This is a genomic window from Treponema sp. OMZ 805, assembly GCF_050937395.1.
In the GTDB taxonomy this organism is placed as follows: domain Bacteria; phylum Spirochaetota; class Spirochaetia; order Treponematales; family Treponemataceae; genus Treponema.
On record NZ_JACCLP010000006.1, the window covers coordinates 57,672 to 115,342 of the forward strand.

The window sequence follows — 57,671 nt, forward strand, 5'->3', positions numbered from 1 at the left end:
TAAAATCACAAGACGAACTCCTTTAAGCTGCCGATAGGAAAGAAAATCGTATTTTAGTACTGCGCCTTTATATTCGTTGCCGACACAGCTTCGTTCCATACATCCTTTGCTAACCGGAATGCTGCCCAGCCTTTCGGCCAACCTGTGTACATCGCCGTATGCGTGATGATCGCCGCAATCTCCGCCTTGGTTACGCCATATTTTTTGGCATTCTGCAAATGATACGAAAGCGACGTGTCGGTAATTCCCGAAGCAATTAGCGCGACAACCGTAACGATACATTTTGTCTTTACGTCAATAGCGGTTTCGTTCCACACCTCACCGAACAGTACATCATCATTTAAATGAGCAAATAGCGGCGCAAAATCGCCGAGCATATCGCGTCCCGCAGTCTGCGTTATTTTTTCCATAAGAGCCTCCTTTTAATAGCAAAATCGCTTTCTATGATAAAATTTTGCTGTAAATCGCAAAATCTTCGTTTTTGAATACGTTAAACACGACTTTCATCCCGCTTCCGGTTTGCTCGAAGTATTTTCGGACGGTTTCTACCGCAATTTCCGCTGCGCACCGATTCGGAAACATAAACACTCCGGTTGAAATACGGCAAAAGGCAATGCTCCGCACGTTATATTCTTCCGCTTTATTTCCATTTAGAACGTCTCTTTTGCAGTTCTAAAATCGGTAATCATTTTTTTGATTTGTGCACTATCTCTAAGCCAATCACCGAATATGATTTCTTCATTTGATGATATATGCACCTCTAAAAATCGAAGTTTTTAGAGATGCCCTCATCCTTATTTTCCGCTGAATACGGGAAAGCGGCTGTCGTCTCCGTAATCGAAAAAGTCTTTTAGTGTGGAAAGCTTTCCCCCGCCATTCATTCCACGGCTGCGGGCTGTGGATGATCATCATATCGAGGTAGTCCAGCTGCATACGCTTAAGCGTTTCATCGATTGAAAGAGCTGCCGCCTCATAGCTTTTATGCTCTGCGGCGACTTTCGACGTAATGAATAATTCAGTGCGCGGTATACCGCAGGTACGCACACCTTCGCCGACTCCCGCTTCGTTTTGATAGGCTTGCGCCGTATCGATATGCCGGTAGCCCGCTTTTACGGCATTGCGTACCGCATTCGCCGTCGTATCGTTTTCGATAAGCCATGTACCCAGTCCGAGCTTAGGAATTTTTACCCCATTCGCCAAAGTATACGTTTCGTTTAAAGTCATGTTATTCTCCTATAAAAACTTTTATCGCTCTCCGGCATATCACCGCCGGGAACAAAACGCTCTACACTCATGTGAAGGTTATATTTTTCACGGAGTTTAGAAATTGTTTCCATCATAGGCGAAGCATGATGAGCGTCAATCGCCGTCTGATTGTCCCATTGATCAATCAACAGCACGGTCTTTCCATCATTCCCGCTGCCGTCAAACAGCGGAACAAAATATTCGTAGCGCAAGTTGCCCTTTTCCGCACGGATTTTTTCCACCGTTCCGCTTTCAGTCATTTCCTTTGCAAAGTTAACCGCGGCATTTCCCTTACCGCTGTAACGAATGTTTACCGTTATGCTCATTGATTTCTCCTCCCGGATTTTTGTTATTGTTTTCCCCTATTTCAAAATCCCGTTCACGTATTTTGAAATATCGTTACCGCTTCCGCGCGTAAAGTCTTTTCCGCCCTTGAAGTCTGCTCCCTTTGCGTATTTTGCAAGGTCTGAACCGCTCCGGCCGAGCCCGCTTCCGCCTGATGTGCAGAAAGTAATAAGTTTTTTCCCGCTCCAATTCTGACTTTCGGCAAAGGTATACATGATCTTCGGCGCATATCCCCACCAGATAGGATAGCACAAAACAACGGTGTCGTAGCCGGATAAATCAATCATATTTGCGATTGCCGGACGGGATTTTGGGTCGTTACACTCGATTGTGGTGAGTGATTTTTTATCATGCCAGTTTAGATCGGCGGCAGTGTGTTTGTGGACAGGCTCTATTTCAAAGATATCCGCCCCCATCGCGTTTGCAGCATTTTTCGCCATCCGTTCCGTCGTACCGGTTGCGCTAAAATATACCACCGCTGTTTTTGCCGAAAGTCCTACGGCCATACCGGCGCCCATTAAAACTGAAAGAATAAATTTTTTCATCTTTTGCCTCCTGTAAGTATAAAACGAATCTGCGGAAAACCGCTATCTCTCTGCATTCTTTTGCAATCTGCACGTTCGTATATCGGTTTTCTTTAAATTATTACTGACATAGTGTCAGCTTTATAAGTATAATATAGCAATAAACTGACATTGTGTCAAGTTGAAATTTCTTGTTGTTAAACTGTTTTGCAGCAGGAAGAAATTTATACGGTAATACCGTGTTCGCGTTCATTCGTATAGTGTGTTACTTCAGCAGGTGTCAATCGGCGTATCTGTGTATGCGGATATTCTTTATATTCTCCGGCTGTAAAAAGAGGCGCGGTCTGCTTGCACTGTTTATCTTTATTTTTTTTCAAAAAGAGCAGAACATCATCATAAGAAGGAAAAATTTTATACGATTTTTTTCCCTTGCTGTTTTCGATTTCATAAATATCGCAGGACTTTTTTTCCGTATAATCCGCTGTCCGTAAATAAAGCTTTGCAATTTCCAATGACTTAAAGGGAAAATTCCATCTTTGTAAGCCTCTCTTTGAATCATGCTCAATACAAATACACCGCCCGCATGTTCCGCATATATACTGCGTATGATGTTCCAAACACTCAATAGGATTAAGCAGCGGCGTAATTCTGCTTTCGTTTACATAACATTCTTTGCACATGAAGCATCTTCCTGTTTCAGAGTTTTTAGCAATTTCCAAGCAACCGCGTAACACACTGATACACCAGCTTATAAATCGTAACCTTTGGGTATTCAAATCCGCACCGGTTCATGGCTTCAATCTGTTTTTTTGTTGCAAAGGCATAAGGATAGATTCCAAAGAGGAAAGGGAAAAATGAAAACAGGAATTCTTGGCGGCGGGCAGCCGAAAACGAAGGATAAAAGCGCTTGAGCAGATTTTCAACTGCATCAAAAGCGGCTTTGTAGGCACGCTTAAAGCATATCAGACATTCCAGACTGCTGTGTTCTTCCATATCGTACATATTCATCGCAAGCAGCTTTAAAAGCAGGCCGCGTTTTTCAAGGCTATGAGCAATTCTTTTTGGAAGTGATGCTGCAGAAAGGTTGAGATTTTGATGTATGGTATTCAGTTCATCCGTCCAAAGCTCATACTCCGTCTGAAAAATTGCAAGAAAGATTTCTTCTTTTGTTTTAAAATAATTGTAAATGGAAGGGCGGGAAAAACTGGTTGCCGTGCTAATTTCCTTTATCGTAATGTCTTTAAAATCCAGAGTCTCATACAGCTTTTTACAGGCATCGATGATTTCATTTCTACGGTTTTCCATATATTCAGGTGATGTTTTCGGCATGATAAAATTCCTTAGCTTTTTTTGTTTTCGGGCAATGCATCTATACTATATGATTTTACTGACACAATATCAAGAAAAAGCGCTGTTTGCATCAATAGCGCACTGATGAGAAGCCTATCGATTTAAAGTTAAGAATCCTCATCAGCCATATCCGGTAATCGCAGGCGCATGACCGGATAGCGCAGATAAGACCGAGCCATCTTGTTAATAAAGCAATGTGGAAACCGCAAAAAAAAGTATTAAGCATCAGGGTTGATGCGGATTTACTCGAAGCGCTCAAAGCGAGCGGTAAGGGATGGCAAACGCGGCTCAATAACTGGATTAGAAACGGCATTAACTCCCATTATTTTTAATTACAAGTATTATGCTGCCGGTATGCACGCGGCGGGCAGCCGAAGTTTTTTTAAACACGAAAAAGCCCGCATAACAAAAAAAGCATTGGCTAAAGGCTATCGGCAGCTATTGAGAAAGGTCTTGCTCTCTGCTTGAGTTTTGGGGAGCATAATAGTATGATAAACATCATAAATACTCCCCAAAGGAAAAAAGATAATGGCAGCAAAATACAATGAAATACAGGAATTCCTTAGGGTTCGTGCCGATCTTTATGCCAGATTACATTTACTGCCGTATGACGGTACACCTGAAATTAAAGAACGCGGCGATGGAAAATATTTATATGTTAGAAAGCGTGTAGCCGGTAAACAGACATCGACATACGTAGGGGTCTATACAGATGAGTTATATAACCTGCTCCTTCGTAATGCCAAAGAAGCTCGTGTAATAAGAAAAGAACTGAGAGATATAGAAAAACAACTTGCCATTGCCGGATATTCGGAAGACGGACTATCTTCCAATGTTATAGCAAATATTGCATTTGCAAGAGCCAATATGAAAGTAAATATCTATGATCAAGCGGTCTTAGAGGGAGTTGCAACATCTTTTCCACAGACGGAAGAAATTATAGAAAACGGAAAGGTTTCCGGCATGACAGCAGCTGATGTTCAAAAGATTTTGAACTTAAAACATGCTTGGGAGTTCATTCTGGATAAAGATGTTATTGCAAGTAGATCAGACTATTATATGCTTAGTTATATTGCAAAACTGGTAAACGAAGGTTTTTTTGCGGAAGGCGGGCGTATCCGCGGTGTTCCGGTAACCATCGGCGGTTCATCGTATGTTCCGCCGTTACCGAATGAAGCAGATGTTAAAGATAGCATTCAAAAGATTACCGAAGAGAATGATGATGCGATTACTATTGCTATCAAACTCTGCCTTTATTGTATGAAGACACAGATATTTCTTGACGGCAATAAGAGAGCATCCGTTATTTTCGCAAATCATTATTTAATTTCTCATGGCGGTGGTTTTATTGTAATTCCGGAAAAAGAAGTTCCTGAGTTTAAACAGTTATTAGTAAACTATTACGAAGGAGAAGACGTATCCATTATTGCCGGCTTTATGAAAGAACGTTGCTGGAAAACAATGTAATTGGAACCGTGCTGATTACGGCGGTATATGCGGTGCTCAAGTCTTTCGTAATGCCTTATTCACAAGCTCTAAGCCCGTCCATAATAATCTTTAAGAAAGCGGCGGTAGTATTCCGAAAAACGATCTTCGGTAATTGCTTCCCTGATTTCGGCAACCATTCGATGGAGGAATGCTAAGTTGTGGTAGGTCGCAAGCATCGAATACAGAATCTCCTTACAGCGGAACAGGTGCCGCAGATACGCGCGGCTGTAATTCCGGCATACCTTGCAGGAACAGCTCGGATCGATCGGGCCGAAATCGTATTCATATTCTTTCTTTTTAATTGAGATGGGACCGGTACGGGTAAACAAATTTCCGTTCCGTGCATTCCGCGACGGAAGTACGCAGTCAAAAATATCGACGCCGTTCTTTACCGCCTCTAAAATATAATCGGGGGTGCCAATGCCCATCACATAGAGCGGTTTATGTTTGGGAACATGCGCGGCGGTAAAGGCTAAAAATTCCTTGTATACATCCTCAGGTTCGCCGACGGAAAGGCCGCCGATTGCGATACCGTGCGGATCGCATTCCATAATCGATTCGATACTTCTGAGGCGAAGATCTTCAAAAAAACCGCCTTGTATAATCGGGAAAAGGCTTCCCTCGTACCCTTCCGTTTGATCCCATTCCCGCACCGCCCGATGCATCCACGCGGTTGTGAGCGTCAGCGCTTTTTCGGTTTCCTTTTTGGGAATGCCGTAGGGGGAACAGATATCGAGCTGCATTTGAATGTCGCTATTAAAGGCGGCCTGCACCTGCACCGCGATTTCGGGGCTTAAAAACTGCCTGCTGCCGTCGATATGGCTCTGAAATGTTACGCCTTCTTCCTTAATTTTTCGCAACTGAGACAGCGAAAATACCTGAAATCCGCCCGAATCCGTCAAAAAGTTTTTATTCCAGCCGGAAAACCCGTGCAGCCCGCCCGCCTGCTTGATAACGTCCATACCCGGACGCAAAAAGAGGTGGTAGGTATTCGCTAAGATGATTTCAAAACCTATTTCATGTAAATCATCCTTGGTGATGCCTTTTACCGTCGCGGCCGTTCCCACCGGCATAAAGGCGGGGGTTTGTACCGTACCGTGAGGCAGGCGTATCACTCCCGTGCGGGCAGCTGAACCTGCATCCTGATGTAAAAGCGTATAGATATTTTTCCGTTCTCTCATATTACAATCCTTTTAAATAGTCCGGCCTGTCCGCGGGCGGTAACGCACAATCTTCGAGCAGTGCATTGCTCGAATCGGCGGCAACCGTATTTTCCGCCGATTCGATTGCCCCGATAAAAAAGCTGCCTTTAACCGATATGACCTGTACCCTGTCATGCTTATAGAGTACCTGTACGGGAAAAGCCCCCCGCTCCGAAAGCTCCGTATCGGATGCGCTTACAGGAGTTTCAAGCGCTTTTTCCATAGCCTTTGCCGCCGCCTCAGCTTCTTCCGATGAAAAAATCGGCAGCCAGTGATAAAACCTCACGTCAAACCACCCGGTCTGTGCAGCGGGAGCAATCTCCAAGCCGGAAATACCGTATACGGAACCTCCGCCCAGCGATTTGATAATCGCTTTTTTATAGCGAATGAGGCGCGCTTCCATATCGCGCTCCCGTTCCTGCTCCTGCGGCGCACTCGCAGCCTGACTTCCGGCGGCATTCATCCCCGTTGCTGCATCGGCAGCAGGTACGGCATCGGCACTCCGCGCAGATTCACAGAGGTTGAAGAACTCCTGAGGCGTGTAATAAATCTTTTTGCGCTCGTAGGCCTCGCGTGTTTTGCCGGTTACGTACAAATGCACCATCAGACCGTCGTATAAGGCAGCGGCTTTGTTTTTGGTATAAGCGCCGGTTATCGTTTGATCGAGTGTTCCGACAGCGGTATAAAAACCGTGTATCACCGCTTCCGCTGACATACCTGCCGTTTCAGGCGGTTTACGGATATGCATTACCACCGCTGACGTTACGGCAATAAGCGCAGCACACAGTACCGCCGCTGCCGCAATTTTGCCGGAATTCCGTCTAACAAAGCGCTTGCGGCTGATGCGCTTCCTCGCTGTTTGAATAAAAGCCTCAAGCGCCGTCTGTTGCGCCGGTACTTCGTCTATCTGTATACCGGCGAAGAGCGACAACGATTCATCGCAATCAACAACCCCGACGCGAGCGTCGGGGTATGTTGTTCTCATAAGGTGGTTGCAGTCGGCTTTAATACCCTTTGTTACGACGCAGAGCGTCGGGGTATTAAACCCTCCGCACGAATAGCTGCAGAGCTGTTCTACAAGCGGCAGGAGCGGCGCGGCGTGGCAGTTAGGCATTATATCGCCGCCCGCAGTTTTTTCAAGCCCGATGCTCTTATACGCGGCAGTTTCGGCACTATCATGCCGGCCTGTAGTTTTAGCACTCCCCTGCCCCGCGGCTATGGCTACCCCCTCATCGATAAGCCGCGCAAACTGCGGACACAGCGCCGGACAGCGGAGTTCAACCGGCACATAAACGCCGTCCCGTATATTCTGCACAAGCTGTTCCGCCGCACCGCTGCCGCAAGCCTCATCCCCGTCTACCGCTACAAACGGGATAGCGGCACTGTTAAAAGGCGGCGCTCCGGTTATACAGGCATAGCTGAGCGTTGCTAAGAAAAAGGACGCAGCATCGTCAAGCGGTACTCGTTCCGCATCAGGATGTACCCACGGATAATGGAAGCGGAGCGCCGCCGCGGTTTCGGCAGTAACGCAGCGGAGTACTAATCGAGGCGAAAGTACGATAAGCTCTTGAGCGCCGCCGTCCGTTCCTCCCTCCGCCAGCAAACACAAGGGGGCGGACACCGCAGCTCGGAAATAATCTTCACTTACTGCGACTTGGTTATACGCTGCGATAAGGCAAGAAAAAAGCCGGTACAGCTTTCGTAATACAGCCTCTGTACGAAGAAGCGCCTGCGGATCGCAGAACGCACCGGCAGCAGCATCCTCTGTATCGGGACAAGCCAAACCGATAAGCGGTTGCGCTTCCCGCAGCGGCAGCACAATCCCAACCTCTTCCCGTCCTTTTTCCGCATTAAAAAACGTAATGGTTTCGTTAAGATAAAACTCCTGCACCGTCCCGTCAGGCGCAATACGCAAACAGGCATCGTGAAGATAATCGGTAACAGCCGAATGCGCAAAAGCACGCGGCTCCATCCCCGAAGCAAGACAGCAATACGCCGCTCCGTTTATCTGATGCATTATTATCGGACTTACACTTTCAAGCATAGACTCTATTGTATCTTATTACATTAAAAACTGCAAATTTTTGTCCCCCTGCCCTCATCCCCTTGACACCTACCCCAATCGGTTGTATGTTTATACGTGTTAGCTAACGCTGTACGCCAAAGAAGGAATCCATGCCGAGAGACAAAACCGCCAATCATATAAAAATTATAGCCGCAGCAAAAGCCGAATTTATGGAGATGGGCTTTGATAAGTCTTCCATGCGGAGTATCAGCAAGCGCTGCGGTATGACGGCTGCGGGAATATATCGGCATTGTGTAGATAAAGCAGACCTCTTTGATCAAATTGTCGCTCCTGCGGTGGATCGCATAAACGCTTGGTTGGATGCGCACGTTGCACGGTATGTGGATGCAGTTCATCACGAAGAACGTATACAGTGGCGGGATTCTGAAATCGACATGATGCGCGAGATTATCTATCCGAATATGGAAGAATATCATCTATTGCTGGCAAAATCGCGGGGGAGTAAGTACGAGCATTTTCTCCACGATCTTACAGAGGGGCAGCAAGCGCAGCTTTTACAATATATGCCGATACTTAAAGCGCAAGGCTACGCGGTGAGGGATATTACTCCAAAGGAGCTGCATCTTTTGCTTTCAGCATATACGACCGCGCTCTTTGAACCGGTTATCCATAATTACAGCGTGGAAGAAGCGCTCCGCAGCTTAACAACGATAGAGGCCTTCTTTGTTCCGGGCTGGAAGCAGTTGTTGGGGTTTTAGAGATTTTCAATAGATAGGTACTTCTAAAAAAATAACCGCCAAGACGCAAAGAGCGCAGAGAAATCACCTAGGGGGCAGCTAACCCAATACCCTCCCAATACCTTTGCGCCTCTGCGGTGAGTAATTGAACGTTGCAGTTTTTTAGAAGTTTCCATAAGGAGAATTGCTTATGAAGGAAAAAGAAAAGAGTCCTTCGCCTATCGCGTGGGCTTTGGGACAAACAGGGGAACACAAAGGACAATATGTGCTGAGTGTTATCCTCGCAGTTATCGGCGTGGCCTTTTCTATCGCACCGTATTTTGTTGTTGCCGGCATCGTACATGGTTTGATGGGCGGAAACAAAGACCTATCATATTATATGGTTCGCTGTCTGATTATCGCAGCGTTCTGGTTTTGCCGTGTACTGTTTCATGCGCTTAGCACATCGACAAGTCATAAGGCAACGTTTGCAGTGCTCGGGGAACTCCGAAAACGCTGTACGGAAAAACTGACAAGAATGCCGCTGGGGGCGATGCTGGAGCAAAGTTCCGGAGCGCTCAAGAATACACTCATCGAACGTATCGACAGCATTGAAACAACACTGGCGCATATCGTTCCGGAGTTCACCGCAAATTTACTGATCCCCGTTATCATTTTGATCTATATTTTTACTATTGATTGGCGTATGGGGCTGGCTTCTCTTGCAACGATACCGGTTGGCTTTTTTTGTTACGGTCTTATGATGAAGGGCAGTCCTCAATTTTATCAACGCACGGTTACAGCCACAAAAGCGCTCAATGATACGGCGGTTGAATATATCGGCGGTATTCAAGTCATTAAGGTTTTCGGAAATACAAAAAGTTCCTACGACCGCTTCGTGCATGACGCGTATGAAGCAGCTCACAGCTATATCGATTGGATGCGCTCCTGTATTCTCACCTTTACATTCGCCACGGTAATCATGCCCGCCACAATGGTTTCCGTGCTCCCCATCGGCGGTCTGTTGGTAAAGGGAGGATATCTTTCTCCGCAGAATCTGGTAACAATCATTATTTTGTCTGTCGGCATCATCACACCGCTTATAACCTTGATGAGTTATTCGGACGACTTTCGAACGATGGGAACCATTTTCGGTGAAGTTCAAAGTATTTTGTATGCTCCCGAAATGGAGCGCCCATTAGACGGAACCGTTCCAAAGAAAAACATGTTGAAGTTGCAGGATGTTCATTTCTCGTATAAAGAACAGGAAGTGCTTCACGGCATTTCTATGGAAATCCCGGAGGGCAGCTTTATTGCGCTGGTCGGTCCTTCCGGCAGCGGAAAGAGTACCATTGCTCGTCTCATCGCTTCGCTTTGGGATGTGAGCAGCGGCTCAATTTTGCTGGGGGATACGGACATTCGCGCAATTCCGCAAGAGGCGTATTCGGATAAGATTGCCTTTGTCTCGCAGGATAATTATCTATTCAACATGACGGTCAGGGAAAATATCCGCATTGGACGGGCGGATGCAACTGATGCAGAAGTGGAGGAAGCGGCAAGACAAAGCGGTTGCCATGAATTCATTTTGGAACTGGAGAATGGTTACGATACCGTGGTAGGCACTTCCGGCGGGCATCTTTCCGGCGGCGAGCGGCAGCGTATTTCCATTGCAAGAGCAATGCTGAAAGCGGCGCCTATTATCATTTTGGATGAGGCAACCGCCTACACCGATCCTGAAAGCGAGGCGGTTATTCAGCGCTCTATCTCTAAGCTGACGGAGGGGAAGACGCTCATCGTGATTGCGCACCGGCTCTCGACGATTACCGCTGCCGATTGTATTTATGTTATTAAAGACGGCACCGTTGCAGACAGCGGAACCCATGATGAGCTTCTTTCTCATCACGGGTTATATGAAACGATGTGGAATGCACATATTGAGGTGAAAGATCATGCTTAAAGTTATTAGAAAGTTTTTTGCGTTCTGCGGTGAAGAAAACCGCCGGAAATTTATCACTTCCATTCGGCTCAATGTTATTCAGGCGCTGTTTGAGGCGCTAAAGATTCCGGCGATTGCAGTGATGATTCGGGCGCTGATGAACGGAACGGTAGACACAAAAGATATCCTGCTCTCGTTAGGGATTATGCTGATCAGCATTGCCGGATCGGGATTGCTAAAATCAAAGGCCGTTATGTTGCAGACCGAAGGGGGCTATGACACTTGTGCGAAAAAACGGGTGGAGATTGCGGAGCATCTGCGGTATCTTCCGATGGGATACTTTAACGCCAACAGCCTCGGACAGATTACGTCTATCACAACTAATATAATGGAAAGTCTTGAAAATATTGCAACCCGTGTGGTAATGCTTGTCTGCGACGGCTTGCTTACAACCTCGCTTATTGTCGTCATGTTGTTTTTCTTCGACTGGAGAATCGCCTGTGTGCTGCTCTGCGGTTTTTCGCTGTTTCTTTTTGCAAACAGCCGTCTCCGGATTGCTTCCGAAAAGGTGTCGGGAAAAAAGATACGCGCAGATGAAAGGCTCGTAGAAAAGGTTCTGGAATACCTGCAAGGGATGACCGAGGTTAAGGCTTACCGGTTGACGGGAGTTAAGAGCAAGGAATTAAATGAGGCAATCTCGGAAAACAGTAAGATCAATATCGACATGGAAATGACACTGGTGCCTCGCATAGCATTGCAGAGTTTTATCGCCAAGCTTACCGGTGTGGCAATGGTAGCTTTTTCATGCGTATTTTATTGTGCCGGAAGTATGGACGCCTTGACTGCCGTTGTCATGGTAATCTCCGCATTTATCATCTATACCGGTCTGGAAACGGCAGGACAATATTCGTCACTGCTGCGCGTGGTTGATATGAGTGTTGACCGGGCGCAGGAAATTCTGAACACGCCGCAGATGGATATATCCGGAGAAAATATTACACCGGCAGTGCGTGATATTACTGCGCAGGATATAGCATTTTCGTATGAGAAGCGGAAAATCATCGACGGGATTTCATTGCATATTCCGGAAAAAACCACGACGGCGATTGTCGGTCCTTCCGGCGGAGGAAAAACCACCTTGGTAAATCTGCTTGCACGGTTCTGGGATGTAGACGGGGGAACCGTTATGCTGGGCGGCCGGAATGTGAAGGATTACGATATGGATTCCTTGATGGCGAATTTCAGTTTTGTGTTCCAATCGGTCTATTTATTCCACGACACCATCGCCAACAATATCCGCTTTGGTCAGTCCGGCGCTCCGATGGAAGATGTGATCGCTGCGGCGAAAAAGGCCTGCTGCCATGACTTTATCTCAAGCCTTCCCCAAGGATACGATACGGTAGTCGGCGAAGGCGGCGCAAGTCTTTCCGGCGGCGAAAAACAGCGCATCTCCATCGCCCGCGCTATGATGAAAAATGCGCCGGTCATCTTTTTGGATGAGGCAACTGCCAACATTGATCCCGAAAATGAAAACGAGCTGATGCACGCCATCCAAGCACTCACCGCCGAAAAGACCGTCATCATGATAGCCCATCGGCTGAAAACCGTAGAGAGAGCCGATCAGATCATCGTCGTAGACCACGGCAAGATTGTGCAGCACGGCACCCATACCCAACTGATGGAGCAGGACGGCATATACCGCAACTTTATCTGCGAACGGCGCGAAGCTGCAAGCTGGAAGGTGCATAAATAATTATATGGAGGAATTTTAAATGAAAAGCGAAAGCAAACTGAAAGGTCGGGATTTGATTAACATCGGAATCTACAGCGCAATTTACTTTGTCATTTTATTTGCGATTGCAATGTTGGGCATGATACCGATATTTTTGCCGCTTCTGTCGGTATTTGTACCGATTATAGGCGGTATTCCTTTTATGCTTTTTTTAACAAAGGTGAAAAAGCCCGGAATGATTTTTATCATGGCTATGATTATGGGAATCTTAATGCTGCTTACCGGTATGGGACCGTGGCCGCTCCTTACCTGCGCAATCGCAGGAGGACTTGCGGAACTGTGTTTTAAGAGCGGAGAATACAAGAACGCCAAAAAAGCGGTTCTCTCTTATGGACTGTTCAGTGTGTGGATTTTCGGAAATTACTTACCGCTGTTTACGGACTACGAGGGATACTTTGCACAGAGAGCGGATTATGGTCAGGCATATATTGATGCGGTTTCAAAACTTATGCCCCTCTGGATGGCGCCGGTACTACTGGCTGCTTGTTTAGTCTGCGGAATTCTCGGAGGGCTTCTTGGCAAGGCTCTTTTGAAAAAGCATTTTGAGAAAGCAGGTCTTGCGTGATAGCATACTCATCCGCACTGTCGCAAGAAAAAAGACGCGGCTTTCTCGACCCTCGCACAAAGCTTGCACTCGTGCTCGTTTTAGCGGTATTTGTTATGGGCGGACTTGGCGGCTCTCAAATGAAATCGATTAAGATAATCTTGTCGGTTCTTCCGTTTTTATTGCTGCTCATAGAACGGCAATGGAAACGGTTTGGACGCGGGGTTATTATGCTTGCGGTCGGTTATGGGCTGCTGATCGCTATGCCGTATTTGCCGGGACTGCTGAACTTCATTGCTTTAATGTGCGGAGGAATTTTAACGCGCTTTGCAGTTACGGTAGTTATGGGCGGATATTTGATTGGAACGACGTCCGTTAGTGAATTTATCTCCGCTATGAAGCGGCTTCATATTCCTCAAGCAATCACCATTCCCATGTCGGTGATGTTCAGGATGTTTCCGACCATTGGAGCGGAATGGAAATCCATCAGACGAGCGATGGGTATGCGCGGAATTCGGTTAGGCGGTGTAAGAGCCGGAGAGGTTGTGGAGTACCAACTGGTTCCTATGATAACTTCAACCGTCCGTATCGGAGAAGACCTATCTGCCGCTGCGTTGACACGCGGATTGGGCGCTCCGATAAAGCGCACTAACATCTGCCGTATCGGATTTCGAGTGCAGGATTTGATATTGCTGATTATCTGCCTCGCCGTTGTTGTCATGTGGATTTTGGAGCTTTGCAGAGTAGCATTATGGTAGAACTTAAAAATGTCAGTTTTCGTTACGGCGCCGGAAATGTTGAGTGCACGTATGCAAGTAGTTTGAAAAATATTGATCTGACGGTAAAAACGGGAGAATGCGTCCTTTTGACGGGCCCGTCAGGGTGCGGAAAGACAACGATATTGCGGCTTATAAACGGTCTGATTCCGCACTTCTATTCCGGAGCACTCAGCGGTGATATCTTCATTGACGGCGACAGTGTTAAGGATCGTGAACTCTATGATACCGCACTCATCATAGGCACCGTTTTCCAAAATCCCAGAACCCAGTTTTACAATGTCGATACCACCGGAGAACTTGCATTCGGATGTGAAAACAGAGGGCTGCCTGAGCAGGAAATCTATACCAGAATCGACCGTACCGTTGCACATTTCCGTATGGCATCTTTGATGGATCGCAATATCTTCCGCCTGTCTGACGGCGAAAAACAAAAAATAGCCTGCGCTTCCGTAAATGTATCCGAACCGAAAATCATACTGCTCGATGAGCCGTCTGCAAATCTTGACTATACGGCAACGCTGATGCTTCGAGAGCTTATCCTGCGCTGGAAGGCAGAGGGAAAAACCATTATCGCGGCGGAGCATCGCATTGCATACCTGTGGGACATCATTGACCGCGCTGTAGTTCTGCGTGACGGAGAGATTGTCGGAGAATTTACCGGAAGCGGGAAAGAGGAGCTTACACAAAATCAGCTTACACAAATGGGGCTTCGTACAACCGTGATGGAATCGCCTGCGGAAATGCAAATGGATTCTTTTCGAGAAGGAGACAGACCAATCACACTGCGAAATTTCCACTTTGCCTATCACGGCGAAAAAAAGAACATTGTGGATATTCCAATACTGCAAATCGCTGCAGGGCAAATTACGGCAATCGTGGGAGCAAACGGCGCAGGCAAGACCAGCTTCCTCAATTGTTTATGCGGACTGGAAAAACGGTGTAAAGGTACCTTGGAGTATGAGGGAAAACTTTACGACAGCAAATCTCGAAAGAAGCTTTGTTTTATGGTTATGCAAGATACCGGCAATCAGCTTTTTACAGAAAGTGTACTGGATGAGGTTCTTATCAGCCTAAAAAAAGGAACAGCAACCGAGAAAGAAACGGCAATGGAAATCATAAGAAATCTTGATTTGGCGGACTTTGCCGATCGTCATCCGCAGAGCCTTTCCGGCGGACAAAAACAGCGGCTCGCCATTGCCTGCGCCCTTGCATCCGGGCGGGACTTACTGCTTCTTGACGAACCGACCAGCGGCCTTGATTATGCGCACATGAAAGAAACCGCCGCATTGCTGGAAAAACTTCGATCGATGGGCACAACAATTCTCGTTGTAACCCACGACGGCGAACTTATCCGCTCCTGCTGCACGAGGCGTATAACCGTATAAGTTTTTTCCGCATCACCACACATACGGAATGATTTTGTATTTTACCTTTTTTTTATATTCGGTGTATCCGTCTAAATCTTTTTCAAGCACTGCTTCTTCGTTTATAATTCTTTTTGCAATAATGACAGGATATGCAAGAAAAACGACAAAAGAGATAAGAGAACCCAGCACCAAAGGCATCGACAGAAATAAAAAAATCGTTATGGTATACATAGGATGGCGAACGATCCCATACAATCCGGTATCAACGACCTTTTGCTCCTTTTGGACTTCAACCGTTCGTGATAAGTATGCATTCTCCTTTAATACTTCCGCATAAAGCATATATGAAAGCAGAAATATAGCGGCACCTGTCCATGACAACCAATCGGGTGCTATTATCCATCCGAAACGGAAATTCAATCCGGCTAAAACAAATCCCAAAAGAAACATTGCGGCACTTAAGTTTATCACCAGACGTTGTTCCGCTTGCGATTCTTTTGTGTTCAAGCGTTTTTTGAGCAAGTCCGGATTTTTCAACAGTAATACAATTCCTGCGAAGAGCATCGGAATAAATAATATCCCCATCAACAACCATGCTTTCCAATAATGAAAAGTTCCTGCAGGTAAAAACAATAAAATTCCTATGGCCACCACGCCGAGAGAAAACTTTAACAGTGCTTTAAAGCATAAATCTTTTTCCATACAACCTCTTTTATATTCCCCTTCGCTCAGTTCTTTATGAGCTGTATAATTTTTTCACAATGCTTTTCTGTTATTTTTACGGAAACTTATCTACGGTTCTGTATATATTCTTTTCTGAGCTTATCGGCAATACCGCTCTTTTGAATATGGTGAATAAGATTTGCATGCGGAAACGGTATGGTTTTGATATCTTTATCATATTCTGTAATTTTTCCGGTTTCATTAAAAAGCGGACGCCCTTCTATCTTGCCGAACTTAATAAACTGTATCCAGTCCTTTTGAATTGCAATAACGGCAGCCTTATTTTCATCGGTAATGTGTATATTCATGTTATCTATGGTGCCGAAGAAAAATGCAAGTTCCGCCCCATGATATGAGCCGCGAAGTCCATTATATAGATTAGGAATATAATTCATTCTATATCCGTATACGGGAGATTTTTCTCCGATTTTTTCCATGAGGAACAGTGCACTTGAGTGAAATACAAGCAACTCCATGATTTGAATTTGTAAGTCTACGATTCCGTTCGCTTCCGGTTTTAGTTCGGATTCAAGAGAATCTGCAAATTCTCCGTATTTTTTCAACAGAAATTCTTTTAAATGTTCTTTGTTCTTTGTAATTCCAAGAGCTTTGTAGTACATCGGTAATTCAATCATGGAAAATTCATCTTTATTTGACCCTATCAGTACCGGCATACAAGGGAATGATCCTCGTTCCAACAGATTCATCGGGTGCTCTGTAAAAAACTTACCGTCAATGATATCATTTTGACCTCCTTTTAGTTTCATCAATTTTTTAGCCGACAATTTTTTCAGGGGATTCCGAATAAGTGATAGGGCATCTCGAAAAATTGACTTTGGGCGAATTTGTTCGAGATTTAAAGAAACGATATGAGAGAAGCAAATCAATTAAAAGAATGTCAGAAACTTTGGGCAGCACATAAGTATCTCGTTCTCAGCAAGTCCGGCTCTATTTATAACGAGATTCGCGAGTATTTAAAGCGGGAGAATGCACAAGTGCGGCATGTGTTGACTCTCATTGATCAGGCGCGCACTTTACCGGAGAATCGAGGACAAGTCTGCAACGCGTTTCAGCATATCTGGGGATATTTTAAGAAGCAGGCTACTCGGGATGAAAAGGCGGAGTTTATGCATTGTTTGGAGCAATATCGCAGCGGTCAGGCGGAACAGGAAATTTTGCTGGGTGCTGTGCGCAAGCTCCTTGCAGTCTACCCTAACAACTATTTGCAGCAATCGCATCTATTATTCGGAGAACAAGATGAGACTGTGGCATCAAGATATGATTAACAAACTCCCGCGTCAACAGCTGTTGGGACAACATAGGGAGTGTTGTGCCTTGCGCGGAAACGGCTGGGGCAGGCAGCATGCAACTGTCAATTATGTTTTTCGTTATTCACCCTATCTGCTTTATTGTTATCACCAACTCATTATGGAGGAGATGAATCGGCGAGGCTACAAGGTCAGTCCTGAGTGGCTGGACAAAGACTATCGCGGCAGAAAATGTCCGGCATATAATAATTTAGCGGTCATCGAAATACTCAACCCCATATATACTGAACATGATGATTGCTATTATCGTGAGTGTCTCAAGAATTTGGAAACCAAGGGAATTCATTTGGATTAAGTAGGGTAACAGCAAATGTATGGAACTTTGTATGGATAAAAGCGAAAAGCTCATTAAATATATACTGTGGGGCTCCATAGCCCTAGACATCACTATTTGTGTATGCTTTGTTATCGGTTTTTCACTGGGACTTGGAAGTGTGGAGATCGGCTTTTTTATGGTAGGTCTTGTTTTCCGGTACGGACTAGCCATAGCCATCATCAGCATTTTATTGAAGTTTGCTGTTATTGCTTTGAGTTTTCAAAGAGATACAAATATAAAAAGAAAGTCATGGTCCATCGCTTTTCTGTCTCTGGTAAGGCTGTTGATTATAGGCGGAGTAATCTGGGGAATTTACTTTATCGGTAAAGTAATGACTGCCGTAGGATAACCCATCGCTAACCCTTTTAATATCTTTTTTTGCTCATCTCTTGCAGCAACAACGCTCTTCAAACAAGGATCTGCCGAATCAATCTTTTAAACATAGATAGTGCTCAATACTTGTGGTATAATACGGGCAGCTGAAAATCGCCGGGGAGTTGTGATTATGGTAAGAGAAGCGGTTAAAGAAGATTTATATGAATTATTGAATCTATCTCTGTTTTTGCACGAAAAAAATATTCCGGAAAATTCAAGCCGCATGGAAAATACATGGAACACAATTATTGAAGATGAGAATCATCATATCATCGTCAATGAAATAAACGGTAAAATCGAAATCCGAGGAGATGATTTTTAGACGATGGAAACAGTGATTATACACGGACAAAATCATAAGGGATCAACATATCATATTGCGAGCAATCTGGCATTGAAAGTCGGGGGAAACATAAAAGAGTTTTTTTTGCCGAAAGATTTCGGTGAGTTTTGTACCGGTTGTACAAAGTGTTTTTTAGAATCGGAAAAACAATGTCCGCATTTCGACAGACTTAACCCTATTACCGAGACGATAGACAAAGCCGATTTGATTATTCTTGCAAGTCCCGTATATGTAATGCACCCAACGGGTTCTATGAAAGCATTTTTAGATCATTACGGATATCGTTGGATGGTACACCGACCGGAGGAAACAATGTTTTCGAAGCAGGGTGTGTGTATTTCCACTGCCGCGGGTGGGGGTATGAAATCTGCAAATAAAGATATGGCAGACAGTTTGTTTTTTTGGGGAGTTGCTGAAATTTACACATACGGCAAAGCTGTTCAGGCTGTAAAATGGCAAGATGTAAGTGAAAAAAATAAAAAATCCATAGATAAAGCATTAAGCTCTCTTGCAAAAAAAATTACCGATAAGTATGGTAAAGCGAAGCCCGGAATAAAAACAAAACTGATGTTCAATATCATACGCCTCTTACAAAATAAAATCCGGAATCGGGCAGATACGGATTATTGGCAGGAAAAGGGATGGCGGGATAAAAACCGTCCGTGGAAATAATGATAAACTTTGGAAATATTCTATAGGGAACCTTTGAAAACCAACCGGGTTTTTAGAGATGCCGCATATTAACTTGAAAGTTTAGTCAATAATTTGGAAACCAAGGGAATTCATTTGGATTAATATTGTGAGGCTTCGCTATAAAAAGAAAGCCATTGTTCATCGTTTTTTTCTTCGGAGGTTTCCCTCACTGCGTTCGGGTCGCTACGTCCGCTGTTCCGCTACCGCTCCAGATTAAGAATATGGACGAGCAGACCATATTTCAAAGATAATCCGAATGAAGCTATTAGACGAATTGCTTCCTTAAAAGAAGATACGAGTGACTATGTTAGGAAATCGATAGGAAACGCTTTAAGGGATATTAGCAAAAAATTTCCGGAATTAATTGAAGCTGAACTCAATAATTGGAACTTAGAAAGCAAAGAAATAAATCAAGTGTATAAGTTGGCGAGTAAATTTATTAGCTGACACATGAGAAATTGTGGAGGGGTAAACTGGCACGGCATATTATTGTAGTTGCATATGACCCGAGATGGGTTGAGCAATATAATTCAGAAGCATTAAAAATAAAAGGGATCTTGCAAGATAACTGCGTTACAATTCATCATATAGGCAGTACAGCTGTTAAAGGACTTTATGCAAAACCAATCATTGATATTATGCCTGTTGTGCATAGCCTTGAAGAAGTAGATGGGGTCAGCACTGAATTTGAGAAAATCGGCTATGAATATATGGGCGAGTTCGGAATCAAAGGACGACGCTATTTGTGCAAAGGCGGCAACGACAGGACGCATCATATTCATATTTTTCGCGAAGACAATACTGCTGATATAAGCCGCCATTTAGCAGTCAGAGACTATCTCAGAACGCACAAAGATGTTTGCGGAAAGTATTCTGCCTTAAAACGTACGCTTGCCCAAAAATATCCCTACGATATAGACAGCTACTGCGGCGGAAAAGCTTCTTTTGTTCGACAGATGGAAAAGAATGCTGTAATATGGAAAGAATAGGCAACATAATTATTGTCCGAGCTTTTTAAACGATAAATTCCAGCTTGCCTAACTCAAACAATTAAATAAGAAGCTACAAAGTAATTCACAAACTAGTAAATCTGCCGCTGCCTACATCAAACCTGGGATAACACCTTTTACAAAAGTATTGCGTTTCTATTGCTTTTGTATTACTCTAATACTAAGAGGTAACTATGAAAACAGCAGTTTTACAAACACGGATAGATAAAACGCTCAAACAAGATGCAGATGCTTTTTTCGAATCAATCGGAATGGATACGACAACTGCGATACGTATCTTTTTAAAGCAAACGTTAATCCAGCGCAAAATCCCCTTTGAAATCGTTCAAGATAATTCTTTTTATTCGGATAACAATATAAAGGCTTTGGAACATTCTAAAGCTCAAATGGAAAATGGGCAGCATTCAATCCGTGAACTTGTCGAGGCGTAACAATTGCATAAAGATTTTTCAGATGATGCGTGGGCTGATTACACTTATTGGATAATGCAAGATAAAAAAATCCTCAAAAAAATAAATCAATTACTTGCTGATATTGAACGAACTCGTTTCTTCGTTAAGGCTGGAACCTAAATCCACCTATTATCGGAACTGCTGCATTGTAAAGGTTGTGGAACAAAAATGCACATTCGTACTATACATAAGAACGGAAAGAATAGAGAAAAACAGATGATTTTGTATCAGCTTTTTCTGTTCTTCTTCTATCTATTTCTATGAAATACTTGATGGCAAGGGGAAAAATCTGACAGTGAATGAAAGCCTTAAAAATGGTATAATATCGGCAAATACGTAGAGAGAAAACCGTGAAGAAAAAGGAGATGAGTTCGTTTGAAAGAGTATATTGCGAGTTTAGAAAAAGAATTTTAGTTGGTAGAAAACGGTTTCAAAGAGGAAGAAAAAAAGTATGCTGTGCAGCATCATTACAAGTGTACTTGATTATTCTTTTGGGGCAATACCTCTTGCAATTTATAAGGGTCCATATATTTTCAAAAGTATTCTTGTAAATTTGTGGAAAGGATTGTACAATAAGTACAAGCGTTTACTTTTTTGCAGGTAACTTTGGGCAGGTAGTATGGAAGTAAAGAAAGAGCGGTTCGGGATGCTGTCGTCGGGAGATGCGGTATCGATTTTTACGGTTTCTAATGGCACAATGTCGTTTTCGGCAATCGATTACGGCTGCTGTATTACCGCGATTTTATTACCTGCAGCCAAGGGCGGATATGATGATGTTGTACTCGGTTATTCAACACTCGAAGGATATATCCGTAATAAACCTCATTTCGGTTCCATTGTCGGACGATGTGCAGGGCGGATTTCAAATGCCTGTTTTTCTATAGAAGAAAAATGCTATACACTGACCCGTAATAACGGCGGAAAACACTGTCTGCATGGCGGCTATCCTGCGTATGACAAGCAGTTGTGGCAAGCCGACATTATTTCCGGCAACGATGAGGCGGGTATCCGTTTTTCCCGAATAAGCCCCGACGGTGAGCAAGGTTTTCCCGGAGAAGTCCGGTTTACTGTTTCGTATACCCTCAATAAAAACAATACCATTACACTTCGGTACGAAGCTCATACCACGAAAACAACTCCGATCAATCTGACAAACCATACGTATTTTAATCTCAATCCTGCCGGAATGGAGGCCGATGGGGGTTATGTTTCGGCTCTTAATCATCATGTACAGCTGGCAGCAAGTCGCTATGCAGAAGTTGACGCTTCGCTTATACCGACAGGCAAGCTGCTACCGGTAGAAGGAACGCCGTTCGATTTCCGAACTCCGAAGTTGTTATCGCATGATTTTGCTCAATTAAAAGACGGCTATGACGGGACATGGCTGCGCGATGCGGATGGTGCGGACGATGTTCCGCTTGCTGCGGTTGTAACTGAGCCGACGACAGGCAGAACACTGCGTATTTATTCAACACAGCCGGCAATTACGATGTATACCGCGAATTTTTTAAACGGCGAGCAAGGAAAGAACGGCAATGTGTACAACAAGCACTCCGGCGTGTGCTTTGAAACTCAGCATGTACCGGATTCGCCCAATCGTCCTGAATTTCCTTCCGTATGGGTTCATCCCGGCGAAGTATATCGGCACGAAACGCAGTGGCGCTTTACCGTTTAGCGGTAAGGAGCAAACAGCGCACAATTGGGAATAGATACTATCGGGGTTATAACGATACCGGATAAATGCTATACTTATAGTTGAGATTGATATAATAGAAACTGATCGAGCCTGTTATAAAATCGATACAAACAATATGACGATACATACATAAGAGAGGTGAGTTGATTATGGAAGTTCAGTTACAGGATCTTGTTGAAAAGATCAAGCAGGACGGTATTGCTTCTGCTGAACAGCAAGCTGCGGGTATCATTGCCGAAGCGGAGAAAAAGGCAAAGGCTATCGTTGCGGATGCGGAAAAAGAGGCTGAAACCTTGCTCAAAAAGACCGAGGTCGAATCCCAACGGTTTACAAACGCTTCGGAGGCTGCCGTTAAACAGGCTTGCCGCAATGCGCTCATCGCCTTTAGAGAAGGAGTTACCGCTTCTCTCGATGCCCTCATCAAAGCGGAAACAGCAGCGGCATATAACAGCGATGTACTCAAAACGCTGATTCCCGAAGCGGTAAAGGGCTGGATTAAAACAAACGAAGCCGATATTTCCGTTATTATGTCCCCTGAAGATGCTAAAAAGCTGGAAAGCGCTTTGCTCGCTGCGTTTAAGAAAGAGGTTGAAAAAGGCATCGAGGTTAAATCCGATGCACAGCTTGCAGGCGGCTTTAGAATTGGGGTAAAGGACGGTTCGGCATACTATGATTTTTCTGCAGAAGCGGTTGCCGATTTATTTTCCGCCTATATCAGCTCACGCGCTGCACGCCTGTTGAAGGATGCGGTAAAGGAGTTATAAGGAGTGGCTTCATACTATTATTTGATGGCTCAGCTGCCGTCAATTATGCCGCACACCGACCCGCCGCTTTCTTACGCGCAATTTAAAGAGCTTGCCCTGCGGTTTTTAACTGAAAAAGATGCCGCCGTGCTGGAATCTTTAACGCTTGTTCCGCCCCGCGAGGCTGTCTATACGGCTTCTGCTGTGGTGAACGAATGGTATGCGTTTGAACAGGAACTGCGGTTTGCGCTTGAACAAATGCGCGCTGCAAGGCTGAAACGGGATGAGCGGATTGCTCCTGCAGAAACACCTGCTTCCGCCTTTGATATCGGCGCTATTGTGCGCGGGGTTTCAAACATCGATGACCCCTTAGCGGCGGAACGGTATTTGCTGAATGCGCGGCTTGCGGCGGCAGATCAGCTGCGGAAACTGCATTTCTTTGACAGCGAAGCGGTTTTCGGCTATGGAATTGTATTACTGTTGAGCGAACGGGCTTCAAAATTTAAGATGGAAACCGGCCGCACAGAATATCACTCAATTTATACACAAATTCTCGGAGAAAAGATATGAGAGGAACGAAAGGAAAGGTAGTCGGTATTAACGGGAATATGGTCAGCGTTGAGTTTGACGGTCTGGTTACGTTAAACGAAGTTGGCTACGTCCATATCGGCGACACCAAATTGAAGAGCGAGATCATCCGTATACGCGGCTCCGTTGCTCAGATGCAGGTATTCGAAATTACCAAGGGTATCCGCGTCGGTGATGAAGTTGAGTTTACCGGAGATCTCTTGTCGGTTGAACTCGGGCCGGGACTGCTCGGCAGAGTATATGACGGTTTGCAGAACCCGCTCCCCGACCTTGCAGAAAAGGCGGGCTACTTTTTGGAGCGCGGTATCTATTTGAATGCGCTTCCTACTGAAGCACAATGGGATTTTACACCGGTTGCACAGGTCGGCGATACGCTCGTGCGCGGCGATGTGCTGGGAACCGTGCCGGAGGGGAACTTTACCCACCGGATTATGCTTCCCTTCGGTATGTACGGCACATACACGCTTTCTTCCATTAAACCGGCAGGACAGTACACCGTACACGAAACCATTGCGGAAGTAACCGACGAGCGCGGAAAAAAGTACCCGCTTACGATGAGCTTCCGCTGGCCGGTAAAGCGTGCAATCGACTGCTATGCCGAACGGCTCAAGCCCTCCGAAACGCTTGTTACCAAAATCCGTACCGTAGATACCTTCTTCCCGGTAGCAAAGGGCGGAACCTACTGTATTCCGGGGCCGTTCGGTGCCGGTAAAACCGTTTTACAGCACGCAACCAGCCGTAACGCAGAGGTTGATATCGTAATCATCGCCGCCTGCGGTGAGCGCGCCGGTGAAGTTGTAGAAACCTTAAAAGAATTCCCTGAATTGATCGACCCCCGCACGGGACGTACCTTGATGGAGCGGACGGTTATCATCTGTAATACATCGTCGATGCCGGTTGCGGCGCGCGAGGCTTCGGTTTATACCGGCGTTACCCTTGCCGAATACTACCGCCAGATGGGGCTTGACGTTCTGCTCCTTGCAGACTCCACCAGCCGCTGGGCACAGGCTTTGCGCGAAATGTCCGGACGCTTGGAGGAAATCCCCGGTGAAGAAGCTTTCCCTGCCTATTTGGAATCCTACATTGCAGCGTTCTATGAGCGCGCCGGTATTGTCCGCTTAAAGGACGGCAGTAAAGGCTCCGTAACGATCGGCGGTACGGTTTCCCCCGCAGGCGGTAACTTTGAAGAGCCGGTTACGCAGGCAACGCTCAAAGTTGTCGGCGCATTCCACGGACTTTCCCGCGAACGCTCCGATGCCCGTAAATATCCCGCCATCCACCCGCTCGATTCATGGTCAAAATACCCGAGCGTACTCGGCACGGCGCAGGTGGAATACGGTAGAGGAATGCTCCGCCGCGGTACCGAAGTTGAGCAGATGATGAAGGTTGTCGGCGAAGAAGGTACCAGTATGGAAGACTTTATCGTCTACTTGAAGGGCGACTTCCTCGACGCGGTTTATTTACAGCAAAACTCCTTCGATAAGGTTGACGATGCCGTTTCCGTAGAGCGTCAGCGCTATATTTACAAACTGATCCTGCGCATATTGGGCTCTCAGTTCTCCTTTAATACCAAGGATGAAGCCCGCGCATACTTTAACAAGCTGCGCCAGTCCTTTATCGACTATAACTATTCGCCGTGGGAATCGCCGGAATTTAAGAAGCACGAAGCGGCAATTACCGGAGCGCTTTCCGATAAGGCAACCGGGCTTGATGAAAAAGCGGCAAAACTCATAAAAGAAGCGGAGGCACATCATGAAGAAAGTGTACAGTAAGATTGAATCCATTAACGGTTCGGTTATAACCGTCAAGGCTGAAGATGTGTCCTACGGTGAGCTTGCGCAGGTTCAGACAAGCTTTGGCACCTCGCTTGCACAGGTCAATAAGCTGGATAGAGGGCTTGTTTCGCTACAGGTATTTGCAGGCGGACGCGGCGTTTCCACCGGTGATGAAGTACGCTTCCTCGGCAGGGAAATGCAGGTAAGCTTTTCCGATGACTTACTCGGACGTATCTTTAACGGTTCGGGAGAGCCGCGCGACCAAGGCCCGATGCTCAAGGATAATATGGTAGAAATCGGCGGTCCGTCCGTAAACCCGTCCAAGCGTATTATGGCAAAGCGCATGATCAGAACCGGTATTCCGATGATCGACGTATTCAACACCCTCGTGGTTTCCCAGAAGCTGCCGATTTTCTCAAGCTCCGGTGAACCCTACAACGAACTGCTCGCACGTATCGCAATGCAGGCTGAGGTTGATGTCATCGTACTCGGCGGTATGGGGCTTAAATACGACGACTACCTCTATTTTAAGGATACGCTGGAAGAAGCAGGTGCGCTGAGCCGCACGGTGATGTTCGTACACACCGCCGCCGACCCGACGGTAGAATGTTTGATGATCCCCGATATGTGTCTTGCAGTCGGTGAACAATTTGCACTCAAAGGCAAGGATGTCCTCGTTCTTTTAACCGATATGACCAACTTCGCCGATGCGATGAAGGAAATTGCCATTATACAGGAACAGGTTCCGTCAAACCGCGGTTATCCCGGCGACCTTTACAGCCAGCTTGCCGCCCGCTACGAAAAGGCAGTTGACTTTGACGATGCAGGTTCGGTTACCGTTCTTGCCGTTACCACCATGCCCGGCGACGACGTAACGCACCCCGTTCCCGATAACACCGGATATATCACCGAGGGTCAGTTCTATCTTAAACACGGACGCATCGAACCGTTCGGAAGTCTTTCCCGTCTCAAGCAGAACGTCAACGGAAAGACCCGTGAAGATCACCGTGCGCTCATGGATAATATGATCAAGCTCTATGCTTCCTACAAGGACACGCTTGAGAAAAAGTCGATGGGCTTTATGATGAGTGAATGGGACGGCAAGCTGCTGAAATACGGTGAGCTTTTTGAATCCCGCATGATGGATTTGTCGGTAAACATTCCGCTTGAGGAAGCGCTCGATAACGGATGGAAGATTCTTTCGTCCTGCTTTACTCCTGAGGAAACCGGTATTAAGTCCGATTTGATCAAAACCTTCTGGCCCAAGGATGCGCAGAACAATCCCTCCGCGGATTAATGCGTTTCCTTATATAGTAGAGGAATAGCGATGGCTATTAAACTGACGAAAAACGAGCTGAAAAATCAAAAAGAATCGCTCAAGATGTTCCAGCGGTACTTGCCGACGCTTCAGCTTAAAAAACAGCAGCTGCAAACCGAAATCCGCACGATTGAGATGCATGCAAAAGAGGTTCGGCTGAACCGCGATGCGCTGCACAAGGAGTTTGAGCAGTGGATTGCCGTCTTCGGTGAAGCGGGAGTCTTTACGCCTGAAATCCTCAAGGTGAAAGAAGTGCGTACCTCGACGGGAAATATTGCCGGTGTTTCGATACCGGTATTTTCCGGGGTGGACTTTGAACGCAGCAGCTACGATCTTTTTACAACGCCGCTCTGGCTCGACATTGCCTGCGACCGGATGGAGCGGGTTTTATCGCTCGATCTTGAAGCCCAAATCCTCGATGAACAGGTGGCACGGCTCAACAACGAACTGCGTACTACAACGCAGCGTGTCAACTTGTTTGAAAAGGTGAAGATACCGGAAACAAAGCGGAACATCAAAAAAATTTCCGTGTATCTGGGAGATCAGCAGGTAGCGGCTGTTGTGCGCGGGAAGATTTCCAAGAAAAACTTGGAAAAGAACGCTCCGGATGAGGAGGAAACAGCATGATTTTACCGATGAAAAAACTGACGCTCCTTGTGCTGGATTCTCAGAAAAAGGCGGCGTTAAAAACACTGCGGAACTTCGGTGCGGTGCATATCGAAAAGGAAGCCGCTTCAAGCGATACCTTGACGGAATTGCAAAACACATACACGAGAGTACAGCAAGCGGAAGCATTGATTACCGAATCGCAGCCGAAAAAAGCTGAAAAAGCACAGACTGAAACGCTCACATTGAGCCGGAATGACTTATTGCAGGCAGTTGACGAGATTCTTGACCTCAAAGACCAAGAATCAAATACACGGGCTGCAATCAATAAGCTAACCGGCGACATTGAAGCATACAATGCTTGGGGGGATTTTGAGCCCAAAGATATACACAGCTTTGAAGAAAATGGCATCTATTTGACGATGGGTGAGCTTCCGGAAAAGTCATATACAGCATTGCCTGAAACGATTAAAACGGTACGGCTTGCAGGCGGCAAAAAAACAGTCCGCTTTGCGATAGTGTCCGAAACCGCAGATGTTCCTGCCGATTTGCCGTCCGATTTTAGTCCGCTTATTTTACCGGATATGCGGCTTTCGGCAATGCATACCGAAAGGGAACGGCTGCAAAAACAGCTGCCCTCATTCAAAGCAAAGATTGGGGCACGGACTGAATTGCTTGCACCGTTAAAGGCAGAGGCAAAAAAGCTTGCAAAAGAGATTGAGTTTGAAAGCGTCCGTGCCGGTATGGAAGTCATTCCGCTTGAGGAAGATACGGCAGCTGCTTCCGGTGCCGATAGCTCGGTAACGCTTGCTGCATCCGGCAGCGCAGCTACTGCGGCGGTCGGTTCAAGTAATGCTGCAAACGGCACTGCCGGGAATGCCGAAAAAGAGCCGATACGGCTTGCACGGCTTTCCGGTTATATCCTTGCTGAAAAACAAGCTGATTTTGCAGGGCTTGCAAAGGCAAACGGCTGGGCATTTATTGCTGATGATCCGGCTGAAGAAGATGCCGTTCCGACTGCAATGCGGCATAATCGGTTTGTGCAGTTGCTTACCCCGCTGACGGACTTCCTCGGTACGGTGCCGGGCTACCGCGAACCCGATATTTCGCTGTGGTTCCTGCTCTTTTTCGGTATCTTCTTTGCGATGATTTTCGGGGACGCAGGCTACGGCGCCATCCTCGTGATTTTATCACTGATCGGAATCGTCAAAGCAAAAGCGAAGGAGCAGCCCGCTCCGCTCGCTATGCAGATGTTCCTCTACCTCGGTGTTCTAACTGTTATCTGGGGGACTGCAACCTGCAACTGGTTCGGCATCTCGGTGGAGTACATCCCCGCATGGATGAAAAATCTCTCCATACCGGCTATCTCGAACGCAACGGAAGAGAGCATCAGAAATGCCAACTTGATGCAGTTCTGCTTTACACTCGGGCTTATTCAGCTGACAATCGGGCATATCATCTCGATTGTGCGGAATATCCGTTCTCCGCAGATACTGGGACATGTCGGCTCCATTGCGATGCTCTGCGGTATGTATATCGTGGTACTCAGCCTTGTCGTCAGCGCCGAGCGGTATCAGATTAACCAACCGGTAATGATTGCGGTAGGCGGCGGCTTTGCGCTTAACTTTATTTTTTCAAATTATCAAACCGGTATCGGGCAGAGTATTGTAGACAGCCTTAAAAATATCATCACGATGTTCTTAGGGGTGGTAAACGTCTTTGCCGATATAATGAGCTATATCCGTCTTTGGGCAGTCGGGCTTGCAGGTTCTGCAATCAGCGCGACAGTCAACCAGATGGCGGGGCCGGCGCTCGGCAGCTTCCTCATCTTTTTGGGTGTGCTGCTGTTATTCTTCGGACACGGGTTGAACTATATTATGAACGTACTTTCGGTTATCGTACACGGAGTGCGGCTTAATACATTAGAGTTTTCAAACCATGTCGGGTTAACGTGGGCAGGGTTCAAATACGAACCTTTTGCAGAATAAGGGGTTCTAAAACGAGAAGCTTTTAAAAAGCCGACGTTCTTAGAAGATGTGATAAAACGCTGATACATTAATATCGGCGGATAGAAAGCGGTAACGCTAACATTTCTTATTTCATACGCGGGAGCGGTGAGATAGATCGTGTAAATTAAACCTGTTCGGAAACTTCCGTTTCAGAACAGGTTACCTTGAAATGTGATGTTCAAAATCGTGCTATCTGTGCGATTTTGAACTCGTCGACCAGTTCGACAACGAAGTTATCGAACTGGTCTAGTATAAACTTGGAGGATTTCAATGAGTTTTGGTATGTTTGGTGCAGCAGCTGCACTCGGTATTTCGGCATTCGGATCGGCATTAGGGCTTGCTATCGCAGGACAGGGCACAATCGGAGCGTGGAAGCGGTGTTATTTGAATAATAAACCGGCTCCCTTCATCCTCCTCGCATTTGCAGGTGCCCCGCTCACGCAGACCATTTACGGCTTCTTGCTGATGAACAAAATGCTTAGTTCACAAGCGGATCCGTGGTTCCTGTTAGGTGTCGGTGTTGCGTGCGGTCTCGGTATTGCCGCTTCCGCCATTGCACAAGGTAAGGCTTCCGCAGCAGGTTCTGATGCGTTGGCGGAAACCGGTAAGGGCTTCGGTCAGTACATTACCGTTGTCGGTCTTTGCGAAACCGTCGCGTTGTTCGTTATGGTTTTCGGACTGATTAACTGCTAATAGTGCGGTGATAAAAAACGGATTTCGGCTTATGCCGGAATCCGTTTTTTTAAAGCCTTTACACTTTAAACTTGCTCACTTCGGTAGCAAGCTCAGCGATACTCTCTTTATTACGCTGGGTAATTTGATTGACCTCCTGCACGGATGTATTGATATATGATGCACCAGAGGTCATTTCGTCCATACTGCCGGTGATAACACGGGTAAGGTCGTCAAGTATCGCCATTTCCTTTGCAGCTTTTTCACCGCCTTTCAGCATTTCCGAAGAACCGCTGTTAACTTCAACTGTAACCGTATTGATATTCTTAATTGCAGTAAGAACTTCTCTACTGGCATTTTCCTGTTCGCGCATTGCCTCGGTCAGTTGATTACTCATCATCTTAACCTGTTCCGACAGATTAAAAATAACATTGAATTTTTCTTCAACGGTATGAGCCGAAGCGGAGAGACTTTCGATTTCCGTACCGAACTGTTTAAGCGTCGTTGTAATAGTTTTTCCCTGCGTTGCCGAATCTTCGGCCAGCTTGCGGATCTCATCGGCGACGACCGCGAAACCTTTTCCCGCCTCACCGGCATGGGCAGCTTCGATTGCCGCATTCATTGCAAGCAGGTTTGTCTGACTGGCAATGTGTTGAATAACACCACTCGCCTCTATTAAGCTCCCCGACTCTTCTGCAATTTTTTGCGTAATGGCATTGGAGCTGTGCAGCGTTTCTTTTCCGTCGGAAGTAGCAGAGGCGAGTGACTTTATCGATTCATCGGTTCGCTCCAAAGTCTTGGTAATCGAGGCGATATTGGCAACCATTTCTTCAATCGCCGAAGAAGATTCCGCAACGCTTGCAGCCTGAGTTGCAATACTGCCGTTTAGCTGTTTAATCGTTTGGATAATTTCTTCGATGGTCGCGGAAGTTTCGGTAACACTTGAAGCCTGTGTAAATATCTTTCGTTTTACATCCTCAATATGAGTACTGATTTCGTTCGCCGCTCCGGCAGTTTCGGACATATTTTGTGCAAGCTCGTCGCCTATCTTTGTCATTGCGCCGGCATTTTTATCAACCGATTGAATTGCCGTTCTAATCTTCCCGATTGTTTCATTAAAATACTCGGAAAGATTGCGAATTTCGTCCAGACCGGTTACCGGTAAGCTGACGGTTAGATCGCCTTCTCCCTGTGCAATATCTTTTAATGCAGTGGCTACACGTACAATCGGCCCGATAATCCGGTGCGACAACCAATACACTACGACAGCAGCGATAATTAGCATTGCTATCCCGATCAAATACATCCAACGATTCAATGTACGAACATCGCTTAAAAACTCTTTTGCAGGAGCACGCAGCATCACTACCCAACCGGTCTCCATCTTCTTTCCTACAACAAATTGAGTTTCGCCGTTATACGAACCTGAACCGCTTACAACATCGTTTGAGTTAAAAACCGATTCGACAAGAGCAGATAACGAAGCCATATCTTTATCGTCAGTCGCAGCCTCAGTGATAGACGTTTTTGCAGTAACACGGCTAAAATCGGTATCACCGATAATGTTCCTACTAATTCCAACTATAAAGACGGAACCGCTCGTACCGACAGTAACTGTTTTACAAATATCGGAAAGATATTGACCGTCGATATCGATTGAAAAGAAACCGGTAATCCGCTTATCCTTGTCATACATGGGAATTGCATACGAGATGAGAAAAAGATCCTTGCCTGCTTGAAAAGGCTCGGACAAAAACGGTGTCCCGCTCATAACCGTACTGTACCACGATTGATTTCCGCAAAAGAAACTGCTACCATCAGCACGAATAAGGTTCCCGTCCATCCCTGCCATACCATAGTTCTTTACAGACGACTGCCGTTTAATCAGGAAGTCAATCTCTTGCAACCGTTTCTGAATACTTAAACTTTCATCAAATAGGACGGGACTATCGGCAACGCCCTCCAACCAGAAAGAAAGGTCATAAATTTCATGATCGATTTTTTCAGCAGTTGTAACCGCCTTGTTTTGCAATAACTCCATGACTTTTGCGGTAATTGACCGTCTGACAATACTGCCAGCTAAAACGGTCTGCAAAATTGATACCGTAACAATAAATATTGCAAAAATAATAATCAATCTTTTTTGCAAACCGAGTTGTTTCTTCATAGCTTTTCCTCACACTAAAACGAATATGGCCGTAAGGCGGTAGAACGATTATTAATTGCGTAACGTTTATTATCATTATCTACATATATTATGTCAATTATCAAAAAACTTCCAGCATCCGCATATTTTTTAACTTTTTTTCAAAAAGCATAAAAATTATTAGCCGAAACGCCGTTGATGTCGCATAAAAGAGGTATGAACCTTACAAGATTTTATTACGGCATCAAGCGTATGCCGACCCTATTGTGTATGTTTGTTACCCTCTTCGGATGCGTTTCTATGCAAGTCCACGGACAGCAATCGCTTTTTGACTGTCTAACCAATGACCGTTTTATATTCGGTCTACAAAACGGCGAGGAATACGATATCGATGAATACTCCAATGAAGATTCCGATGAGGATTCCGACACCGAGACGGAGAGGGAATACGATTCGGAGCAAGCTCCCGAAACCGGTGCGGAAGCCGGAAGCGGTAAACGGCAACCGAACAGTACGGATGCTAAACCGGAAACAGGCAGCGCCGGACAACAATCGGAAACAGCGGACGGACAGCAGGCTAACGAAGAAACTAAAGATCAAGCCACTACAGCAGCTGCCGTATCAAACCTGCAAAAAGGCAATGCAGCAAATACCGGCACTCCCGTATCGGAACGCGATTATTTTTTTCGATATACGCACAGCGTTCGCAAAGGAGCACGGATTTCCACCGGAATCAGCGGCCGCGGCTACATCGGCTATTTACAACTTGAATCGCCGATGACCGTACCCTACTTTGAACTTTCGGTGAGAAATTTCGGTGTTGGACTGTATCCGCTTGCAGCGCTGCAGTCTTCTTTTCCTGAAAAGCCTATTCCGACGCTGTTCCTCGGCGCAGGTAACCTAACCTTTGACAGTTTCTTAAAAGCCGCGAACTTTACCGATTATTCCAAAACGAAGGCAAGCTACGGCGGGTTTAAATTCCCTCGAGAACAGTTTATCGGTATCGGGAGTGCACAGAAAGCCATTCAATATGGGATTGAAGTATACGGCGGCGGATGGAACGGAGCTTTTTTTGCAAGCCCCGAGCCAAAGAAGCAGCGGATGCGCTACGGCATTATGGGCGGCTGGCGTATGAATCGAAAAAAAGCTGATATCAACTTTGCCGTTCAATACCTTACTGCTTTTATGCCGGAATTGATTAGAGAGGTAAAAACATCTACCGCACAGTCTGCAGGAGGAGGCGCTTCTGCGGGTCAACCGGCCGGTACTCCAAATACATCCTTAGATATAAACGGCGAATATACACGGCAACGCTATCACACGCTTTTCGGTCTGAATGCCGTTTTTACCCATCCGATTGTCTCGTTTTCAACGATCGGTTTTTGCAGCTATGCGGCAGACAAAACCGTTTCCGGTGCGGTACAAGCCGAAATCGATGCTTGGTACCGGTATGCGGGTATACGAACCGGCGGCAGCTATACCGGAGCGCATGCCGTTAACTGGGATGGAAAACAGCAAAACGAACAAGTTACCGCTTTTATTCAGCCGCACTTTAAAGTCGGGATTTTTTCGTTGTTCGTGCTCTATGCCTTTAATATGGAAGACAAGACAATAGTGCATAACGGCGGACTCACCGTGCAAGTAAAACATAAGGTTGTCCGCTGGAAGGCGAGCTGGGATTACCGCAATGAGCTACATACGCTTAAAACGGAACTAACATGCGTAAGTAAGCCGAAATGGTTTAGCGGCGTTCAATGGTTCCAAAAAGCTGCCGTCGGGGCTTCGGTTGAAATGCAGGACAAAAGTGCCAATCCGTTTATCTTGAAAAAATACACCGCCTATGCAAATAGCAGTTTTTGCATTACTGACGGCGTTTTTTGCGGTATCAACGGTTCGTTTTCTCAAGCAATACGAAAAGAAGAAAATAAGAAAGAACGCCTTATATATTTGCAATGTCCCGTGTACGGCGGCGGCGTGTATGTCAGTTTTAAGCGAAATGGTATCGGAAAAGTACATTCCGGCAAACTTGAAGTGTCGGTGAAAAACGAAAAGCCGTATTACGATGTTAAACTTGTATATCAGATTCGAGCGGCAAACGTATCAGCTACTTTTTAGCCGCGTCCGCAGAATAATGAGGCTACAATCTTCTGAGCAACGGCAGCGCAATCCAAGTCGGTCGTATCGATGATGAGATTGCTGCTTTTGCGGTACAGTTCGGTGCGGCGCGTATACAATTCGGTAAACAGCTGTTGAGCTTCCGCTTTTTGGTCAACAGGTAGGAAGTGTAAGAATGCGGGATAATAGCCTGTTTGCAGCGCATCGTGTGTTAAGCGTTCAAAAAGCGCCGCCTCCGTTGCGTAGAGGAATACCCGCAGCGGTATCGCCGCAATGATAGCGGACGCTTCCGTGTTATCGCAGATACCGCCGCCTGCAGCGATGACAGCGCCGTTTTCGGCTGCTGTACCCTGCCCGTTCTCAGCAGCGCCGTCGGTTCGCAGCGGCAGAGGCATTAGTTGCTGTGACGGCTCGACCGTGGATAACTGCAACTCAGGTGTGGAATACTGCCATAACTCGGCTGCTGGGGCATCGCCGCAGCAGGCATGTAAAGAGCAGCATTCACGCAAGGAGGCGGCTTCCGCAGCGTGTAGGGCGGATAAACCAGCTTGACGGCAAAGTTCCCGCGGCGTTAAGCCGGTGCGGATACAGATACGCTCATCGGTATCATAAAAGGGAAGCCTGAGCTGTTCGGCAAGGAGCCGCCCTACGGAGGTCTTCCCTGCATGGCTCAAGCCTAAAAGTATCACGAAGTTCACGATAGCGGCAGTGCTAGGCGCTTAACGGACACGGTGAAGGACAATCGGGTTCGGGCGGCGTGATAAAGCGCAATAGCATTTTCAGCTTTTTAATTGCAGCGGGGAGCGCAATCCGCAGCGGACGGGGATGCGTATCATCAGGATTCAGCGCCAAAAGACTTGACGAAGCGGCGCCCATGTACGGCGGAACAGCCCCGAATAACCGCATCATCTCTTCCTGCCCATACTGGCGCCCCGTTTGGACATCTTGCACCATATCCGTCCCGTCGACAGGGGTACCGGAAATTCCGTGTGCTGCATTACCGGCGATTCCGGACGGCTGCATATACTTGCACGGCTTCCAGCGGATAGTACCGTCTTTACCGTGGTCTCCCGAAAAGCCGAATAAGCGGCATATCAAGCATCTACCTTTGTATACCGTGCAGTGGTGCGGGCTTTCTGGGTCAAACAGAACGCAGCCGTCGCCTCCGATAAAAGTATCAGTGTCCGCTTCCGCAATACGGTCAGCCCGCTCAGTTTGATTTTCCATCATCCAGGCTGCAAGATATAAGGCTTCCGCCTCGTATACTTCAGGTTCAAAATGAACGCAACAGCTGCCGCAGCCGTCAGGGCAGTGCATAGGACTCTTTGCCTTCCATATTTTTTGATCTGCGTCTATATCATTATACAACGAATCAACTGCCGTCAAAAGATTATAGATCACAGTACCCGCAAATTTTTCTGCTTCTTTTATCATACCGTAAATTCTTTTACCTTATTCGCTAATATTTCGATACTCTCTTTATTTTTTTGTACCAGATCATTTACTTCTACCACAGCATTATTTATTTGAATAGTACCGGCAGACATTTCGTCCATGCTGTTGGTAATAACCTGAGTCAATCCGTCCAGTTTATTCATCTCCTGCGCAACTTCTCCACTACCCGAAAGCATTTCTGACGAACCGGCTTTTACCGTAGTAGTGGTAATATTGATATCTTTAATCGCACTCAATACTTCTTTATTCGCATTCATCTGATCTTGCATAGAACGTGTAATAAAGTCTTCCTGATCGGAAATTTGGGTTGCTAGTTCATATACTTTATCAAAGGTCTGTTCGGCGCCGTTACCGGCAGTTATCAGAGTACGAATGATTTCGATAGACTCTTTCAGAACACCGCCGATTTGCTTTCCTTGTTCATTTGATTCTTCCGCAAGTTTACGGATTTCATCGGCAACAACCGCAAAGCCTTTTCCGGTTTCTCCCGCATGTGCGGCTTCGATAGCAGCATTCATTGCGAGCAAGTTTGTCTGACTTGCAATATTCTGAATAATCACACTCGCTTCCAAAAGCGCATCCGAGCGTTCCGCTATTTGCTGAGCTACCGAGTTTGCCGTTTTAGCGCCATTTTTCCCATCACGGGTCATCGAATACATCTCTTTTATCAAATCATTATTCTTTTCAAGCGTTTGCGTAATAGTAACGATATTTGCAGCCATTTCTTCAACTGCAGAGGAAGACTGGGTAACGGCATTTGCTTGTACTGTAATGTCTGTATCAAGTTCTTGAATTTGTTCAATAATGTTTTCAACAACATTGCCCGTTTTTTGAACACTTGAAGCTTGAGTTTTCGCTTGCCGTTTAATACTTTCTACATTTGCACTAATTTCGTTTATCGCACTTGCCGTTTCAGCCATATTATTGTAAAGATCATCTCCCACATGCTGCATCGTCTTCGATTCATGGATAAGCGAATTAATCATACCGGCAACTTTATCCATTGTCGTATTAAAATCGATCATCAAACGACCTATTTCATCATTTTTCTTAATATAAAATCGCCCTGTCAGATCGCCGGATGCCATTTTTGTAAAGATGAGCTGCAACTTTCGAAAATACCCTTTTAGACGTCTGGAGACCCAGAAAATAAGCCAGAAAAATATAATCAGCATCCCCGTTCCAACGGCAGCCATGCTAATAACAATTCGGTAAAAACTTTCCAATATTTCACTATTTTGCACCAATATCGCTATTTTCCATCCCAATTCATCGATTGAAAAGGCTCGTACCCGCCATTGAATATTATCAATAGTAACAACTTCCGCTTTGGTACCGGCATTTTGAAAGTTTTTAAGATATTGATTACCGGTGTCATCCAGCTTTGTAAACACTAAATCCCGATGCATCGGATCAGCTAAAATAGTACCATCATTTTGAAACAACATTACATATCCTGTCTTGCCGACCTTTATCGAATCAATAAAAGAAGTAAGTTGCTCAAGTTTTACCTCAACACTCACACATCCAATAAATTCTTTTGCCGGTGATAATACTCGCCGAGAAAAACAGATAACAGACGCACCTATTGTTGACATATAAGCGGGTGTTACAATGGTATCGCCGTCGGCAGCTTCTGCTTGTCGGTACCATGAACGCTTCCGAGGATCATAACCGGCGCTCATACTCCCATCCCAAGAGGTTGCATAGCCGCCCCATTTTGATCCGAAATATACTTCCGCAGTATCGGGATAACTTCCATGAATGCGCTTAAACAGCGTTACCATTGCTTGTTCCGTACTGCCTTTTTGCGTATTTTTTACGATAACGTCTTGTTTTGCAGACATATAGCTATTAATTGTTTCATCGGCGGCCTGTACCGTAGGATGGTCTGCAAGCATTTTTACCGTGTTTTTATTATTTTGCATAAACAGGTTGATCATTTGCTCTATAAGCGAAAACTGCTGAGATGAAGTTTGGTCATATTGCCGTATATTCAGTTGATATACTTGAAAGCCGATTATGGCACAGGCGCATATTATCAAAACACACAACGTAACGACACCGGCAACCAAAATTTTAGTACGCAGGGACATATTCTTTTTTCTCGTATCCATTTTTTCTCTCCTCAATAACAATTAAAAAATACTTAAATGAAGGGACCTATTTTCCAAATAATCCTCGCTGCCCTGCTTTAATCCATTTGCCGGGCATACGCGATAACGCAGGCTGGTTTATTTGTGCAGCCAACCATTCGGTATAAAGCGCATTGTCTTCTCCCTCAAGGCGAACAAGCATTGTTTGCAAAAGAGCATTTTCTTCCTGTGCAAGCGTTGCCACACTTGCCTCCGCCATCCTTACAAATGCCCCGGAAGCAGCGGCAACCGGTATATTCCCGCATGAAGGAGAGACATCCCGATGTACGAATATTAATTTTCCGGATTTTTTATGAATAAAATACCGCATAAATGTATAGACCAACTGTATATTTGCAGTAATCAATTCGGTAACGATCTTGTCGGCATGCAACACACCGGTATTGGAATATAATTCGGTATATGCCGGTGCATCGAAGATCAGCAGTGCAGTTTCAATATTCAACTGTAACGTTTTAAATTGAAGTGGTAAAGATTGAAGAGAAAATACGGATTGGCGGTTCCATAATAGCACAGGACCTATCGTATTCTCCGTTTTTTTTTCTTTTGTCCGTTCGGCATCGGAAATAACGATTACACGCTGACCCTGTACCCGTAAAAAATCAGCTAAGCTTAACGAAAAATTTAAACGATCGTCTGTTATCAGTATATCAGTACTCATAGCTACCAGTATATACCGAATAAATAAAAAATCAAATAGCGGAACCGCCTTTTATCTGCACTCCTATTCGATTAAGGTTGCCTCAACCATATAGCGGAAGGAATCACCCGCAGCGGAATATTCTTTTTTTTCAATAATAAAAATAATAGCACGCGAGGAGTCATCCATCAATATCTTTTTAACGGCATAATTTTTAACACCGCTTCTGACATAATCGGGACGGCCGACATCTTTTTTTACCTTGGTTCCGTTCGGTTTTGTTTTTTCTACCGTTAAATAGAATGAACTTTCTGTTTTTGATTTTTGTGTCGTATTCAGCACAACCGTGTACTCATCGCTTGTTTGGAAGTCGCGGAAGAACAATGTCTGATTCCCTTCCGTTGCTTCTGTCTGCACATAAAGAACTCGTCCCTGCCGTGTTTCGGAAATGCCCCATTTACTCAGAGAAACTTGCGCTCTATTCTGCAGCGCAAGGAAGGTCGATTTACTCTCTTTGCCTTCTGTCTGCTTTGAGGGCGATGTCCTGAAAATACCGTTGGGGAGAAAGGTATTGCCGCCTACATCGACAGCATAAATTTCAGCATAAGCACGATAGGTTTTATCCTGTAAACCGTATTGGCCGAAAGCGAACTTGCTTCCATCGGCAGAAAAGCCTAAATTCACAAAGTTTGCAATGTCTCCTGCATAAACGGCAGCCGCCAAGACCGCCATAACAATTATGGTATAAAGTTTTCGCATAACAACTCCTGCACATAAAGGATGCGTAAAATGGTTCTATACCTTTATCGGAATATAAAAAGCAAACTTTAAAAAGGAGAAACCAAACAAGAACTTTGTCTTGTTCAAAGTAATCGAAATCACTTACCAATTAAAGAAACTACAAATTATCCATTATCCATTACTTACTTACCCGGCTGCCGCCAGACTGTAAGCTGCTCCTGTATCAGTTCTTTGCTTTCTTCCAAAACTTTTAATTGCGCTTCTTTTGTGGTAGGCGCAGGATATATTTTAAGCGCTTTTACACGATAAGAACCGCCGCGCAAGTTTGTTGCCATCCGGGTTATCGAAGAGATATTCCATCCGCCGTCAACCGCAGCAACAACGACCGGCATAGGCGCTTTGGATAAAAACCGCCGGAATCCTGCCGAATGAAAAGTCCCGACTTCGCCGTTTTTTGAGCGGGTACCTTCGGGAAAGAGGATAGGTATCCAATTATTACGCACCACCCGTTGTGCAAATAAATCCATTGCCTGCATCGCTTGGCTGGGGCTGCCGGTACGCCGTACAAGGCAATGCTCGTCGCTTTTTAGCATAACGGAAACTAACGGCACATGGTCTGCAAGTTCTTTTTTCGCAACAAAACGAACCCGTTTTCCGCCGAGATAGTTCATATACACAACAATATCCAAAATACTCTGATGGTTGGAAATCAGCAAATATTGCTCCGGCAACTGCGGCACAAGAGTATAGTCGCCTTTAAAACGGAAATTAAGGTAAGCGGAAAAGATTGAAAAGATACGGTGAGCGATAACGGTTGAAATATGTGCATTGATTTTTTTACACCACGGCCGGTATACGGTGTATGCAATACGGTTTAATAACGCCCATCCGGCTAAAGCGCCGACACAGCATATAATACAAAAAATACCCAGCATAAAGATCCTATCAATACAAAAAGTTTTCGACAGTATAGACTATTTCTTCTAAAGATGCAAAGCATTGCTTGGTTTTGGGAATACTGTCAATAAAAATCCGACCATACTGTTTAACGAGTGCGCGCTTATCAAGCAGCGTTACAATACCGCGGTCGGTTTGCGAGCGCATCAGGCGGCCGAAGCCCTGCCGGAATTGTACGACCGCTTCGGGGACGCTTAACTGCATAAACGAGCTGCCGCCTCTTTTTTCGATGGCATCGGCACGGGCGCGGAACAGCGGCGCACTCGGCACGGCAAAGGGCAGTTTTACCAAAATGACATGGCTGAGCGCCTCTCCCGGTACGTCGATGCCTGCCCAAAACGATGCGGTCGCGAATAAGCTGCTTTCGATATGTTCCTTAAATTTTTGCAACAGGCGGCTGCGGTCGTCCTCTCCCTGCTGTAACAGCTCCATATCGGGCAACTGCGTGCGGGCGTACGCACAGGTTTGTTTTAACGACTCGTAAGAAGTAAACAGGACAAGCGTTTTTCCTCCGGTCATCTCAATCAATTTGGTAACGGCGATATTTACGAATTGCTGAAACTGCTCATCATCAGGGGCGGGCGCATCGGTCGGAATATTCAAGAGCACATTTTTGTCGTACGGAAAAGGCGATTCAAAGGTACCGGTGCGTACCGGCTTGTCGGAAAAAGGATGCAGGCCGACCCTGCCCAGCCAATACGAAAAGCTCGTGCCGATTTTCAGCGTTGCGGAAAGGGCAATGACGGTATCGAAGGGGGTGAATACCGCCTGCCGCAGCAAACCCGACATATCCACCGGCGTTTGATTAAAGTAGGGAACTTCCCCCGCAGGGCTTTGGTATTTTTCTATCCAAAAGACAAAATCCGGTAGTTCCTTCCATCGGAAAAAATTTTCGAGCGTTTCGGAAATATCTTGCAGCCGGTGCAGCGCGAGCGAACCTTCCCGCACCGCTTCTTCATACGGAGAACCTTCATCGGGTTCGGCATTGGTAATCAGCACTGCGAGCTTGACATTGAGGATATTCAGCTCCGCGTAAAAATCCTTGCACGCGGCAAGCAGCGCCACCGTCTTCGATGCCGGAACCTGTGTAAAACCGAGACTACTCACATTCCCGCAAAACGAGAGCGCCCGTGCCTCCAATACGGAATAAGCCGCTTGCGTTTTTGCAAGAGCCGCGATAATAGCGGGCATCAACTCGGCTTTAGTAGAAACAGCAGTGATTTTTTCGATACAGCCTGCAGCTTTCCCTTTTTTAGTGCGGGAAAGTGTCGTAATACAGCGGGTTAAATCATAGCGGGAAAAGGTACGGGAAAAAAATCCGCTTGCCGACTCTTCAATCGTATGAGCCTCGTCAAAGATGATTGCGTTAAAGGGCGGCAGAACAGCAGTTGAATCGTACCCTGCACCTTCTTTTCTGCTGGCGAGATCGGCAAAGAGCAGATGGTGATTAACAATTAAGAGCGCCGCCTTTTCCGCCTTTTTGCGCAGCTTCATCACAAAGCAGTCGGTATAAAAAGGGCAGCGCTGCCCAAGACAGTTATCCGATTCGGAACAAATCTTTGACCACAGCCCTGCGGTAGGCATAAACGGGAGTTCGGATCGGGCGCCGTCTTTGCTTGTTTGCGCCCATTTTTGGATAGTTGCCAGTTCTTCCGCCTCATGATTAAAGAGATCCGGCTCCTGTACCGTTTGCATGAGCCGCCGCAAGCAGAGGTAATTTTGCCGCCCCTTAATGAGCACCGCCTGCGGCTGTTCCGATTGTTCGCCGCATACACCGAGTATTTTTAAGGCGTCGGGAACATCCTTATCGATGAGCTGATGCTGCAAATTGATGGTACCGGTGGAGATGACAATACGAACTTTGTTTGCAAGCGCCCATTCAAAGGCAGGCAGCAAGTACGCTAAACTCTTCCCGACGCCGGTTCCCGCTTCAAAAACACCGATTGCGCTATCGTTAAAACAATGGGTTATTGCGCGGATAAGATCGAGCTGTGACGGGCGTTCTTCATAGCGGTCAAAAAAAGAGGCAAAGCTACCGGTTTCTTCAAGATAGCCTGCTATTGTATCGGCATTAAGGCGGTGGTATACTCGTTCCTCCGCTTCATCTTCGTAGTGCATAAAGGCTTAATCGCGCAGCCATTCTACCGTTGCGGTATCGTATTTAACGCTGATAATAGCTGTTTCATTGTATTGAATCTGTGCATCAACCTTTGTGCCTGAAAGAATTTTTTTATCGGGGGATACCAAAAAGCGCCACTGCGGAGGATTGGTTTTTTGTACTGCCTGACGGGCAATTTCATCGGGTAAATTGAGGAATTGACGGGGCTGCAAACTGCCTTTTTGCGTTACCAGCAAGTAGCCGTTGTCGATTTTTAAATCGAGCGAGACGGACACACCGCTTGAAAATACCGCCATTCCGCGACCGCCGCGCAAGATCATCACACGGTCGAGCCCCGGCTCCCCCTTCCATGAACCGGCGAGCGAATCAACGGTTTCGATATATCCGAACTCCGTATTCTGCTCAGTTTGCGGCAGAGAACGGGCAAGCTGTTCCAGCGGAACCGAAAAGTCAAAGAGGTTGAACACTAACAGCCGGGAATCAAGCAAAATTTTGTTTACATTATCGTATACTTTTGAGATGATTCGCGTCAGCTGCTCTGTTCGTCCTTTCAAAATGAGTTCAAGTTTAATGCCTTCCGGTACTTCTTCCAAGGCGCCGAAAAAAATATAATCAATAGCCGTATCATTGGGGAAATCAGCCGGTACGGGAGCCTTACGCAAGTCAAAGATAGTATAGGTTTTAAGTTCTTTAATAAAAGAAAAGACAAGATTATCGACCGTTTGAGCGGTTTGCTCGGATATTGTAGGAGCTTGTAATTGGTAGACGGCAACGCCCGGCAGTGCCGAAACCACCTGCGGCAGGCTGATAAGCAGAAGGAGAAGCGCTATATATACTTTCTTGGTTCCTCTGTATTTCATTGCTCGTTATCACCTGTTTTTTAGCTGCAGTTCCCGTTGCATATCCCGCTTAATATCCCGCTCCTTTATGTCGGCTCGTTTATCAAACTGCTTTTTCCCTTTACAGATGCCGAGCATGACTTTAATCCGCCCCCGTTTTAAATAAAATTCAAGCGGAATAAGCGTATAGCCTTTTTCTTCCGTTTTTCGGGTTAAGCGCTTAATTTCATCCTTATGCAACAGCAGTTTCTTAGGACGGTCGGGATCATGGTTAAATATTGAAGAATACACATATTCCGAAATATGAAAATTCTTCAGCCATACCTCATTCCTCATAATTTCGGCAAACGAGTCGGGAAATGAAATTCGCCCGTCCCGCACCGATTTTATTTCGGTACCTTGCAGCGCAATCCCGCATTCAATTGTTTCTTCAATAGAATAGTCAAAATGCGCCTTTTTATTTTTTGCGATAATTTTTATCGGCTCTCCGTCCATTAAACTCATTATATTCATCTGAAAATACTTGTCAACGTGGAAACAAAATGGTACTGTATCTCCAAAAGGTATTCCGATATCATTCTTCAAATATGTGGCATCACTGGTAAAATAGGTTTTTTATGTTTTTTCAACGGTACAAATTTACTTCATACACTGAACGGCGGGTCAAACGTTTCAAAATACTCCGCATCTGTTTTATTACTTTCTTAATTTTTATCATATATCAGCTTATCAGTTCATATATTATCACCACGTACCGCATTCAAGCGGATACAATGCAGCCGACTTTTTCTTCCGGTGATATGGTTATTACCGTTCCTTTTTATACCACTCAAAAAGATATCGAACGAGGCGCACTGGTAACGGTTGAACCGATTGAAAGACCGCATCAAAGTTTCCTTGGAAAAACGGCACAAAAGGTTGTCGCTTTTTTTACCTTTCAGTTAATCAATCCCTTTGCATCCATTCAGCCGGCGCAAGCAAAACCTTTTATCCGACGCGTTGTAGGCGTCCCCGGCGATACTATATATATGGAAGGTTTTGTACTGCACATTAAAACAAAAAACGACAACCATTTTTTAACAGAGTTTGAAGTAGCGCAAAACGACTACAATGTTAAAATCGAATCCCTTCCGGAAAACTGGGATACATCACTGCCGTTTTCAGGCGCTTACCCCGAAATTACCCTCAAAGAAGGGGAATATTTCGTATTGTGCGACAACCGGATTGCCTCAAGCGATTCCCGCCTCTGGGGGCCGTTACAGGCAACTAAGCAGATCAAAGGACGCATAGTGATGCGGTATTGGCCGTTTTCTCATATTTCGCTTTTTTAAGCTGAAATCGTGAAACCTTCCGGTCTTTACATTCATATTCCATTCTGCACACAAAAATGCCGGTACTGCGATTTTTACTCGATAACGCAAAAGGCGGATTTTCATCCTTATCATCCTCATCCTCAATTTATCGAACGGCTCTTGCAGGATGTCCGCTTTTTTAAAGAGCGCTCTGCTATTGAATCATGGAAAACCGTCTATATCGGCGGCGGTACACCTTCGCTGCTGCACCCTGATGATATTAGCACCCTCGCGGCCGGTATCCGTAAAGAGCAACATCTGCCGGTTCAAGAATTTACGATAGAAGCAAATCCCGAAGATATTCATCCCGAATGGCTTGCAGTTTGCAGCGAAAGCGGCATCAACCGGCTTTCCATCGGCGTACAAACTTTTGATAACGATGTACTGGCCGTAAACGGACGCCGCGGTTCAAAAGAAAAAACGATAACAGCTTTGGAGACAATAAAACGCCGATGGCAGGGTGAACTTTCCTGCGATTTAATTGCGGGATTGACCGGACAGACTGCGGCGAGCCTTTCCGGCGATGTGCGGCGACTGATAGACTACCGCATCGATCACCTCTCCCTCTACGGACTGTGCAGCGAAGCGCCGCTTCCGGAAGCCCGTGAAGATTTTATTTCCGAGCTTTTACGAGAGAATACCGCGCTTTTAGCCGAAAACGGGTATATCCGGTATGAGGTGTCGAATTTTTCGTATCAGGATAAGCACCGTTCCCTTCATAATCAAATCTATTGGAATATGGAACCATACGCCGGCATCGGCCCGGCTGCATGCGGAACTCTGATACATGAAGATACTGGCGGCAAATTTATCGCAGCGGAGCGTTTTGAAGGAAGTAAAGATATCGATAAATGGATGACCGCAGCCGACCGCCTTTCGGTATATTCATACGAACATATCGACCGAAATACCTTTTTGGAAGAGGTGTTGTTGATGGGTTTCCGGCTTTCGGAAGGGATTAACCGGTCGGCATTTGCACGGCGGTTCGGCGCTGATATTACCGCCTTTATCGGCAATACCCTCAGCCGCTGGGAAAAACGTAGGCAGTGCCGCATCGAACCTAACCGCGTATATCTTACGGAAGATGGTATGTTATTTCTGAACCGTTTTTTAGTCGATGCGCTTTCGGAATTGGATGCAAAATAACAACCTGCCGGAAAGCCTCTTGACCTCGACGGCTAATCATTGTTATTCTGTGAGTTATGACAGAAGCGGATAAAATAGCGCTGATAGACTTGGATGAAGAAGATTACGATACGGTTTTAGCCTCGGATATCGTCTTTGACGGAATCATTAAGTTTGAAAAACCTTTTATGATAAAGGGCGCCGTACAAGGAACTATTCAATCTTCAAGCGATTTAATGATTAGTGAATATGCAAAAGTAAAGGCAAAGATAGACGCAGACCGCGTTATTATCAAAGGCGAGGTCATCGGTAATGTTACCGCTACCACCTCCGTGCACGTATTTGCCTCGGGGAAATTAACCGGCGATGTAACAGCTCCCGAAGTAATACTGGACAGCGGTTGCTTTTTTAGCGGTATCTGTACGATGGATCGGCATTAGAGGTTTTAAGAACGTGGTTGCACTCCGCAAGGGCTTTCCGGCCGGAATCGGATTAATCTTTTTATATATTTTATTACCCTATTATATTCATGCACAAAAGGATGCTGATGCACTGGTGTTATACCGTGAAGGCCGCTATAAAGAATCCGCATCGGTGTGTTTAAACGAAATAGAACGGATGCCCCGCAATATCGACAGCTATGTGGTACTGACATGGGCGCTGCTTGCCGACGAGCGCTATCAGGAAGCGGCCGACTGGACAGTTAAAGGGCGGGAAGTTTCGCAATATGATCCGCGGCTTATTGAAAGCCATGCGCAAGCGCTCTATCACCTTGGAAGGAACGAGGAGAGCCTGCACCTTTTTGAAGATTATATCGCCTATGCGCCTAACGGTACGAAGGTGAGCGGGGTGTATTATCATATCGGAGAATTGTATTTACGCATGGCAAAATACCGTCACGCCGATATCGCGTTTTCTACGGCTATCCGATTGGAGCCGCTCAATAGCGTGTGGTGGACGCGGCTTGCGTACTCACGGGAGCAGGCAAAAGAATACAGGGCGGCATTGGAGGCCTATTCGTCAGCCTTACAGCTGAATAAAAATTCAACCGATGCTCAAAAAGGTTATGAGCGCGTACTGCACCGCTTTTAGTCTGCCGCGACGTGCTCCTTTTTTCCTATCTCCCGATTGTAGGTTTTCTTCATTAATATGAATGTTCAATTATGTTCAATACGGATTGAAACACTCGGATGCAGGCTTAATCAAACGGAGACAGAATCCTTTGCCGCGCTGTGTACCGATGCGGGATTTTCCATCTATACCGGTCATGCCGATTATGCCGGATATGCCGGTACAACGCCTGCCGACACTTCAACGATAACAGCCCCGGAAGCCGCGGCTCCCATCCGGCTATCTTCCGCGCTGCCGCCCGAACAGACGGTTCTCTGCTTTGTAAATACCTGTACGGTAACCGGCAAAGCGGAACAAAAGGCGCGTCGGCTGATCAGATTACTGGTGAAGACACACCCCCATGCCGTTATTCTGGTAACAGGCTGCTATGCTCAACTGGAAGCCGCGGAAATAGAAGCGCTGCACCCCCACATACTCGCGTTCCCCGGGCAGCAAAAAGATTTATTAACCGAAATACCGGCATACCTTGCAGAACTTGTTCGCGACAGCGCTTATTTTGATACAGCCTTTTTTTTGAGCGCAGTGCGCGCCTACCTTACCGACCTGACAACCAAGGCGCCGCAGCATACACAGGACAAACCGGTACAAAACTCATCAATACAAAACATATCCGTACACAGCATGCAGGAGAACCGGCTATTCGCACTGAGCTCCCCGCATTTTTTATTCCACTCACGCGCACTGCTGAAAATTCAGGATGGCTGTAATGCTGCCTGCGCTTATTGCAGGATACGGCTTGCACGGGGTAAATCCGTGTCGCTGCCCGCCGCCGAAGTCCTCGAACGGCTTCGCTGTATAGAAGAAACCGGTGCTCGTGAAGTAACGCTGACGGGCGTGAACCTATCGCAGTACCGGAGCGAAGCCGGAGACTTTGCCGATATGCTCAAACTCATACTGGAAAACACTGAGATGCGTATCCGCATTTCGAGTCTTTATCCCGACAGGATAGATGAGGTGCTTGTCCCGCTGCTGGCACATCCGCAGATTTGCCCCCACTTTCACCTTTCCGCACAATCGGGCAGCGATACCGTCCTTAAAGCGATGCACCGAGGCTACAGGAAAGCAACCATATATCAAGCCGTTTCCGAACTCCGCCGCGTAAAGGACAATCCGTTTATCGGTGCGGATATCATCGCCGGTTTTCCCGGTGAAACGGAAGCTGATTTTGAAGAAACGTACCGGATGTGCCGTGAACTTGAGTTTGCCGGAATACATGCGTTTCCCTTTTCCGCCCGCCCGGGAACGGAGGCGTGGAAAATGCAGCCGAAAGTACCTGAACGGATTGCAGGTCAACGGATAAAAAAGCTGAACGAGCTAGCGGAAACGCAATCCGCATCATATTTACAGGCATGGGATGGAAAACTGATATGCGGGGTTGTCGAAGCGCCACGCAACGGACAGCAAACCGTTATCACGGAAAACTATCTTTCGCTGCCTTTAATACGGGATTCTTTACAGGAGAGTAATTTGCACGGCGGCGAATATGTCCGTGTACGAGTGCAGGGAAAGAATGCCGTACTGACGGAAATTATCTCCAGCCCGCACAGCTAACCGGATAATCGAACCGAAATATCCTCACACCATTTTGACGGATAATGGGTAATCGCAACTAAATCTAAGGAAAATCTCTAAAAACGGAAGTTTTAGAGGTTCTCTATTATTTATAGGAGCACAGCGCCACCCGCGTCATATCGAGGCTGTACGGATTATCGGCAAACGCAATATCCTTCACCTTTTCCGAATTGTATACCGCCATTTCCCTCGCGTAAGAAATCGGTATGTTCACCGCCTCATCATGCAGCGTTGTTAAAATGAACCGGTAATCGTCCCGTATCGCATCTTCGTCTACGGTACTCATCATACCGGCAATACAGGCATCGATGCGCGTTTTTTGCACCAAGCCTGCCTGAGAGGTTTTATCCAACCCGTCGTCCGCCATCGCAGTCAAAAAGACATGCGGATCTTGGGGAAAGCCGTAAGTGTCGTTGACGGACAGTTCAAATGCACCCGACGTACCGGTATCGAACCACGTCATCGTTTCGTACCCCTGCAAGACAAGCTCAATGCCGATATTCGCAAGCTGCCCTTTCACCGCCGTCAGTATTTGCTCGTCGATAGGCTTTGCACTCTGATAAATCGCCCGCAGCTGTAATGGCGTTCCATTGCGCATCCGTATTCCCTTGCCATTCAGTTCCGTCCAACCGGCCTGCTCAAGCAAAGACACCGCACGCGCTTTATCGTATTGATACGGCGACAGCGCGACATCGCAATACGGCATATCGCGGGTAAACAGCGTATCCGCCTTAACCTCGCTTCCGTGCAGTACCGTATTGATAATTTCATCTTTATTGATTGCGTACTCAAGCGCCAAACGCAACTGCTTATCCCGCGTAAGCGGCGAAGACGCATTGAGCAGCAGATTTCGTGTAATATAAGTTTTATCCGAAAACCGCACGGTCAACCCAGCCCCTGCACCGTTCTGATTCGCCATTCCGGTCTGCGCCGGCATCCTGACCTGCTCCAGCATATCGTAGGTAATTTGATACGAACCGAACAGTATATCGATTTCCCCCGCTTTAAGCGCAAGAGCGCGGCTGTCCGCATCGGGGATAATCATTACGGTAAACGACTCCGGTCCGCCATTTTGTCCATACCATTGCGGATTTTTTGTAAACCGATACCGCTGCCCCGCAACACAGTTTGCCGCCTTTATCTCGTAGGGTCCCGTTCCCGCCGTATCCGCTGTATAGGAGCCGTAGGGATTATTCCCGTTTTCAAACAGACGAGGAGAAAGCATCCCAAACGCCGACGCACTTAACTCCTGCAAAACGGCAGGGTAAGGCTCTGCATAGCGGAACCGCACCGTGTATTCATCCGCCGCCTCCACCGCACTGATCCGCGAAACCGCCCCATAATAGCCGAGATAGTCCCCGACAAATTCCTGCATCTTTTCAATGTTGACCTTTACCGCCTCCGCAGTAAACCGCTCCCCATCGGTAAACGTAACCCCGCGCCGTAAATGAAACGTCCACGAATGTTCGTCATGCTCCCACCTTTCGGCAAGAGCCGGTTTCACTTCCCCATTCTCAAACCGGACAAGCGTTTCATACACCATCTCCGAATAATGAGAAAACCCAAGCCCGTCCATAATCCCAATCGGCTCATAACTTGCAAAATCGACCGCTTCTCCGACAATCAACTCATCACGGCCTTTTATCTCCGACGCATTTTTGCATCCCAACACGGCAATCAGCGCCGCAACCGACACCGCTGCAATCCACCGTATTTTTCTTGTATTCATACAAACCTCCATTGTTTTATTTTTTGGGGCGACTTTTTGCGCAAGCGCAAAAACCGGGCTATCCGCTTGTATCTTTTTATTGCGTTTGCAAAAACCGGCTGCGCTTCTCCTCACGTCGAAGGCAGCTACAGTAATGAGCCCTGCAATAAAAAGGATACCGCTTCTATCCCGTATCGCCGTCCTTGCCGATATTAAATCGAATAATTTTTCCTTTATCACCGGTCATAAAAGCGGCTGCCCGCAGGTCATGTGTGATAAACAAATATGCGCACTGCGTCTCTTTTTGCAGCCGTTTTAAGAGCTGAAGGATATGCAGCATCACCGTAGGATCAAGCCCCGCGACGGCTTCATCCAGCACGGCGAGCTTCGGTCTAATAGATAGCGCACGGATAATGCATATCCTTTTTTGCTGACCGCCCGACAATTCATGCGGATACTTTTCCAAAAGATAGGCAGGAATATCGGCGGTATCCAGCAGCGGAGCAAGCCGAGCCATACACTCCTTTTCAGAAAATCGGCAAAAATGCTGCAGCGGCTCGCAAAGGCTTTTCTTAATTTTTTGCCTTGGGTCAAAGCAGTTCAGGCTATCCTGAAACACGGGCTGAATATGCCGGTAGAGCGTCCTCCTGCGGGCAAGCGGAAAAACATCCTCGCCGTCCCACCGGATGCTGCCTACAGTCGGTTTTTCAAAACCGCAGATAAGACGCGCCAAGGTACTTTTTCCGCTGCCGCTTTCGCCGATAAGCGCAACCGTCTCCCCGTCCCCGATCGTCAATGAAAAATCCTCCAGCACCGGCACGCTGCCTTTCCTGCCGTTGTCCGTATAGCGTTTTGTTATATGTTTTATTTCGAGCATTGCTTCTCCTCTATAAAATACCCACGTGCACACATGAAAAGAAAAATCTTCCGCCATGGAGGGCGGTGTTAAACAAATATACATCCGTGTATATTTGTTTAACTTCGAGTTTGTTCCCACAAACTCGATTCTGTGGATACTCCCTGGCATCCTTGCCAGTATAACGATATTTTGGTCTTGCCAAAATTCGCAGTCAAAAGTGTACATGGACGTACACTTTTGACGATGATAGTAATTCGGCTGTGTACGGATGCCGGGGATTTTTCAGAACCGTTTTGGCGGTTCCTGTCTCTACTATTTCACCCTCTTTCATCACGGCAATACGTTCTGCAATATTCGCAACGGCATTCATATCGTGCGAAACAAACAGCAATGCAGCTTGGGTCTCTTTTACCGCTTTTGCAAGCAGTTGTAACACAATACCGCAATTACCGGCATCCAGTGCGCCGGTCGGCTCGTCGGCAATGAGCAACACGGGGCGCAGCGAAACGGCAATCGCAACCATAACCCGCTGCAGCATTCCGCCGCTTAATTGCCCCGGATAGCTTTCCATAACACGTTCCGCATCGGAAAGCCCTACGGCACAGAGCAGTTCATACCCCAACCGGAAAGCCTCACGTGTACTGCAATGACGGTGAGCCTTAATCGTTTCCATAAAATGGCGCTTTATTTTCATACACGGATCGAATGCCGCATGCGGATTTTGCATGACATACCCGATATCCTTTCCGTTGATTTTCTGCTGTTCCTTTGGGGATAATTGCAGCAGTTCTTTACCGCACAGCCGGATACTGCCGCTTTGCTGCGCATGGTCTTTGAGTAAGCCGAGTATCGCTTTGCACACGGAACTTTTGCCGCTGCCGCTTTCACCGATCAAACCGAACGTTTCTCCCCGCGCAATGGAAAAACCGATATTGCGTATTTTCGTTCTTTCATTCGGATATTCGATACACAAGCCGCTTACGGAAAGGATGGGGGCATCCTTCACCGGTTCTCCCGTATACTGTGCATAGTGCGGCGTGAGCGTACTCGCTTCATTCATCGATGCTTTCCTGTACGGAGCCTTGATACGGAGAAAAGAAACGGCGCAAACCTTCCCCCGTTATATTGCAGGCGCATACGGCAAAGAAGATACAGAGTCCGGGATAAACGGCGAATCGCGGAGCACGAATAAAGCTGCTTTTTGCATCCGACAGCAGCGCGCCCCATTCCGGCGTCCCTGCAGGCAATCCGATCCCTAAAAATGAAAAGCCGGAGAGCATCAGTACCGCATCGCCGATTCCTATCGTCAACAGTACGATAAGGCTCGGCATAATATTCGGAAAAATATGCTTTACCGTTATGCTCCAATCGGAAAGGCCTGCGGTTTTTGCATAGACAATATAGCTTTTTCGGCTTTCGTGATGCGTATAGCTGCGCACCATTCTGCCGTACCATCCCCAATACGCAAACCCCGCGCTTACCAGCAGATTGACTACGCCGTTTCCCATAATGCCGATAACCGCAAGCACCAGCACCGTTGGCGGCATCGCCATACTCACATCGCAGCTTAACACAAAAAGCTTATCCGCAACGCCGCCCTTAAACGCCGCAATCATCCCGATAGGTGTTGCAAGCACGGCAACTGTCCCGATAACTGCGGCGGCAAGTCCCATGGAATAGCGCGTGCCGTACAGCAGTCTTGAAAATATGCACCGTCCGTACGCATCCGCTCCCAACGGCATCGCAAAAGACCGCTCGGCAAACCGTACACTCATATCGATTTTGTCAGGATTATTCGGCGCCAACACATCGCAAAAAACAGCGATGATAACCAATACCGAAACCATACCGAGCCCTGCACCGAGCGCGGCATTCATTTTTCCCCTCATGCACGATTCCTCAACGAACGTTTATTTTAAGCGGCTTAAATGGCGCCGCTTAAAAACACTGTGAGTTTGCCATTCGGCAAACGTCACTTACTATATGTGCGCTGCCGCGCACGAATTAAACAACTTCCAAAGTTGACACTTCGTTCAGTTGTTTAATTTTAAAGAAGGATTAAGCGCTTCGCCGATAAACTCCGCCGCTCCGTTGCACACGGTAAATGTAAACGCCGTTACAATAAGATACGCATTGATGACGGGAAAATCACGGTTAACTGCGGCGTTCAGTGCATACATACCGATCCCTGGAATTGAAAAGATAGTCTCTACAATCGCTGTTCCCGCAATAAGATAGCCGATATTTTGTCCCCACAGGGTTACAAGCATCGGAGCGGCGTTGCGTAAAAGATGGCGCGTCATAATGTTCCAGTCGGTAATCCCGCGGGCTTTCGCATATTGAATATACTCTTTCTCCTCATTTTCCAATAAGAAGGAGCGTAAAAGGCGGATAAGCGTACCGGTCATCGGCAAAGCAAGGGTAAAAGAGGCAAACAGTACACTGCTCCCCTGCCCGTGCCCGATAACGGGAAACAGACGTAAGCGCATACCGAAAACGAGCAAAACCAAAAGACCGGTGCAATAACCGGGTACGGAAAAACTCAAGAAAGAAATGAAGCCGATAAGTTTATCCGCCAACCGGTTTTTGTACAAAGCCGCCGCTATGCCGAGCGGAACGGCAGCAATGATGCTGAATACCGATGCACAGGCGGCAATCAGCAGCGTTACGGGCAGCGCCTTGCCGAGTTCTTGCCGTACTGATTTTTTGGTAAGGTACGATGCGCCGAAATCCAGTCGCACCGCTTTTTGCAGCCATGACAAATACTGCTGCAGAATTGTCTTATCAAATCCGGTAAGCTCACGGTATTGCGCAATCAACTCCTTATTTGCAGAACGGACAACCCGCCGCGCATACGCTTCCGCAGGATCAATCGCCGAAATATTTGCCAGCAAAAACGAAAGAAAGGACACACATACCAAGACAAGGATAAGATACCCCGCTTTTTTAATAATTCTCACGTTTGTTTCAAATGCCCCATAGTATCATCTAATATTAATCGTTAGTATTCTACGAAAAAGTATAGGGAGCTCTACCCCAATCGGAATTTATTATGCCCCAAACGGGTATTGTTATATTTATCAATTAATTTGACAATAATCCCATCCTTCGAATCAGAGTACCAGGGGGTATGTTTATGAAAAGCTCTGTAAAAAAACAATCAATATATGCTATAATACCACCCGGAGGCAGCAAAATGTTTGCAATAACTGGGATTATTCAGGGAAACACCATTCTTACAGATTGTCCTTCGCTTGAATATTATAATGGCAGAAAAGTAATAATAACCGTTTTGGAAGATGAAAAGCCATATCATACCGTTTCTGATGAAAAACTTTTTGCAATTTCCGATTTTCTCATTGATCAGAATAAGCAAGCGTATCAGGAATTAGCTAAATGATTTTCTTTGAGTATGAACAAGTAGTAAAAATCCACAGGTCTCTTATCGAAAAGACAGGCGGTATGGATGGTATACGTGACGCGCAGCTGTTTGTTCGCTTCTCTCCCGTGTGTAAAGCTTCAGTTCGATGGCTTTGTCAATGAGGTCATAAAATGTTGCCCAGAAAATACCGGAATGCGATTTTGAGGTCTTCACGCCTCTTTCGGTAGTTAAGATGTGGTGTGTAAGCTCGTGTATTGCCGTATACATAAGCTGATTGTCTGTTGTAAAGTTTTTATTATGTAAAATGATTTCTCGTGTAGCAGGTTTGTATAATCCGTTTACCTTGCTTGATTTTTTGCCGGATTGAATAACTATAAAGTCGATTTTGCAGTAATAAAGTCTGGCTAATGCCGCCTTAATTTTCTCGTTGTTCACCTTCTAACCCCTTATAACAAAGGGCTTGCCCCTGCGTACTGGAACAAGCCCTTAAAGACTAGCGGTCAAGCTAGAACCGACAAGCGGTTTAGAAAGTACGCTCATCTAAGCCGCTCGTATGAAGCGCAATTTACGCTTCCCAAGTTGCTTAGAGATTAACACTAAATAACAACAGATACATCTTTACGACTTGCAAAATTCTTTGGAGTTTCAGACGGTTATTTTATGGCTTTGCAGGATGATATTGATATAAGAAATGCAAAGTTAGAGCTTGCTCCACAATTAGAAGAGATAAAAGCCTACGCTTATGCATAATAATATGCCATAACAAGAAGTTCAAAGCCGACACAGGCTCAAGGTCTGTGCGGTTTAACTCATTATTAGCTCTAAAAAATTGCACTGTTTCCTATAATTCAGAGAATTCAAAATTTATACCTAGCATAGTATGTCTCAAAATAGCAGGATTTCCCACCTACACTATAAAACATAAGCCTAAAAAAACAAGTCGCTGTTGTTCACTTTTCAAGGTAACCTGTTCCGAAACGGAAGTTTCCGAACAGGTTTACCATATCTTCATTACAAATAAAAGAAAACGTAATGAAGATGCTTGCTATTTTTTATTAGCCGATTTATCATAGAAGTAACACAGGGGGAAATATGGCACAAGCAGTAAATGTGAATTTTCGTTTAGACGAAGATGTAAAAAAGAGTATGGAACAAACGTGTTCCGAATTAGGGCTTTCTATGAGTGCGGCGTTTACGATTTTTGCAAAAAAAGTCGGCAGAGAAAAGCGCATACCTTTTGAAGTCGCCGTTGACCCGTTCTATTCTGAAAGCAATATCCGCTATCTTGAAAATATTGTGCGTGATATAAAAGAAGGAAAGGCTCATTTTGCCGAGCATGAGTTGATTGAGGCAGAGTAATGCGGCTATTATGGGAAGATAGAGCATGGGATGATTATTTATATTGGCAGGCACAGGACAAGAAGACACTGAAAAAATAAACGGGCTTATCAAAGATATTCAGCGAAGTACTTTTGAGGGGATAGGTAAACCGGAACCCCTAAAGGGAAATTTAAGCGGTATGTGGAGCAGACGTATTGATAATACGAATCGAATTGTCTACTACGAGAAAGACGGCATAATCTATATTGTTTCATGTAAAGGGCACTATGAAGATTGAAAGAATACAGCTTCCCCCGCAGCGACAGGACTGCGGAGGAAGAGTAATTCACAGCCTTATGCCTTTACAATAGGCACCCATAGCTCCATCATGTAATTCTTGCTGTACATATCCCCTTCCGAATATGCTTCAAAGTCGGGAGTACCGGCATGACAGTACCCTTGTTCGGGAAAGAAGGTTTCCATAACATACTTCCAGCCTTTGTGGATGCAGTCGGGAACGGGGCCTTTCAGCTGGACTACTGCGTATTCGGCTTCAGGGATGTGCATCACCGACAAGCCGAGTTCGGCAGCTTTTTGTTCGTCACGGCAATCATACGCCGCTGCATAAGTAAACGTTTTGCCGTCTTTTACCTCGGAACAGACGCCGAAGCTCCTGCCGTTTCCGAGTTTTGCAAGTTCTTCGTGCGAAGCTTTTTCAAAAAGGCTGTTCCAGACTTTCGGAAAATCACTGGTTCGATCCGCATCGACTTGAATGCCTGCAAGCGTAAATCCGCTCTTTTTTTCAATTTTGACTTCCATAGTTTGCCCTCCGTTGACGGTTAAAGATAATTTAATTGGAGCAAATGATTTAAATTCTTTTCCGTTCCGAACCGCGCTCGGACTGACGCCGTGGAATTTCTTAAACGCAGCTGCAAAAGAATCAGGCGATTCATAGCCGTACGCCAATGCTATGTCGATAATCTTAGCATCGGTATTGCGCAAATCGGCGGCGGCTCTGCTGAGTTTTCTAAAACGGAGATATTCATTTAAAGGATACCCGACCAATATCGAAAAAATTCTGCTGAATAGCGGATAGGAATAGCCGGAAATGCGCGCAATCTCCGCTTCATCGCACCCTGTCTCAATAGTTCTTTCAATATAAGCCATCGTTCCGTTAAATGATTGAATGATATTCATCTTTTGCTCCAAAACCTACGGAGAGTATAATGCATATAAAAACAGCCGTCCCGATAGTTATCGTACAAAAAAAAGCGGCTGCGATGTGTCTTCTATCAGAATTATCGATAATATTCCGGAAAAGCCGTATGAAAAAAGGCATGTCTATTTCAGCGATTGATGTTGCCCCTCAAACTTCTTCCATAAAATTTTCGGAAGGCTTGCGAGAAATGACTGACATTCACATACCCGACTGCATAAGCGGCTTGGCTGACCGTTGTGTTTTTATCATCCAATAATGATCGTGCCGTTTCCATCCTTATGCTATGGGTAAACTGATGAATTGTTTTTCCGAATGTTTCTTTAAAACCCTGCTTTAATCGAGTTTCGTTTAAAAAGACCTGCCGCGCTAATTGCGGAATTGTCGGAGGATCGGCGTATTGTTCCGATAAGATATCGTGAGCGCGTAACACGGCAGCGTATTCGGCGGGAGAAAGCGAGGAACGGGTAATTCCGCGCATGGGGTTTGCAATGTAACGTTGCCAAAGTTGTGTAAGCAGCGTTTTGGTAATACCTTCATAAAAGATCGGCTGCATCGCACCTTCTACCGGACTATCGATAATATCCTTAAAAAGCCGTATAAACGGAAGTTCCGGTTTTTTCGGCTCCATCAGCCAATCCGTCAAGCCATCCGGCTTTGTGTTTTGGGATTGCATACCTGCAAACGCAAAGGGCAGCGCTTGCTTAAATTCATCCGTACCGAATAGAGAAACAGCCGTAATATCCTCCCCTGCCGGATACATCATCATACCGCAGCTGTTTTGCTTGGTATAAATGCCCAGCTCATTCGGTGAAAGGCAAGTGTCGATTACGCCCGTTTCGGAATAGGCGATATGCCCGCCAAAACAACACGTCGT

Annotated in this window: 59 protein-coding genes and 3 pseudogenes (1 of these 62 only partly in view); 33 read left to right on the plus strand and 29 right to left on the minus strand. The window is 46.1% G+C overall.

Going from position 1 to position 57,671, the window contains the following annotated elements:
* Positions 1–53: 53 nt before the first annotated feature.
* The 7 genes and pseudogenes from HGH47_RS06460 to HGH47_RS06490 form a co-directional block, all read right to left on the minus strand.
* Positions 54–410, minus strand: coding sequence for a carboxymuconolactone decarboxylase family protein (locus HGH47_RS06460; RefSeq protein WP_212566298.1), 357 nt, complete (start codon positions 408–410; stop codon positions 54–56).
* 31 nt (positions 411–441) lie between these two features.
* Positions 442–633: pseudogene (locus HGH47_RS06465) on the minus strand (macro domain-containing protein); the annotation flags it as partial.
* A gap of 105 nt (positions 634–738) precedes the next feature.
* The gene (locus HGH47_RS06470) at positions 739–1,224 is read right to left on the minus strand and encodes an aldo/keto reductase (protein ID WP_212566297.1); all 486 of its coding nucleotides are present in this window, start codon (positions 1,222–1,224) and stop codon (positions 739–741) included.
* Positions 1,221–1,571, minus strand: coding sequence for a putative quinol monooxygenase (locus tag HGH47_RS06475; RefSeq protein WP_212566296.1), 351 nt, complete (start codon positions 1,569–1,571; stop codon positions 1,221–1,223). The genes HGH47_RS06470 and HGH47_RS06475 overlap by 4 nt, the downstream gene beginning before the upstream one ends.
* A 36-nt stretch (positions 1,572–1,607) precedes the next feature.
* Positions 1,608–2,135, minus strand: a complete 528-nt coding sequence (locus HGH47_RS06480; protein ID WP_212566295.1) for a flavodoxin — start codon at positions 2,133–2,135, stop codon at positions 1,608–1,610.
* Positions 2,136–2,338: 203 nt separating this feature from the next.
* A complete protein-coding gene (locus HGH47_RS06485; RefSeq protein ID WP_212566294.1) occupies positions 2,339–2,794 on the minus strand; it encodes a hypothetical protein in 456 nt (151 codons plus the stop codon).
* 25 nt (positions 2,795–2,819) lie between these two features.
* A complete protein-coding gene (locus tag HGH47_RS06490) occupies positions 2,820–3,443 on the minus strand; it encodes a TetR/AcrR family transcriptional regulator (protein ID WP_212566293.1) in 624 nt (207 codons plus the stop codon).
* Positions 3,444–3,628: 185 nt separating this feature from the next.
* Here HGH47_RS06490 and HGH47_RS06495 point away from each other — a divergent pair, with 185 nt between their 5' ends.
* Together HGH47_RS06495 and HGH47_RS06500 are read left to right on the plus strand one after the other, a co-directional pair.
* Positions 3,629–3,796, plus strand: coding sequence for a BrnA antitoxin family protein (locus HGH47_RS06495; RefSeq protein WP_432911241.1), 168 nt, complete (start codon positions 3,629–3,631; stop codon positions 3,794–3,796).
* A 196-nt stretch (positions 3,797–3,992) separates the two neighbouring features.
* Positions 3,993–4,931, plus strand: coding sequence for a Fic family protein (locus HGH47_RS06500; RefSeq protein WP_212566291.1), 939 nt, complete (start codon positions 3,993–3,995; stop codon positions 4,929–4,931).
* Positions 4,932–4,999: 68 nt separating this feature from the next.
* Here HGH47_RS06500 and tgt read toward each other — a convergent pair whose 3' ends face one another.
* Together tgt and HGH47_RS06510 are read right to left on the minus strand one after the other, a co-directional pair.
* Positions 5,000–6,133, minus strand: a complete 1,134-nt coding sequence (gene tgt / locus HGH47_RS06505; RefSeq protein WP_432911118.1) for a tRNA guanosine(34) transglycosylase Tgt — start codon at positions 6,131–6,133, stop codon at positions 5,000–5,002.
* A gap of 1 nt (position 6,134) precedes the next feature.
* The gene (locus HGH47_RS06510; protein ID WP_212566290.1) at positions 6,135–8,198 is read right to left on the minus strand and encodes a hypothetical protein; all 2,064 of its coding nucleotides are present in this window, start codon (positions 8,196–8,198) and stop codon (positions 6,135–6,137) included.
* A gap of 131 nt (positions 8,199–8,329) precedes the next feature.
* On the opposite strand from HGH47_RS06510, the gene HGH47_RS06515 reads away from it, so the two are divergent.
* The 6 genes from HGH47_RS06515 to HGH47_RS06540 all read left to right on the plus strand — a co-directional run bounded on the left by HGH47_RS06515 (position 8,330) and on the right by HGH47_RS06540 (position 15,332).
* Positions 8,330–8,938 (plus strand): TetR/AcrR family transcriptional regulator, encoded by a 609-nt coding sequence (locus HGH47_RS06515; RefSeq protein ID WP_212566289.1) that lies wholly within the window; start codon positions 8,330–8,332, stop codon positions 8,936–8,938.
* Between the two features lie 169 nt (positions 8,939–9,107).
* Positions 9,108–10,853 carry an ABC transporter ATP-binding protein gene (locus HGH47_RS06520; RefSeq protein ID WP_212566288.1) on the plus strand — a complete coding sequence of 582 codons (1,746 nt, stop codon included), beginning with the start codon at positions 9,108–9,110 and terminating at the stop codon, positions 10,851–10,853.
* Positions 10,846–12,585 (plus strand): ABC transporter ATP-binding protein, encoded by a 1,740-nt coding sequence (locus tag HGH47_RS06525; protein ID WP_212566287.1) that lies wholly within the window; start codon positions 10,846–10,848, stop codon positions 12,583–12,585. The genes HGH47_RS06520 and HGH47_RS06525 overlap by 8 nt, the downstream gene beginning before the upstream one ends.
* Positions 12,586–12,604: 19 nt before the next feature.
* Positions 12,605–13,189, plus strand: a complete 585-nt coding sequence (locus HGH47_RS06530; RefSeq protein ID WP_212566286.1) for an MptD family putative ECF transporter S component — start codon at positions 12,605–12,607, stop codon at positions 13,187–13,189.
* Complete coding sequence (locus tag HGH47_RS06535) at positions 13,186–13,926, plus strand: energy-coupling factor transporter transmembrane component T (protein ID WP_212566285.1); 741 nt, start codon at positions 13,186–13,188, stop codon at positions 13,924–13,926. The genes HGH47_RS06530 and HGH47_RS06535 overlap by 4 nt, the downstream gene beginning before the upstream one ends.
* On the plus strand, positions 13,920–15,332 hold the full coding sequence (locus tag HGH47_RS06540) for an ABC transporter ATP-binding protein (protein ID WP_212566284.1): 1,413 nt from the start codon (positions 13,920–13,922) through the stop codon (positions 15,330–15,332). The genes HGH47_RS06535 and HGH47_RS06540 overlap by 7 nt, the downstream gene beginning before the upstream one ends.
* A 12-nt stretch (positions 15,333–15,344) precedes the next feature.
* On the opposite strand, the gene HGH47_RS06545 is transcribed toward HGH47_RS06540, so the two are convergent.
* Positions 15,345–16,016, minus strand: a complete 672-nt coding sequence (locus HGH47_RS06545) for a methyltransferase family protein (protein ID WP_432911126.1) — start codon at positions 16,014–16,016, stop codon at positions 15,345–15,347.
* A gap of 86 nt (positions 16,017–16,102) precedes the next feature.
* Positions 16,103–16,831, minus strand: a pseudogene (locus HGH47_RS06550) (carboxylesterase family protein); the annotation flags it as partial.
* 75 nt (positions 16,832–16,906) lie between these two features.
* Here HGH47_RS06550 and HGH47_RS06555 point away from each other — a divergent pair.
* The 16 genes from HGH47_RS06555 (at position 16,907) to HGH47_RS06630 (ending at position 29,982) form a co-directional block, all read left to right on the plus strand.
* Entirely contained in the window at positions 16,907–17,323 is a 417-nt protein-coding gene (locus HGH47_RS06555) for a YbgA family protein (protein ID WP_432911129.1), read from the plus strand.
* Positions 17,295–17,660: a TIGR02328 family protein gene (locus HGH47_RS06560; protein WP_212566282.1), complete on the plus strand. Its 366-nt coding sequence runs from the start codon at positions 17,295–17,297 to the stop codon at positions 17,658–17,660. Before HGH47_RS06555 ends, HGH47_RS06560 begins: the two co-directional genes overlap by 29 nt.
* A gap of 31 nt (positions 17,661–17,691) precedes the next feature.
* Positions 17,692–18,030, plus strand: a complete 339-nt coding sequence (locus tag HGH47_RS06565) for a hypothetical protein (protein ID WP_212566281.1) — start codon at positions 17,692–17,694, stop codon at positions 18,028–18,030.
* Between the two features lie 156 nt (positions 18,031–18,186).
* A complete protein-coding gene (locus HGH47_RS06570; protein WP_016523493.1) occupies positions 18,187–18,378 on the plus strand; it encodes a hypothetical protein in 192 nt (63 codons plus the stop codon).
* Positions 18,379–18,381: 3 nt separating this feature from the next.
* Positions 18,382–19,071, plus strand: a complete 690-nt coding sequence (locus HGH47_RS06575) for a flavodoxin family protein (RefSeq protein WP_016523494.1) — start codon at positions 18,382–18,384, stop codon at positions 19,069–19,071.
* Positions 19,072–19,550: 479 nt separating this feature from the next.
* Positions 19,551–20,081, plus strand: coding sequence for a GrpB family protein (locus HGH47_RS06580; protein WP_212566280.1), 531 nt, complete (start codon positions 19,551–19,553; stop codon positions 20,079–20,081).
* Between the two features lie 194 nt (positions 20,082–20,275).
* Positions 20,276–20,533, plus strand: coding sequence for a type II toxin-antitoxin system RelB/DinJ family antitoxin (locus HGH47_RS06585; RefSeq protein ID WP_314995524.1), 258 nt, complete (start codon positions 20,276–20,278; stop codon positions 20,531–20,533).
* Positions 20,534–20,536: 3 nt separating this feature from the next.
* Positions 20,537–20,674: a type II toxin-antitoxin system YoeB family toxin gene (locus HGH47_RS06590; RefSeq protein WP_212566279.1), complete on the plus strand. Its 138-nt coding sequence runs from the start codon at positions 20,537–20,539 to the stop codon at positions 20,672–20,674.
* Positions 20,675–21,173: 499 nt separating this feature from the next.
* Positions 21,174–22,229: an aldose epimerase family protein gene (locus HGH47_RS06595; protein ID WP_212566278.1), complete on the plus strand. Its 1,056-nt coding sequence runs from the start codon at positions 21,174–21,176 to the stop codon at positions 22,227–22,229.
* A 170-nt stretch (positions 22,230–22,399) separates the two neighbouring features.
* Entirely contained in the window at positions 22,400–23,014 is a 615-nt protein-coding gene (locus HGH47_RS06600) for an ATP synthase subunit E (RefSeq protein ID WP_006187903.1), read from the plus strand.
* 3 nt (positions 23,015–23,017) lie between these two features.
* The gene (locus HGH47_RS06605; RefSeq protein WP_212566277.1) at positions 23,018–23,563 is read left to right on the plus strand and encodes a hypothetical protein; all 546 of its coding nucleotides are present in this window, start codon (positions 23,018–23,020) and stop codon (positions 23,561–23,563) included.
* Positions 23,560–25,353 (plus strand): V-type ATP synthase subunit A, encoded by a 1,794-nt coding sequence (locus tag HGH47_RS06610; protein ID WP_016522222.1) that lies wholly within the window; start codon positions 23,560–23,562, stop codon positions 25,351–25,353. Before HGH47_RS06605 ends, HGH47_RS06610 begins: the two co-directional genes overlap by 4 nt.
* Positions 25,334–26,653: a V-type ATP synthase subunit B gene (locus HGH47_RS06615; RefSeq protein WP_016522223.1), complete on the plus strand. Its 1,320-nt coding sequence runs from the start codon at positions 25,334–25,336 to the stop codon at positions 26,651–26,653. The genes HGH47_RS06610 and HGH47_RS06615 overlap by 20 nt, the downstream gene beginning before the upstream one ends.
* A gap of 30 nt (positions 26,654–26,683) precedes the next feature.
* Complete coding sequence (locus tag HGH47_RS06620; protein ID WP_432911141.1) at positions 26,684–27,301, plus strand: V-type ATP synthase subunit D; 618 nt, start codon at positions 26,684–26,686, stop codon at positions 27,299–27,301.
* Positions 27,298–29,268, plus strand: a complete 1,971-nt coding sequence (locus HGH47_RS06625; protein WP_432911143.1) for a V-type ATP synthase subunit I — start codon at positions 27,298–27,300, stop codon at positions 29,266–29,268. The genes HGH47_RS06620 and HGH47_RS06625 overlap by 4 nt, the downstream gene beginning before the upstream one ends.
* A 291-nt stretch (positions 29,269–29,559) precedes the next feature.
* Positions 29,560–29,982, plus strand: a complete 423-nt coding sequence (locus HGH47_RS06630) for a V-type ATP synthase subunit K (protein WP_432911146.1) — start codon at positions 29,560–29,562, stop codon at positions 29,980–29,982.
* 58 nt (positions 29,983–30,040) lie between these two features.
* On the opposite strand, the gene HGH47_RS06635 is transcribed toward HGH47_RS06630, so the two are convergent.
* On the minus strand, positions 30,041–32,128 hold the full coding sequence (locus HGH47_RS06635) for a methyl-accepting chemotaxis protein (protein ID WP_432911149.1): 2,088 nt from the start codon (positions 32,126–32,128) through the stop codon (positions 30,041–30,043).
* 195 nt (positions 32,129–32,323) lie between these two features.
* Between HGH47_RS06635 and HGH47_RS06640 the strand changes: the two genes are divergently transcribed.
* The gene (locus tag HGH47_RS06640; RefSeq protein ID WP_432911152.1) at positions 32,324–34,222 is read left to right on the plus strand and encodes a hypothetical protein; all 1,899 of its coding nucleotides are present in this window, start codon (positions 32,324–32,326) and stop codon (positions 34,220–34,222) included.
* On the opposite strand, the gene HGH47_RS06645 is transcribed toward HGH47_RS06640, so the two are convergent.
* From HGH47_RS06645 to smpB, 9 genes are all read right to left on the minus strand, one after another.
* The gene (locus tag HGH47_RS06645; protein ID WP_432911155.1) at positions 34,219–34,920 is read right to left on the minus strand and encodes a shikimate kinase; all 702 of its coding nucleotides are present in this window, start codon (positions 34,918–34,920) and stop codon (positions 34,219–34,221) included. The genes HGH47_RS06640 and HGH47_RS06645 overlap by 4 nt on opposite strands.
* Positions 34,921–34,933: 13 nt before the next feature.
* On the minus strand, positions 34,934–35,656 hold the full coding sequence (locus HGH47_RS06650; RefSeq protein ID WP_432911158.1) for a YkgJ family cysteine cluster protein: 723 nt from the start codon (positions 35,654–35,656) through the stop codon (positions 34,934–34,936).
* Positions 35,653–37,794, minus strand: coding sequence for a methyl-accepting chemotaxis protein (locus HGH47_RS06655; protein WP_432911161.1), 2,142 nt, complete (start codon positions 37,792–37,794; stop codon positions 35,653–35,655). The genes HGH47_RS06650 and HGH47_RS06655 overlap by 4 nt, the downstream gene beginning before the upstream one ends.
* A gap of 46 nt (positions 37,795–37,840) precedes the next feature.
* A complete protein-coding gene (locus tag HGH47_RS06660) occupies positions 37,841–38,494 on the minus strand; it encodes a hypothetical protein (RefSeq protein WP_432911163.1) in 654 nt (217 codons plus the stop codon).
* A 63-nt stretch (positions 38,495–38,557) separates the two neighbouring features.
* Positions 38,558–39,232, minus strand: coding sequence for a DUF2259 domain-containing protein (locus tag HGH47_RS06665; RefSeq protein ID WP_212566268.1), 675 nt, complete (start codon positions 39,230–39,232; stop codon positions 38,558–38,560).
* Between the two features lie 164 nt (positions 39,233–39,396).
* Positions 39,397–40,149, minus strand: coding sequence for a lysophospholipid acyltransferase family protein (locus HGH47_RS06670; RefSeq protein WP_212566267.1), 753 nt, complete (start codon positions 40,147–40,149; stop codon positions 39,397–39,399).
* Between the two features lie 10 nt (positions 40,150–40,159).
* A complete protein-coding gene (locus tag HGH47_RS06675; RefSeq protein ID WP_432911168.1) occupies positions 40,160–42,289 on the minus strand; it encodes an ATP-dependent DNA helicase in 2,130 nt (709 codons plus the stop codon).
* A gap of 6 nt (positions 42,290–42,295) precedes the next feature.
* On the minus strand, positions 42,296–43,150 hold the full coding sequence (locus tag HGH47_RS06680) for a TP0183 family DNA metabolism protein (RefSeq protein ID WP_432911171.1): 855 nt from the start codon (positions 43,148–43,150) through the stop codon (positions 42,296–42,298).
* A gap of 9 nt (positions 43,151–43,159) precedes the next feature.
* Positions 43,160–43,624, minus strand: a complete 465-nt coding sequence (gene smpB, locus HGH47_RS06685) for an SsrA-binding protein SmpB (protein ID WP_432911244.1) — start codon at positions 43,622–43,624, stop codon at positions 43,160–43,162.
* Positions 43,625–43,746: 122 nt separating this feature from the next.
* Between smpB and lepB the strand changes: the two genes are divergently transcribed.
* The 5 genes from lepB to mtaB are packed head-to-tail and all read left to right on the plus strand — an operon-like array spanning position 43,747 to position 48,288.
* Complete coding sequence (gene lepB, locus HGH47_RS06690) at positions 43,747–44,460, plus strand: signal peptidase I (RefSeq protein ID WP_432911174.1); 714 nt, start codon at positions 43,747–43,749, stop codon at positions 44,458–44,460.
* Positions 44,461–44,469: 9 nt separating this feature from the next.
* Positions 44,470–45,627, plus strand: a complete 1,158-nt coding sequence (locus HGH47_RS06695) for a coproporphyrinogen-III oxidase family protein (RefSeq protein ID WP_432911177.1) — start codon at positions 44,470–44,472, stop codon at positions 45,625–45,627.
* Positions 45,628–45,683: 56 nt separating this feature from the next.
* Positions 45,684–46,046, plus strand: coding sequence for a bactofilin family protein (locus HGH47_RS06700; RefSeq protein ID WP_253676389.1), 363 nt, complete (start codon positions 45,684–45,686; stop codon positions 46,044–46,046).
* A 13-nt stretch (positions 46,047–46,059) separates the two neighbouring features.
* The gene (locus HGH47_RS06705) at positions 46,060–46,698 is read left to right on the plus strand and encodes a tetratricopeptide repeat protein (protein ID WP_253676388.1); all 639 of its coding nucleotides are present in this window, start codon (positions 46,060–46,062) and stop codon (positions 46,696–46,698) included.
* Positions 46,699–46,755: 57 nt separating this feature from the next.
* A complete protein-coding gene (mtaB, locus tag HGH47_RS06710) occupies positions 46,756–48,288 on the plus strand; it encodes a tRNA (N(6)-L-threonylcarbamoyladenosine(37)-C(2))-methylthiotransferase MtaB (RefSeq protein WP_432911181.1) in 1,533 nt (510 codons plus the stop codon).
* A 106-nt stretch (positions 48,289–48,394) separates the two neighbouring features.
* Here mtaB and HGH47_RS06715 read toward each other — a convergent pair whose 3' ends face one another.
* The 5 genes from HGH47_RS06715 to HGH47_RS06735 form a co-directional block, all read right to left on the minus strand.
* Positions 48,395–50,038, minus strand: coding sequence for an ABC transporter substrate-binding protein (locus HGH47_RS06715; protein ID WP_212566260.1), 1,644 nt, complete (start codon positions 50,036–50,038; stop codon positions 48,395–48,397).
* Between the two features lie 163 nt (positions 50,039–50,201).
* Positions 50,202–50,894 carry an ABC transporter ATP-binding protein gene (locus HGH47_RS06720; RefSeq protein WP_212566259.1) on the minus strand — a complete coding sequence of 231 codons (693 nt, stop codon included), beginning with the start codon at positions 50,892–50,894 and terminating at the stop codon, positions 50,202–50,204.
* A gap of 193 nt (positions 50,895–51,087) precedes the next feature.
* Positions 51,088–51,936, minus strand: coding sequence for an ABC transporter ATP-binding protein (locus HGH47_RS06725; RefSeq protein WP_212566258.1), 849 nt, complete (start codon positions 51,934–51,936; stop codon positions 51,088–51,090).
* Positions 51,929–52,765 carry an ABC transporter permease gene (locus HGH47_RS06730; protein ID WP_212566257.1) on the minus strand — a complete coding sequence of 279 codons (837 nt, stop codon included), beginning with the start codon at positions 52,763–52,765 and terminating at the stop codon, positions 51,929–51,931. Before HGH47_RS06730 ends, HGH47_RS06725 begins: the two co-directional genes overlap by 8 nt.
* A 144-nt stretch (positions 52,766–52,909) precedes the next feature.
* Positions 52,910–53,836 (minus strand): ABC transporter permease, encoded by a 927-nt coding sequence (locus HGH47_RS06735; protein WP_212566256.1) that lies wholly within the window; start codon positions 53,834–53,836, stop codon positions 52,910–52,912.
* 176 nt (positions 53,837–54,012) lie between these two features.
* Here HGH47_RS06735 and HGH47_RS06740 point away from each other — a divergent pair, with 176 nt between their 5' ends.
* Complete coding sequence (locus tag HGH47_RS06740; protein ID WP_230974607.1) at positions 54,013–54,276, plus strand: hypothetical protein; 264 nt, start codon at positions 54,013–54,015, stop codon at positions 54,274–54,276.
* 42 nt (positions 54,277–54,318) lie between these two features.
* Here the strand turns inward: HGH47_RS06740 and HGH47_RS06745 are convergent, their stop codons facing one another.
* Positions 54,319–54,693 carry a hypothetical protein gene (locus tag HGH47_RS06745; protein WP_212566255.1) on the minus strand — a complete coding sequence of 125 codons (375 nt, stop codon included), beginning with the start codon at positions 54,691–54,693 and terminating at the stop codon, positions 54,319–54,321.
* Between the two features lie 657 nt (positions 54,694–55,350).
* Between HGH47_RS06745 and HGH47_RS06750 the strand changes: the two genes are divergently transcribed.
* Positions 55,351–55,617 carry a type II toxin-antitoxin system RelB/DinJ family antitoxin gene (locus HGH47_RS06750; RefSeq protein ID WP_212566254.1) on the plus strand — a complete coding sequence of 89 codons (267 nt, stop codon included), beginning with the start codon at positions 55,351–55,353 and terminating at the stop codon, positions 55,615–55,617.
* Positions 55,617–55,876, plus strand: a pseudogene (locus tag HGH47_RS06755) (Txe/YoeB family addiction module toxin). Before HGH47_RS06750 ends, HGH47_RS06755 begins: the two are co-directional and overlap by 1 nt.
* A 56-nt stretch (positions 55,877–55,932) precedes the next feature.
* Here HGH47_RS06755 and HGH47_RS06760 read toward each other — a convergent pair.
* Both HGH47_RS06760 and HGH47_RS06765 read right to left on the minus strand, forming a co-directional pair.
* On the minus strand, positions 55,933–56,775 hold the full coding sequence (locus HGH47_RS06760; protein WP_212566253.1) for an AraC family transcriptional regulator: 843 nt from the start codon (positions 56,773–56,775) through the stop codon (positions 55,933–55,935).
* Between the two features lie 149 nt (positions 56,776–56,924).
* A protein-coding gene (locus tag HGH47_RS06765; protein WP_432911189.1) for a helix-turn-helix transcriptional regulator crosses the window boundary here: on the minus strand, positions 56,925–57,671 show its 3' portion. 237 nt of this gene lie beyond the right edge of the window; the window shows 747 of its 984 coding nt (coding positions 238–984); its start codon lies beyond the right edge, outside the window; its stop codon occupies positions 56,925–56,927.

Excerpts from the sequence above, each read along its gene's own strand:
- HGH47_RS06460 (WP_212566298.1), bottom strand. The coding sequence starts at position 410 with ATGGAAAAAATAACGCAGACTGCGGGACGCGATATGCTCGGCGATTTT.
- HGH47_RS06470 (WP_212566297.1), bottom strand. The coding sequence starts at position 1,224 with ATGACTTTAAACGAAACGTATACTTTGGCGAATGGGGTAAAAATTCCT.
- HGH47_RS06475 (WP_212566296.1), bottom strand. The coding sequence starts at position 1,571 with ATGAGCATAACGGTAAACATTCGTTACAGCGGTAAGGGAAATGCCGCG.
- HGH47_RS06480 (WP_212566295.1), bottom strand. The coding sequence starts at position 2,135 with ATGAAAAAATTTATTCTTTCAGTTTTAATGGGCGCCGGTATGGCCGTA.
- HGH47_RS06485 (WP_212566294.1), bottom strand. The coding sequence starts at position 2,794 with ATGTGCAAAGAATGTTATGTAAACGAAAGCAGAATTACGCCGCTGCTT.
- HGH47_RS06490 (WP_212566293.1), bottom strand. The coding sequence starts at position 3,443 with ATGCCGAAAACATCACCTGAATATATGGAAAACCGTAGAAATGAAATC.
- HGH47_RS06500 (WP_212566291.1), top strand. The coding sequence starts at position 3,993 with ATGGCAGCAAAATACAATGAAATACAGGAATTCCTTAGGGTTCGTGCC.
- tgt (WP_432911118.1), bottom strand. The coding sequence starts at position 6,133 with ATGAGAGAACGGAAAAATATCTATACGCTTTTACATCAGGATGCAGGT.
- HGH47_RS06510 (WP_212566290.1), bottom strand. The coding sequence starts at position 8,198 with ATGCTTGAAAGTGTAAGTCCGATAATAATGCATCAGATAAACGGAGCG.
- HGH47_RS06515 (WP_212566289.1), top strand. The coding sequence starts at position 8,330 with ATGCCGAGAGACAAAACCGCCAATCATATAAAAATTATAGCCGCAGCA.
- HGH47_RS06520 (WP_212566288.1), top strand. The coding sequence starts at position 9,108 with ATGAAGGAAAAAGAAAAGAGTCCTTCGCCTATCGCGTGGGCTTTGGGA.
- HGH47_RS06525 (WP_212566287.1), top strand. The coding sequence starts at position 10,846 with ATGCTTAAAGTTATTAGAAAGTTTTTTGCGTTCTGCGGTGAAGAAAAC.
- HGH47_RS06530 (WP_212566286.1), top strand. The coding sequence starts at position 12,605 with ATGAAAAGCGAAAGCAAACTGAAAGGTCGGGATTTGATTAACATCGGA.
- HGH47_RS06540 (WP_212566284.1), top strand. The coding sequence starts at position 13,920 with ATGGTAGAACTTAAAAATGTCAGTTTTCGTTACGGCGCCGGAAATGTT.
- HGH47_RS06545 (WP_432911126.1), bottom strand. The coding sequence starts at position 16,016 with ATGGAAAAAGATTTATGCTTTAAAGCACTGTTAAAGTTTTCTCTCGGC.
- HGH47_RS06555 (WP_432911129.1), top strand. The coding sequence starts at position 16,907 with ATGAGAGAAGCAAATCAATTAAAAGAATGTCAGAAACTTTGGGCAGCA.
- HGH47_RS06560 (WP_212566282.1), top strand. The coding sequence starts at position 17,295 with ATGAGACTGTGGCATCAAGATATGATTAACAAACTCCCGCGTCAACAG.
- HGH47_RS06565 (WP_212566281.1), top strand. The coding sequence starts at position 17,692 with ATGGATAAAAGCGAAAAGCTCATTAAATATATACTGTGGGGCTCCATA.
- HGH47_RS06570 (WP_016523493.1), top strand. The coding sequence starts at position 18,187 with ATGGTAAGAGAAGCGGTTAAAGAAGATTTATATGAATTATTGAATCTA.
- HGH47_RS06575 (WP_016523494.1), top strand. The coding sequence starts at position 18,382 with ATGGAAACAGTGATTATACACGGACAAAATCATAAGGGATCAACATAT.
- HGH47_RS06585 (WP_314995524.1), top strand. The coding sequence starts at position 20,276 with ATGAAAACAGCAGTTTTACAAACACGGATAGATAAAACGCTCAAACAA.
- HGH47_RS06595 (WP_212566278.1), top strand. The coding sequence starts at position 21,174 with ATGGAAGTAAAGAAAGAGCGGTTCGGGATGCTGTCGTCGGGAGATGCG.
- HGH47_RS06600 (WP_006187903.1), top strand. The coding sequence starts at position 22,400 with ATGGAAGTTCAGTTACAGGATCTTGTTGAAAAGATCAAGCAGGACGGT.
- HGH47_RS06610 (WP_016522222.1), top strand. The coding sequence starts at position 23,560 with ATGAGAGGAACGAAAGGAAAGGTAGTCGGTATTAACGGGAATATGGTC.
- HGH47_RS06615 (WP_016522223.1), top strand. The coding sequence starts at position 25,334 with ATGAAGAAAGTGTACAGTAAGATTGAATCCATTAACGGTTCGGTTATA.
- HGH47_RS06620 (WP_432911141.1), top strand. The coding sequence starts at position 26,684 with ATGGCTATTAAACTGACGAAAAACGAGCTGAAAAATCAAAAAGAATCG.
- HGH47_RS06625 (WP_432911143.1), top strand. The coding sequence starts at position 27,298 with ATGATTTTACCGATGAAAAAACTGACGCTCCTTGTGCTGGATTCTCAG.
- HGH47_RS06630 (WP_432911146.1), top strand. The coding sequence starts at position 29,560 with ATGAGTTTTGGTATGTTTGGTGCAGCAGCTGCACTCGGTATTTCGGCA.
- HGH47_RS06635 (WP_432911149.1), bottom strand. The coding sequence starts at position 32,128 with ATGAAGAAACAACTCGGTTTGCAAAAAAGATTGATTATTATTTTTGCA.
- HGH47_RS06640 (WP_432911152.1), top strand. The coding sequence starts at position 32,324 with ATGAACCTTACAAGATTTTATTACGGCATCAAGCGTATGCCGACCCTA.
- HGH47_RS06650 (WP_432911158.1), bottom strand. The coding sequence starts at position 35,656 with ATGATAAAAGAAGCAGAAAAATTTGCGGGTACTGTGATCTATAATCTT.
- HGH47_RS06655 (WP_432911161.1), bottom strand. The coding sequence starts at position 37,794 with ATGGATACGAGAAAAAAGAATATGTCCCTGCGTACTAAAATTTTGGTT.
- HGH47_RS06660 (WP_432911163.1), bottom strand. The coding sequence starts at position 38,494 with ATGAGTACTGATATACTGATAACAGACGATCGTTTAAATTTTTCGTTA.
- HGH47_RS06665 (WP_212566268.1), bottom strand. The coding sequence starts at position 39,232 with ATGCGAAAACTTTATACCATAATTGTTATGGCGGTCTTGGCGGCTGCC.
- HGH47_RS06670 (WP_212566267.1), bottom strand. The coding sequence starts at position 40,149 with ATGCTGGGTATTTTTTGTATTATATGCTGTGTCGGCGCTTTAGCCGGA.
- HGH47_RS06675 (WP_432911168.1), bottom strand. The coding sequence starts at position 42,289 with ATGCACTACGAAGATGAAGCGGAGGAACGAGTATACCACCGCCTTAAT.
- HGH47_RS06680 (WP_432911171.1), bottom strand. The coding sequence starts at position 43,150 with ATGAAATACAGAGGAACCAAGAAAGTATATATAGCGCTTCTCCTTCTG.
- smpB (WP_432911244.1), bottom strand. The coding sequence starts at position 43,624 with ATGGACGGAGAGCCGATAAAAATTATCGCAAAAAATAAAAAGGCGCAT.
- lepB (WP_432911174.1), top strand. The coding sequence starts at position 43,747 with ATGTTTTTTCAACGGTACAAATTTACTTCATACACTGAACGGCGGGTC.
- HGH47_RS06700 (WP_253676389.1), top strand. The coding sequence starts at position 45,684 with ATGACAGAAGCGGATAAAATAGCGCTGATAGACTTGGATGAAGAAGAT.
- mtaB (WP_432911181.1), top strand. The coding sequence starts at position 46,756 with ATGAATGTTCAATTATGTTCAATACGGATTGAAACACTCGGATGCAGG.
- HGH47_RS06715 (WP_212566260.1), bottom strand. The coding sequence starts at position 50,038 with ATGAATACAAGAAAAATACGGTGGATTGCAGCGGTGTCGGTTGCGGCG.
- HGH47_RS06720 (WP_212566259.1), bottom strand. The coding sequence starts at position 50,894 with ATGCTCGAAATAAAACATATAACAAAACGCTATACGGACAACGGCAGG.
- HGH47_RS06725 (WP_212566258.1), bottom strand. The coding sequence starts at position 51,936 with ATGAATGAAGCGAGTACGCTCACGCCGCACTATGCACAGTATACGGGA.
- HGH47_RS06730 (WP_212566257.1), bottom strand. The coding sequence starts at position 52,765 with ATGAGGGGAAAAATGAATGCCGCGCTCGGTGCAGGGCTCGGTATGGTT.
- HGH47_RS06740 (WP_230974607.1), top strand. The coding sequence starts at position 54,013 with ATGAAAAGCTCTGTAAAAAAACAATCAATATATGCTATAATACCACCC.
- HGH47_RS06750 (WP_212566254.1), top strand. The coding sequence starts at position 55,351 with ATGGCACAAGCAGTAAATGTGAATTTTCGTTTAGACGAAGATGTAAAA.
- HGH47_RS06760 (WP_212566253.1), bottom strand. The coding sequence starts at position 56,775 with ATGAATATCATTCAATCATTTAACGGAACGATGGCTTATATTGAAAGA.